The sequence below is a fragment of the Variovorax sp. CF313 genome, assembly GCF_000282635.1.
Taxonomy (GTDB): Bacteria; Pseudomonadota; Gammaproteobacteria; order Burkholderiales; family Burkholderiaceae_C; genus Variovorax.
Genome location: NZ_AKIW01000016.1, coordinates 1 through 56,115, shown reverse-complemented (window position 1 = coordinate 56,115; position 56,115 = coordinate 1). Strand labels below are relative to the sequence as shown.

At 69.5% G+C, this 56,115-nt stretch carries 49 protein-coding genes (1 of these 49 only partly in view); 24 read left to right on the top strand and 25 right to left on the bottom strand.

Annotated elements, in window-relative coordinates; all coding sequences use genetic code 11:
• From PMI12_RS05430 to PMI12_RS05410, 5 genes are all read left to right on the top strand, one after another.
• On the top strand, positions 1 to 1,806 hold the 3' portion of the coding sequence (locus PMI12_RS05430; RefSeq protein ID WP_007829956.1) for an ATP-binding response regulator. It extends 84 nt beyond the left edge of the window; the window shows 1,806 of its 1,890 coding nt (coding positions 85-1,890); the start codon falls outside the window, past its left edge; it ends in the stop codon at positions 1,804 to 1,806.
• Between the two features lie 155 nt (positions 1,807 to 1,961).
• The gene (locus PMI12_RS05425; RefSeq protein WP_007829955.1) at positions 1,962 to 3,029 is read left to right on the top strand and encodes an ABC transporter substrate binding protein; all 1,068 of its coding nucleotides are present in this window, start codon (positions 1,962 to 1,964) and stop codon (positions 3,027 to 3,029) included.
• A 47-nt stretch (positions 3,030 to 3,076) separates the two neighbouring features.
• A complete protein-coding gene (locus PMI12_RS05420; protein WP_007829954.1) occupies positions 3,077 to 4,999 on the top strand; it encodes a hybrid sensor histidine kinase/response regulator in 1,923 nt (640 codons plus the stop codon).
• A 22-nt stretch (positions 5,000 to 5,021) separates the two neighbouring features.
• Positions 5,022 to 5,819 (top strand): hypothetical protein, encoded by a 798-nt coding sequence (locus PMI12_RS05415; protein ID WP_007829952.1) that lies wholly within the window; start codon positions 5,022 to 5,024, stop codon positions 5,817 to 5,819.
• Entirely contained in the window at positions 5,816 to 6,685 is an 870-nt protein-coding gene (locus PMI12_RS05410; protein WP_007829950.1) for an FkbM family methyltransferase, read from the top strand. The genes PMI12_RS05415 and PMI12_RS05410 overlap by 4 nt, the downstream gene beginning before the upstream one ends.
• A gap of 26 nt (positions 6,686 to 6,711) precedes the next feature.
• Here PMI12_RS05410 and PMI12_RS05405 read toward each other — a convergent pair whose 3' ends face one another.
• Complete coding sequence (locus PMI12_RS05405; RefSeq protein ID WP_007829948.1) at positions 6,712 to 7,689, bottom strand: GlxA family transcriptional regulator; 978 nt, start codon at positions 7,687 to 7,689, stop codon at positions 6,712 to 6,714.
• Between the two features lie 100 nt (positions 7,690 to 7,789).
• Between PMI12_RS05405 and PMI12_RS05400 the strand changes: the two genes are divergently transcribed.
• Positions 7,790 to 8,422 (top strand): cysteine hydrolase family protein, encoded by a 633-nt coding sequence (locus PMI12_RS05400; protein ID WP_007829946.1) that lies wholly within the window; start codon positions 7,790 to 7,792, stop codon positions 8,420 to 8,422.
• Between the two features lie 10 nt (positions 8,423 to 8,432).
• Here PMI12_RS05400 and PMI12_RS05395 read toward each other — a convergent pair whose 3' ends face one another.
• From PMI12_RS05395 to PMI12_RS29180, 5 genes are all read right to left on the bottom strand, one after another.
• Complete coding sequence (locus PMI12_RS05395) at positions 8,433 to 13,802, bottom strand: two-partner secretion domain-containing protein (protein ID WP_007829943.1); 5,370 nt, start codon at positions 13,800 to 13,802, stop codon at positions 8,433 to 8,435.
• 2 nt (positions 13,803 to 13,804) lie between these two features.
• Positions 13,805 to 15,463, bottom strand: a complete 1,659-nt coding sequence (locus PMI12_RS05390) for a ShlB/FhaC/HecB family hemolysin secretion/activation protein (RefSeq protein ID WP_237726047.1) — start codon at positions 15,461 to 15,463, stop codon at positions 13,805 to 13,807.
• Between the two features lie 187 nt (positions 15,464 to 15,650).
• Complete coding sequence (locus PMI12_RS05385; RefSeq protein WP_007829941.1) at positions 15,651 to 17,675, bottom strand: CHAT domain-containing protein; 2,025 nt, start codon at positions 17,673 to 17,675, stop codon at positions 15,651 to 15,653.
• Between the two features lie 289 nt (positions 17,676 to 17,964).
• Complete coding sequence (locus PMI12_RS05380) at positions 17,965 to 20,160, bottom strand: catalase (RefSeq protein ID WP_007829939.1); 2,196 nt, start codon at positions 20,158 to 20,160, stop codon at positions 17,965 to 17,967.
• A gap of 35 nt (positions 20,161 to 20,195) precedes the next feature.
• A complete protein-coding gene (locus tag PMI12_RS29180) occupies positions 20,196 to 20,345 on the bottom strand; it encodes a hypothetical protein (protein ID WP_007829937.1) in 150 nt (49 codons plus the stop codon).
• 229 nt (positions 20,346 to 20,574) lie between these two features.
• Between PMI12_RS29180 and PMI12_RS05375 the strand changes: the two genes are divergently transcribed.
• A complete protein-coding gene (locus PMI12_RS05375) occupies positions 20,575 to 21,393 on the top strand; it encodes a transglutaminase-like domain-containing protein (protein WP_007829931.1) in 819 nt (272 codons plus the stop codon).
• A 140-nt stretch (positions 21,394 to 21,533) separates the two neighbouring features.
• On the opposite strand, the gene ligD is transcribed toward PMI12_RS05375, so the two are convergent.
• From ligD to PMI12_RS05360, 3 genes are all read right to left on the bottom strand, one after another.
• Positions 21,534 to 24,077 (bottom strand): DNA ligase D, encoded by a 2,544-nt coding sequence (gene ligD / locus PMI12_RS05370; protein ID WP_007829929.1) that lies wholly within the window; start codon positions 24,075 to 24,077, stop codon positions 21,534 to 21,536.
• A 15-nt stretch (positions 24,078 to 24,092) separates the two neighbouring features.
• A complete protein-coding gene (gene ku / locus PMI12_RS05365; protein ID WP_007829928.1) occupies positions 24,093 to 25,061 on the bottom strand; it encodes a non-homologous end joining protein Ku in 969 nt (322 codons plus the stop codon).
• 73 nt (positions 25,062 to 25,134) lie between these two features.
• Positions 25,135 to 26,136, bottom strand: a complete 1,002-nt coding sequence (locus tag PMI12_RS05360) for a succinylglutamate desuccinylase/aspartoacylase family protein (protein WP_007829927.1) — start codon at positions 26,134 to 26,136, stop codon at positions 25,135 to 25,137.
• 149 nt (positions 26,137 to 26,285) lie between these two features.
• On the opposite strand from PMI12_RS05360, the gene PMI12_RS05355 reads away from it, so the two are divergent.
• A complete protein-coding gene (locus PMI12_RS05355) occupies positions 26,286 to 26,558 on the top strand; it encodes a hypothetical protein (protein ID WP_007829926.1) in 273 nt (90 codons plus the stop codon).
• Here the strand turns inward: PMI12_RS05355 and rpe are convergent.
• A complete protein-coding gene (rpe, locus tag PMI12_RS05350) occupies positions 26,548 to 27,243 on the bottom strand; it encodes a ribulose-phosphate 3-epimerase (protein WP_007829925.1) in 696 nt (231 codons plus the stop codon). The genes PMI12_RS05355 and rpe overlap by 11 nt on opposite strands.
• 59 nt (positions 27,244 to 27,302) lie before the next feature.
• Here rpe and apaG point away from each other — a divergent pair, with 59 nt between their 5' ends.
• The 3 genes from apaG (at position 27,303) to PMI12_RS05335 (ending at position 30,329) form a co-directional block, all read left to right on the top strand.
• Complete coding sequence (apaG, locus tag PMI12_RS05345) at positions 27,303 to 27,698, top strand: Co2+/Mg2+ efflux protein ApaG (RefSeq protein WP_007829924.1); 396 nt, start codon at positions 27,303 to 27,305, stop codon at positions 27,696 to 27,698.
• A gap of 148 nt (positions 27,699 to 27,846) precedes the next feature.
• Complete coding sequence (locus tag PMI12_RS05340) at positions 27,847 to 29,118, top strand: cation:proton antiporter (protein ID WP_007829922.1); 1,272 nt, start codon at positions 27,847 to 27,849, stop codon at positions 29,116 to 29,118.
• Positions 29,115 to 30,329 carry a YbdK family carboxylate-amine ligase gene (locus PMI12_RS05335; RefSeq protein WP_007829920.1) on the top strand — a complete coding sequence of 405 codons (1,215 nt, stop codon included), beginning with the start codon at positions 29,115 to 29,117 and terminating at the stop codon, positions 30,327 to 30,329. The genes PMI12_RS05340 and PMI12_RS05335 overlap by 4 nt, the downstream gene beginning before the upstream one ends.
• A gap of 40 nt (positions 30,330 to 30,369) precedes the next feature.
• Here PMI12_RS05335 and PMI12_RS05330 read toward each other — a convergent pair whose 3' ends face one another.
• Together PMI12_RS05330 and PMI12_RS05325 are read right to left on the bottom strand one after the other, a co-directional pair.
• Positions 30,370 to 30,594: a hypothetical protein gene (locus PMI12_RS05330; protein ID WP_007829918.1), complete on the bottom strand. Its 225-nt coding sequence runs from the start codon at positions 30,592 to 30,594 to the stop codon at positions 30,370 to 30,372.
• Positions 30,591 to 31,535, bottom strand: coding sequence for a hypothetical protein (locus PMI12_RS05325; protein WP_007829917.1), 945 nt, complete (start codon positions 31,533 to 31,535; stop codon positions 30,591 to 30,593). The genes PMI12_RS05330 and PMI12_RS05325 overlap by 4 nt, the downstream gene beginning before the upstream one ends.
• A 122-nt stretch (positions 31,536 to 31,657) precedes the next feature.
• Between PMI12_RS05325 and thiL the strand changes: the two genes are divergently transcribed.
• Positions 31,658 to 32,614, top strand: coding sequence for a thiamine-phosphate kinase (gene thiL, locus PMI12_RS05320; RefSeq protein WP_007829915.1), 957 nt, complete (start codon positions 31,658 to 31,660; stop codon positions 32,612 to 32,614).
• Positions 32,615 to 32,634: 20 nt separating this feature from the next.
• Here the strand turns inward: thiL and PMI12_RS05315 are convergent, their stop codons facing one another.
• Positions 32,635 to 33,345, bottom strand: a complete 711-nt coding sequence (locus tag PMI12_RS05315) for a DUF3053 domain-containing protein (protein ID WP_007829913.1) — start codon at positions 33,343 to 33,345, stop codon at positions 32,635 to 32,637.
• Positions 33,346 to 33,381: 36 nt separating this feature from the next.
• Positions 33,382 to 34,836 (bottom strand): MFS transporter, encoded by a 1,455-nt coding sequence (locus PMI12_RS05310; protein ID WP_007829906.1) that lies wholly within the window; start codon positions 34,834 to 34,836, stop codon positions 33,382 to 33,384.
• A 172-nt stretch (positions 34,837 to 35,008) separates the two neighbouring features.
• Here PMI12_RS05310 and PMI12_RS05305 point away from each other — a divergent pair, with 172 nt between their 5' ends.
• From PMI12_RS05305 to PMI12_RS05290, 4 genes are read left to right on the top strand one after another with little or no spacing between them, the layout of a single operon-like run.
• Entirely contained in the window at positions 35,009 to 35,536 is a 528-nt protein-coding gene (locus PMI12_RS05305; protein ID WP_007829904.1) for a phosphatidylglycerophosphatase A family protein, read from the top strand.
• Positions 35,537 to 35,541: 5 nt separating this feature from the next.
• Positions 35,542 to 36,069, top strand: coding sequence for a CinA family protein (locus tag PMI12_RS05300; RefSeq protein ID WP_237726046.1), 528 nt, complete (start codon positions 35,542 to 35,544; stop codon positions 36,067 to 36,069).
• A gap of 29 nt (positions 36,070 to 36,098) precedes the next feature.
• On the top strand, positions 36,099 to 36,593 hold the full coding sequence (locus tag PMI12_RS05295; protein WP_007829901.1) for a nuclear transport factor 2 family protein: 495 nt from the start codon (positions 36,099 to 36,101) through the stop codon (positions 36,591 to 36,593).
• Positions 36,590 to 36,907, top strand: a complete 318-nt coding sequence (locus tag PMI12_RS05290; RefSeq protein WP_007829899.1) for a GNAT family N-acetyltransferase — start codon at positions 36,590 to 36,592, stop codon at positions 36,905 to 36,907. Before PMI12_RS05295 ends, PMI12_RS05290 begins: the two co-directional genes overlap by 4 nt.
• Positions 36,908 to 37,039: 132 nt before the next feature.
• Here PMI12_RS05290 and PMI12_RS05285 read toward each other — a convergent pair whose 3' ends face one another.
• Entirely contained in the window at positions 37,040 to 37,831 is a 792-nt protein-coding gene (locus PMI12_RS05285; protein WP_007829898.1) for a UPF0149 family protein, read from the bottom strand.
• A gap of 55 nt (positions 37,832 to 37,886) precedes the next feature.
• On the opposite strand from PMI12_RS05285, the gene PMI12_RS05280 reads away from it, so the two are divergent.
• Together PMI12_RS05280 and PMI12_RS05275 are read left to right on the top strand one after the other, a co-directional pair.
• Complete coding sequence (locus PMI12_RS05280) at positions 37,887 to 39,584, top strand: FMN-binding glutamate synthase family protein (RefSeq protein WP_007829896.1); 1,698 nt, start codon at positions 37,887 to 37,889, stop codon at positions 39,582 to 39,584.
• Positions 39,581 to 40,498: a hypothetical protein gene (locus PMI12_RS05275; protein WP_007829891.1), complete on the top strand. Its 918-nt coding sequence runs from the start codon at positions 39,581 to 39,583 to the stop codon at positions 40,496 to 40,498. The genes PMI12_RS05280 and PMI12_RS05275 overlap by 4 nt, the downstream gene beginning before the upstream one ends.
• Here the strand turns inward: PMI12_RS05275 and PMI12_RS05270 are convergent.
• On the bottom strand, positions 40,495 to 40,923 hold the full coding sequence (locus tag PMI12_RS05270) for a PIN domain-containing protein (protein ID WP_007829889.1): 429 nt from the start codon (positions 40,921 to 40,923) through the stop codon (positions 40,495 to 40,497). The two genes, PMI12_RS05275 and PMI12_RS05270, sit on opposite strands and share 4 nt — an antisense overlap.
• A gap of 112 nt (positions 40,924 to 41,035) precedes the next feature.
• On the opposite strand from PMI12_RS05270, the gene PMI12_RS05265 reads away from it, so the two are divergent.
• Positions 41,036 to 41,503 (top strand): surface-adhesin E family protein, encoded by a 468-nt coding sequence (locus PMI12_RS05265; RefSeq protein ID WP_007829888.1) that lies wholly within the window; start codon positions 41,036 to 41,038, stop codon positions 41,501 to 41,503.
• On the opposite strand, the gene PMI12_RS05260 is transcribed toward PMI12_RS05265, so the two are convergent.
• Positions 41,489 to 42,718: a THUMP domain-containing class I SAM-dependent RNA methyltransferase gene (locus PMI12_RS05260; RefSeq protein WP_007829887.1), complete on the bottom strand. Its 1,230-nt coding sequence runs from the start codon at positions 42,716 to 42,718 to the stop codon at positions 41,489 to 41,491. The two genes, PMI12_RS05265 and PMI12_RS05260, sit on opposite strands and share 15 nt — an antisense overlap.
• Positions 42,719 to 42,800: 82 nt before the next feature.
• On the opposite strand from PMI12_RS05260, the gene PMI12_RS05255 reads away from it, so the two are divergent.
• From PMI12_RS05255 to PMI12_RS05240, 4 genes are all read left to right on the top strand, one after another.
• A complete protein-coding gene (locus tag PMI12_RS05255; RefSeq protein ID WP_007829884.1) occupies positions 42,801 to 44,591 on the top strand; it encodes an ATP-binding protein in 1,791 nt (596 codons plus the stop codon).
• Positions 44,592 to 44,682: 91 nt separating this feature from the next.
• Entirely contained in the window at positions 44,683 to 45,267 is a 585-nt protein-coding gene (locus tag PMI12_RS05250) for a cytochrome b (protein WP_007829882.1), read from the top strand.
• Positions 45,264 to 45,857, top strand: a complete 594-nt coding sequence (locus PMI12_RS05245; RefSeq protein WP_007829880.1) for a YceI family protein — start codon at positions 45,264 to 45,266, stop codon at positions 45,855 to 45,857. The genes PMI12_RS05250 and PMI12_RS05245 overlap by 4 nt, the downstream gene beginning before the upstream one ends.
• A gap of 56 nt (positions 45,858 to 45,913) precedes the next feature.
• Positions 45,914 to 46,558, top strand: coding sequence for a YceI family protein (locus PMI12_RS05240; RefSeq protein WP_007829878.1), 645 nt, complete (start codon positions 45,914 to 45,916; stop codon positions 46,556 to 46,558).
• A gap of 37 nt (positions 46,559 to 46,595) precedes the next feature.
• Here PMI12_RS05240 and PMI12_RS05235 read toward each other — a convergent pair whose 3' ends face one another.
• From PMI12_RS05235 to argS, 7 genes are all read right to left on the bottom strand, one after another.
• Positions 46,596 to 48,281: a phospholipase D family protein gene (locus tag PMI12_RS05235; protein ID WP_007829875.1), complete on the bottom strand. Its 1,686-nt coding sequence runs from the start codon at positions 48,279 to 48,281 to the stop codon at positions 46,596 to 46,598.
• Positions 48,282 to 48,300: 19 nt separating this feature from the next.
• Positions 48,301 to 49,878, bottom strand: coding sequence for an RNA polymerase factor sigma-54 (gene rpoN, locus PMI12_RS05230; RefSeq protein ID WP_007829873.1), 1,578 nt, complete (start codon positions 49,876 to 49,878; stop codon positions 48,301 to 48,303).
• A 154-nt stretch (positions 49,879 to 50,032) separates the two neighbouring features.
• Entirely contained in the window at positions 50,033 to 50,827 is a 795-nt protein-coding gene (gene lptB, locus PMI12_RS05225) for an LPS export ABC transporter ATP-binding protein (protein WP_007829871.1), read from the bottom strand.
• The gene (gene lptA / locus PMI12_RS05220; RefSeq protein ID WP_007829869.1) at positions 50,824 to 51,540 is read right to left on the bottom strand and encodes a lipopolysaccharide transport periplasmic protein LptA; all 717 of its coding nucleotides are present in this window, start codon (positions 51,538 to 51,540) and stop codon (positions 50,824 to 50,826) included. The genes lptB and lptA overlap by 4 nt, the downstream gene beginning before the upstream one ends.
• Before the next feature lie 197 nt (positions 51,541 to 51,737).
• Complete coding sequence (locus PMI12_RS05215) at positions 51,738 to 52,385, bottom strand: thiol:disulfide interchange protein DsbA/DsbL (RefSeq protein ID WP_007829867.1); 648 nt, start codon at positions 52,383 to 52,385, stop codon at positions 51,738 to 51,740.
• 144 nt (positions 52,386 to 52,529) lie between these two features.
• Complete coding sequence (locus tag PMI12_RS05210) at positions 52,530 to 53,297, bottom strand: SPOR domain-containing protein (protein WP_007829865.1); 768 nt, start codon at positions 53,295 to 53,297, stop codon at positions 52,530 to 52,532.
• Positions 53,298 to 53,307: 10 nt separating this feature from the next.
• Positions 53,308 to 54,993 carry an arginine--tRNA ligase gene (gene argS, locus PMI12_RS05205; RefSeq protein ID WP_007829863.1) on the bottom strand — a complete coding sequence of 562 codons (1,686 nt, stop codon included), beginning with the start codon at positions 54,991 to 54,993 and terminating at the stop codon, positions 53,308 to 53,310.
• A gap of 132 nt (positions 54,994 to 55,125) precedes the next feature.
• On the opposite strand from argS, the gene PMI12_RS05200 reads away from it, so the two are divergent.
• The gene (locus PMI12_RS05200; protein WP_007829861.1) at positions 55,126 to 55,455 is read left to right on the top strand and encodes a hypothetical protein; all 330 of its coding nucleotides are present in this window, start codon (positions 55,126 to 55,128) and stop codon (positions 55,453 to 55,455) included.
• A 107-nt stretch (positions 55,456 to 55,562) separates the two neighbouring features.
• On the opposite strand, the gene PMI12_RS05195 is transcribed toward PMI12_RS05200, so the two are convergent.
• On the bottom strand, positions 55,563 to 56,015 hold the full coding sequence (locus PMI12_RS05195) for a DUF2214 family protein (protein ID WP_007829859.1): 453 nt from the start codon (positions 56,013 to 56,015) through the stop codon (positions 55,563 to 55,565).
• Positions 56,016 to 56,115: the final 100 nt, after the last annotated feature.

Below are 56,115 nucleotides of genomic sequence, written 5' to 3'. Positions count from 1 at the left end.
ACGCTGGCCACGCTCGCGGCAATCACCGTGCTGACGCGGCAGCACCTGGGCAATCTCACCGAGCTGATGCGCGCCAATGCGCAGACGGTGGCCCTGCAGGTGGCCACGGTGGCGCAGGCGCCGCTGGCACGCATGGACCGCCGCGCGCTGGCGCGCACCGCCCAGTCGGGCACCTACCAGCCCAACGTGCAGCAGGTGCAGATCTGGACGGAGGACGGCGAGATCGTGGCCAATTCCGAAACCGTCGACCGCGTCCGCGGCGACGGCCTGCAGGTGGTGGTGCCCATCGTGGGCGACGACGGCCGGCACACCGGCCAGGTGATGGTCGAGATGAGCCTGGCCGCGGTGCAGAGCGCACGGCGCTCGGTCTGGTTCAACGTGGGGCTGGTGCTGGCGATCAGCCTGGTCGGCGTGGCCCTGGCGGGCTGGTGGGCGGCGCGCCGCATCAGCGAGCCGATCCGTGCGCTCGGCGAGGCGGTCGATCGCCTCGGCGCGGGCGAGGACGCGAGCGTGGCCGTCGAGGGCACGTCCGAGGTGCGCCACCTACAGCAGGGCTTCAACCAGGCCGCGCGCGCGCTCGCCGAAAGCCACCGGCTGCTGCAAAGCCGCATCAACGAGGCCACGGCCGAGCTGGCGCGCAAGAACCAGCAGCTCGAGGTGGCGAGCCAGGCCAAGACCCGCCTGCTGGCCGCCGCCAGCCACGACCTGCGCCAGCCGCTGCACGCGCTCACGCTGTTTTCCGACGGCCTGGCCAACGGCGAGACCGACCCGGTGAAGCTGCAGCGCATCGGCCACATCCGCGAGTGCGTCGATTCGCTGGACCGGCTGTTCTCCGAGCTGCTGAACCTGTCGCAGCTCGACGCGGGCGTGCTGCAGCCGCAGTGGATCGACTTCCCGCTCGACCGGCTGTTCGAGGAAATCAGCCGCAACTTCCGTCCAGTGGCCGAGCAGCAGGGCCTGCGGCTGGTGGCGCGCAAGACCGACCTGTGGGTGCGCTGCGACTACGTGATGCTCTCGCGCATCCTGAACAACCTGGTGTCGAACTCGCTGCGCCACACCATCGAGGGCGGCGTGCTGATCGGCGCGCGTCGGCGCGGCCGTGGCGTGCGCATCGACGTGGTCGACACCGGCGTGGGCATTGCCACGCATCACCAGGCCCGGGTGTTCGAGGAGTTTTACCAGGTGGAGCCCACCGGCCGCCAGGCGGCGCGCGGCGCGCGCGGCATGGGGCTGGGCCTGGCCACGGTGCAGCGGCTGGCCGAGCTGCTCAACACCCGCGTCGAACTGAGCTCGAAGCTGCACAAGGGCACCTGCGTGCGGGTGCTGGTGCGTTCGGCGCCGCCCGCGCTGCCGGCACCGGCGGTGTCGCCCGCCGCTGCCGCCATCGAGGAGGAAGAGAGCCTGGCCAACGTGCGCATCCTCGTGATCGACGACGAGCGCACCATCCTCGAAGGCCTGACGGTGGTGCTCTCCAACTGGGGCGCCGAGGTGCTGCCCGCGCAGACCCGCGCCGAGGCGCTGGCACTCGCCGACACCTGGGCGCAGCCGCCCGACATGGTGATCAGCGACCTGCTGCTGCAGGGTGGCGACAACGGGCTCGACGTGATCGGCGCGCTCGAGCGCCATCCGCGCGGCATCGGCGCCGGTACCGCGCGCCTGCTCGTTACCGGCGAGACCAAGCCTGACCGGTTGCGCGAAGTGGCGAGTGCAGGCATCGCGGTGCTCTACAAGCCGGTGTCGCCGCGCGTGCTGCGCCAGGCCATTCAAGCGCAGCGCGCGGCCGCCGCGCAAATGGTAGGTGCATAGGTAGTCCGTCGGACATAGGCCGAGCGGCTGCAATGGTGTGAGTTTCGTCACACTGGCAGGCGCCTGCCAGCGCTGACATAAGCCCTCTGCCTTATCGCGCGAAGCGGGGGGCGTCCTTACATTGGACCATCGCTCCCTCGCTGCGAAAGCAGTCCATGTTTGTTGCCGTGAAGTCCTTCTTCTCGCCCCTCTACGGAAGGTTGCGCCGCGCGGCCGGTGCCGCGCTGGCCGCGGGCTTGGCCTGGGGCGCTGGCAGCAGCGCCACGGCGGCGAGCCTCACGGTGCTGATGGGCGACGACGTCGCGGCGTCTTCCGAATTCGTGCAGCGGCTGCGCGCGGACCAGGAGCCGGGCGGCAGGTTCGAGCTGGTGCGACTCGCGCCGGGCGGCGCCGATCCGCAAGCGTCGACGGAAGCTGCGGACGCCGAGCGCACGGCGAACTCCGGCGTGCGCACGCGCAGCCTGCGCACCGCCTCCGATGCTCCGCTCACCATGGCTGTCGGCCCCGCCGCCGCGCGCGCCGCCGTCGAGCGGCCGGGCCACGAGCCGCTGGTGCTGGCGATGCTGAGCCGGCTCGAGTACGAAACCCTGAAGGCCGCCAGCCCCGCCCTGCGGCGCGGCGACCGGCGCGTGGGCGTGCTGCTGCGCGACCCGGCCATGGCCGACCAGCTCGCGCTGATCAATGCGGTGCTGCCGCAGAAGCACCGCGTGGGCGTGGTCGCCACGCCCGAATCGGAGCCGCTGGTGCGCGAGCTGCAGCGCGCGGCACAGGGCGCGAACCCGGCCTGGGAGCTGCGCGTGGAATACGCACCCGACGCCAGGTCGCTCGCCGCCGCACTGCGCCTCGTGGTGCCGCAGAGCGACGCGCTGATGGTGCTGCCCGACCTGATCGGCGACAACCAGGCGGCCACGCTCTCGGTGCTTCGTGCCGGGGCGGGCGCGGGCCTGCCGGTGTTCGGCGCCAGCGAAGGGCTGGTGCGCTCGGGTGGCCTGGCGGCGGCGGTCTCGACGCCGTCGCAGCTCGCACAACAGGCGCGGCTGCTCGGCCAGAAGGTGGCGGGTGCGAGCGTGGGTGCCGGTGCGGGCGGCAGCAGCAACAGCGTACCGCTGGTGGAAGCGGCAACGCCCGCCACCGTGCGCGTCAACGCCACCGTGGCGCGCGGACTCGGCCTGCGACTGCCGGAGGAACGGGAACTGGCCGACCGCCTCGCGCCCCCCCGATGAGCACCGCACCGCCTTCCCACAGTCCGGTAGCACCCCGGGGGACGCCGGTGTCGTCCTCAACACCGCCGCCGCTCCAGTCTCCCCACACGCTGACCGTGCGCGGCAACCTGCAGCACGACCTGTTCCGCCTTGGCGTGGTGCCGTGCGCGGCGGTGGCGCTGGCGCTCACCGGCTGGTTCACGCACAACCGACTGCACACCCTCGAAGATGCCTTCGATGCCGAAGGCCAGGCCGTGGCGCGGCAGGTGGCGGCCATGTCCGACCTGAGCCTCTATGCCGGCGACCTGCCGGCGCTGCAGAACGTGGCCAATGCCGCGCTGCGCGGCGGCCAGGTGACGCGCGTGGAAATCAGCAACAGCGCGGGCGTCTACGTCACGGCCGGCCCCAAGACGCCGCCGCTGGCGCAGCTGCGCATGTTCACCGCACCGGTCACGCTGCGCGAAGCCTCGCGCGCCAGCGCCTTCGCGCCCGCCGGCTCCACCGCGGCGGGCGACACGCCCATCGGCCTGGTGCAGACCTTCCGCGACACCGCCGCCTACACGCGCGAGCGCAGCCGCTCGCTGTTCGCGGGCATCGGCATCGCGCTCGTCGCGCTGGTGGCGGCGTGGGCCTCGGTGCGGCACATGGCGCGCACGGTGACGCGGCCATTGCGGCGCGTGTCGCGCACGGTCGCCGCGCTGGAGTCGGGGCACTTCGAGGCGCGCTGCGACGTGGTCGAGGACAGCACGCGCGACACGCACGAACTCGCGGTGCTCGCGCACGACATCGATCGCCTCGCCGAGCGCCTGCAGAGCAACCGCCAGCTCAGCGAGGAGCGCGTGCGCGAGGCCACCGCCGTCGCGCTGCAGCGCATGGCCGAAGCCGAGCAGGCTGCGCTGTCGCGCGCGCGCTTCCTCGCGGCCGCGAGCCACGACCTGCGCCAGCCGCTGCATGCCATGGGCCTGTTCATCGACGGCCTGCTGCCCGGCGCCTCGCCCGCGCAGCGCCCGGCCGTGCTGCGGCTGCAGGAGAGCACGGAGTTCATGGGCGTGCTGCTCGACGACCTGCTCGAGATCTCGCGGCTCGATGCGCAGGTGCTGACCCCGGCGATCACCAACGTGGCGCTGTCCGCGCTGTTCGACCAGCTCGATGCGCAGCATGCCGCCATCGCCGCGCAGGCGCGCGTACGTCTGCGCTGGAGCGGCCGCGGCCTGGCCGTGCGCACCGATGCGGCGATGCTGCAGCGCATCGTCGGCAACCTCGTGGCCAACGCGCTGCGCCATGCGCCCGAGGGCGGCACGGTGCTGGTGGCCGCGCGGCGCAGCACGGCCGGCGTGCGCATCGAGGTGCGCGACAACGGCGTGGGCATCGCGCCGATCCACCAGGGCCGCATCTTCGAGGAGTTCTACCAGGTGGCCAACACCGAGCGCGACCGGCGCCGCGGCTTCGGGCTGGGGCTGGCCATCTGCGCGCGCATCGCTGCGCTGCTGGGCACGCGCATCACCGTGCGCTCCGCGCTGCAGGCGGGCAGCACCTTCGCCTTCACGCTGCCCGCGGCACGGCTGGCCGACGTGACGCCGCCCGACGCGCCACAGCAGGCCCCCGCGCCCCTGGCCGGCCTGCGCTGCCTGGTGGTGGACGACGACCCCGCCATCCTCGACGGCAGCCGCGCCCTGCTGGCGCAATGGGGCTGCGAGGTCGAATGCGTGAACACCGGCGCCGAGGCCATCGCGCGGCTGGGTACCGGCGACATCCGCTACGACGCCGTGCTGTGCGACCTGCAGCTGGCCGGCGATGGCGACGGCGTGGACGTGATCGACGCCGCCAAGCGCCTGCAGCCCGATGCGCTCGCGGTGCTGGTGTCGGGCGCCACCGGGCCCGATGTGCTGCAGCGGCTGCGCCAGGGCGGCGTGATGCTGCTGACCAAGCCGGTTGCGCCGGCCAAGCTGCGCGCGCTGCTGACCACGCGGCGGCACGTGCACGCGAACTGACTTCCTTCAAGGAAACCTGCCGATGCTCGAACTCGCCGCCCTGAAAGACATCCGTCCCTTCGTCGCGACGCCCAGCCACGCGGGCACCATGAGCAGCAACTACGTGCGCAGCCTGCTCGGCCTGGTCAATCTGGCCTGGACGCACGGCTTCGCGATGCAGACGCGCTTTCTCGACGGCGACAGCCTCATCACGCGTGCACGCAACCGGCTGGTGGCCGAGTTCATGGCCGATGCGCGCTGGACGCACCTGTTCTGGATCGACGCCGACATCGGCTTCGAGCCCGAGGCGGCCCTGCGGCTGCTGCTGGCGGGCCGCGACGTGGTGGCCGGCATCTATCCGCACAAGACCGACGGCTGGCCCGAGGCCGGGCTCGACGCGCCGTTGCCGGCCGGCAGCACGCGGCAGGACTTCGAGGCGCGACATGCCCGCTTCGCGGCGAATGCCGCGGGGCCCCGGCTGGCTATCGATGCGGACGGCTTCGCCGAGATGCTCGACGCGCCCACCGGCTTCATGCTGATCGCGCGCAGCGTGTTCGAGCGCATGGCCACCGCCTTTCCCCAACTGCGCTATGCGCCCGACCGCCACGCCGACCCGGCCGACCGCGCGCGCGCCGCGTTTCACTACCGCTTTTTCGACGTGCTCGCCGAGCCCGGCAACGGCGCCTACCTGGCCGAGGACTTCGCTTTCTGCCGCCGCTGGCAGTCGATCGGCGGCAAGGTCTGGATCGATGCGCGCTCGAACCTGTCGCACCAGGGCCTTCGCACCTACACGGGCCATTTCGGGCAGGCGTTGGCGGCGCGCGGCGGTCCACCGGCATGAACGACGAAGCACTGGCCAGGCTGCTTGCACTCGATCGCCCCACCGAGGTGGTCGACGTCGGTGCGAACCCGATCGACGGCGAGCCGCCCTACCGCGCGATGCTGGCGGCCGGCCAGTGCCGCGTGACCGGCTTCGAGCCGCAGCCCGACGCGCTGCGCGCATTGCGGCGGCGGCGGGGCACGCTGGAGCGCTACTTCCCGTGGGCCGTGGGCGACGGCCGGACACACACGCTCCACGTGTGCGCCGCTCCCGGCATGACCAGCCTGCTCGAACCCGACCCGGCCGCGCTCGCGTTGTTCGACCTGCTGCGGCCGATGGCCCAGGTGGTGGCGCGCGTTGCGGTTCAGACGCGCCGGCTTGACGACATGGAAGAAGTCGAGCACCTCGACTTCCTGAAGATCGACGCGCAAGGCAGCGAGCTGGCGGTGCTGCGCGCAGGCGCGGTCCGGCTGGCGCAGGCCGTCGCGGTGCAGACCGAGGTGTCGTTCGTGCCGATCTACCAGGGGCAGGCATCGATCGGCGAGATCGACCTCGAGCTGCGTCGCCAGGGCTTCCTGCCGCATTGCCTGGCCGAACTCAAGCACTGGCCGTTGGCGCCGTGCGTGGTCAACGGTGATCCGTGCCAGCCGCTGCGCCAGCTGCTCGAAGCCGACCTGGTCTACGTGCGCGACATCACCCGGCCCGACGCCATGAGCGACGCACAGCTCAAGCACCTGGCCATGCTGGCGCACTGGTGCTTCCGCTCCTTCGACCTGGCGCTGCGCTGCGTGCTGCTGCTGGAGCAGCGCGGCGCGCTGGCCGAAGGCACGCAGGCGCGCTACCTGCGGCTGGCCGCGCGCGCGGCCCTGCCGCCGGCGGCCGACTAAAGCGCTGAGCAGCAAGCAGCGAGGGCTCAGGCCGTCGTCTCGGCCCGCGAGAACTGCCGGCGATACGCCGTCGGCGACACCTTGAACGCGGTGGTGAAATGCTTGCGCAGCGACACCGCCGAACCAAAGCCGGCGCCGGTCGCCACGCGCTCGACCGGATGGTCCGTGGTCTCCAGCAGCCGCTGCGCCAGCGCGAGGCGCTGGTTCTGCACCCACCGGCCCACGGTCGTGCCGGTGGATTCGCGAAAGCGCCGCGTGAAATTGCGTCGGCTCATGAGCGCGCGCCGCGCGAGGTCGTCCAGCTCATGCGACGTATCGAGGTGCTTGCCCAGCCACTCCAGCAGTGGCGCAAGGCGATCGCGCTCGGCCGCGGCGGGCACGGGCTGCTCGATGTACTGCGCCTGCCCGCCCTGCCGGTGCGGCGCGACCACCATGCGCCGCGCGGCGCGATTGGCCGTCTCGGCGCCGTAGCGCACGCGCAGCAGGTGCAGGCAGCAGTCGATGCCCGCGGCCGTGCCGGCGGAGGTGAGCACGCTGCCGTCGTCCACGTACAGCACCTCGGGCTGCAGCCGCACCTGCGGGTACTGCTTCGCGAAGGCCGCAGCCAGCTTCCAGTGCGTGGTGGCGGGCCGGCCGTCGAGCAAGCCCGCTTCGGCCAGCACGAAGGCCCCCAGGCACAGGCCGACCACGGTGGCGCCGCGCCGGTGCGCAGCCTGCAGCGCGCGGATCAACGCGGGCGGCGCCGCGCTGCCGTCGTCGCGCCATGAAGGCACCACCACGATCTGCGCGCGGCGGATGGCCTCCAGCCCGTGCTGCACCCCGAGCGTGAAGCCCGCGTTGGTCTTCAGCGGGCCGGGCTCCGGTGCGCACACCCGCAGGCGGAAGCGCGGTGCGCCGCTCTCGGTGCGGTCTTCGCCGAACACCATGCACGGCACGGACAGGTGAAAGGGGCTGATGCCGTCGAAGGCGACGACGGCGATGGTTTCGGTGGCTGGCGCTGGCATGGCCCGATCTTATCGATGAATGGCTTTCGGGCCACTTTCTCCGGACTGCGCAACCGCGAAGAATCAGGCCATCCGAACCACACAAGAGAAGGAGCCTTTCATGAGCAGCAACACCGCCCCGCGCCGCGCCCTCGTCGTGGTCGACGTGCAGAACGAATACTTCGAAGGCGGCGGCCTGCCGATCGAGTACCCGCCCATCGAAGACACGCTGCCGAACGTGACGAAGGCCATGGACGCGGCACGCGCCGCTGGCACACCCGTCGTCGTGGTGCGCCACCATGCCCCCAAGGGCGCGCCGGTGTTCCAGGCCGACACCCACAACGGCCAGCTGCACCCCGAGATCGCGAAGCGGCCGCGCGACCACCTCGTCACCAAGAGCTTCCCGAGCGTGTTCACCGGCACCGACTTCGCCGACTGGCTCGCGCGCCACGAGATCGACACGCTGAGCGTGGCCGGCTACATGACGCAGAACTGCGATGCCTCCACCGTGTACGAGGCCATGCACCGCGGCCTGAACGTGGAGTTCCTGTCCGACGCCAGCGGCGCGCTGCCGTACGAGAACGCCGCGGGCAAGGTCACGGCCGAGGAGATCCATCGCGTCTTCAGCGTGGTGTTCCACAGCAACTTCGCGGCCGTGGCCACGACCGCGGCATGGATCGCCGCGATGCAGGAAGGCCAGGCGATCCCGAAGGACAACGTCGTGATGTCCAACCGCCGCGCACGCGGCGTCTGAGCGGCTTCGTTCAGAAGTCCGCGCAGCCGTTGCGCTTCTCGGTGTCCACGCAGTTCAGCAGGTTGGGCCGAGAGCGCACGCGGGACCATTCGCGCGCCAGCACGTCCGCGCCCTGCTGCGCGCGGTCGCCGTCGAGCGGCCCGGTCGCCAGGCAGATCGGCGCCTGCCCGATGTTGCGGTCGTACAGCCAGGTGGTGGGCTGGTCGCGCACCACGTCCACGCTGGGCAGCGACACGAAGCCGCTGACCTGCAGCTGCCCCGGCACCACGCGCACCGCGTAGCCCTCGGCCGAGGTGAAGCTGCCGTTGATGGGATAGAAGCCCGGCGGGCTGGAGCGCGTGGCCGGCGAACCCGGCACGCCGAAGATGCCCGCGCCGGTGTCGCCCAGGATCAGCCCGGAGATGCTGTAGACGAACGGCGGGTTGGGCAGGCCGCCGGCGCGCTGCGCATTGCCGATGGTCACGGTGGCCAGCGGCTGCTGCGCGTAGATGAAGTGGTTGCCCGTGGCCGGCACGGTCACGGTGCACAGGCCCAGGTAGGCGCAGTGATAGAAGTTCGGCAGCGGTGCCGAACCCGCCAGGCCGCCGCGGGTTTCGCCCACCCAGGTGTCGGCCCACACGCGCCAGCTGGCGCCGCCGATGCCGTTGCCGCCCGGGTTCTGGAAGCGCGCGGCCGCCACGAGGTCGGTGCCGCCGGCGCTGGTCACTGGAGCGCCGAGCGTGAGGTCGCCGGCCAGCGTGCGCACGAACACGGTGTCGGCCGCCATCGAGGTCGCCGACAGTGTCTGCGGCAGGTTGCCCGCCGCATCGAAGCCGGTGACCGACACCGCGCCGAGCGTGAGCGCATCGGCATCGACGTAGGCGAAGCGCCCCGCCGCGCCGCCGCCGACCGTGCCCACGTGGTTGCCCGAGTCGTCGAGCACCACGCTGCCGCCGCTGGAACGCGCGAGCAACGTGCCCGCGGTGATGGCCGCGCCCGCCGCCTGCCGGATGTCGCCCGCGCTCACCAGGCCGAGCTGCGGCGTGCTCACCGCACCATCGAGCTGGATGTTGCCGCCACCGCCGTTCTGCAGGGTCAGCGGCGACGACACGGCGAGCGGCGCCACCACGGTGATGCCCGCCGCGTGCGCGTTGCTGCCCGCCACGATGGTGCCCGCGCTCAGGCGCGTGAACTCGTCGGCCGACACCGCGAAGCCGGTGGCCGCGGTGCCGCCCAGCGTGATCGGGTTGCCCGTGCGGTCGCCGGCGTTGCCCGCCGTGTCCACGCCGCCAGGACGCAGGTTCAGCACATTGGCCGCTCGCACCGTGCCGCCGATCACCAGCGCGTCGGTCGAGCCGTCGTTGGCGGCGCGCAGCACCACGTTGTTGTTGCCGTCGATGCGCCCTCCGGGCTGTGCGAAGGTGCTCAGCGGCGGTACGGGCGCAATGGTGACGCCGGCACCGTCGGCCTGCGATTCGCCCGTCACCGTGATGTTGCCGTTGCCCAGCGAGGTCACGAGACTGCCGGCACCGATGCGCACGCCGCTGCCCAGCGCGGTGTTGCCGCCGGTGCGCACCAGCCCGTCGACCTGGATGTCGCCGTCCACGCTGCGCACCGTGGCCCCGTTGATGAGCACGCCATAGCCCGCCAGCGGTGTGAAGCTGGAGAAGCCCGCGCTGCCCACGCCCACGATGCCGATGCGCCCGCCGGTGGTGAACACGCCCTGGGTCGCCGTCGTGCCGCTGATCGCCACGCCGGTGTCGACCAGCCCGCGCCCCGCGATCGACACGTTGCCCGTGGCCGTGTTGATGCTGGAATTGCTGATGCTCACCACCGGCCCCGAGAAGGAAGATCCGGTCGCGGTCGAGCGCCCGTCGATGGACACCGCGCCCCCGGTTCCCGCGTCGAGCTGCGCGGTGCGCGTGTCGATGGTCGCGTTGTTCAGCGAGATGACGGAGCCGCTGTTCAGGCCGTTGGCGGTCATCGAGACGTTGCCGCCGTTGGTGTTGATGGCGCCGGTGAAGAAGATGCTGCCGCCGTTGACGCCCAGCCCCGCGTTGAACTCCACGTTGAGCGCGCCCACGCCGGCCACCGAGCGGTCGGACCGGATCACCGTCGCCGCATCGAAGCTGTTGATGTTCGCGGCCGCGTCGAGCCGGAAGGTGACGGGCGTGGCGCCGGTGTTGCGGTCGATCAGCACGCCGGTGCCCAACGTGATGGTGCCGGCGCCGGGCGGGCCGCCCGTGCCGGTGGTGATGATCACGCTGGTGTTGCCGTTCAGCACATTGTTGATGTCGCCGTCCAGCACCACCGACGTGGCCAGCGGGTCGAAGGGGTTGGTGGGCAGCGTGCCCGCGGCCGCGCCATGGTTGATGGTGACGTCGAACGGGTCGATCAGCCACGTACCCGCGGTGCCGCCCGTCGTCGAGGCATCCACCTGCACACCCGACAGGTCGAAGTGCGGCGCGGAGGTTTCCACCAGGCCGCCGTTGCCCGTGCCCGCACCGCCGCGCGCCGACAGGCTGCCGTGCGCACGCAGCGTGTCGCCCGCCACCACCTTCACGCTGCCGCCGTTGCCCGATGCCGAGGTGCCGCTGGCGTCCAGGGCGGTGTTTGTGCCGAGCGCGATGACGTTGGTGGCCGCGATGTCGATGCTGCCGCCGCCCGTGGCGCCGCTGGCGTCCAGGCGCGCGACCAGCGGCGTGCCGTCGAAGTTCTGCGAGCCATCGACGAGCACGTTGCCCCCGCTGATCGAGATGCTGCCGCCCCGGCCGCCGCTGCTGGCCACGGACAGCATCGCGCCCTGGGGCACGCTCAGGCCCGAGCCGAAGGTGTTCATGCGCAGGGCAACGTCGGTGCCCAGCCCGTCGATGGCGATCGTGCCACCCGCCGTGCGCAGCGGGTTGGGCTGCGACGCGTCGGCGCTCACCGCCACGCCATAGATCGACTCGCCGGTGGGCGTGGTAACGATGCCGCCGCCGCCGTCCAGCGCGGCGGTGAAGCCCGCGCTGCCTGCCTTGCCCACCACGTCGATGCGCCGGCCGTCGCCCGCCGTCACGCCGCCCGACAGCGCCACGCCGTTGCCGCCGCCCGCCGTGCGGCCATTGGCCGCGAAGCCGAGGTACTTGTTCAGCGCCTCGAGGTTCGCGCCCGTGCCTTCGATGCGCACGTCGCCGCCTGCGTTGATGAACGAGCTGTCGATGTCCACAGCCGTTGTGGTGCCGATCGAGCCGGCCGGCAACGTGTTGTCGGTCCAGGTCGCGCCGCGGCCCGTGACCGACACGTTGCCCGGTGTCTCCAGACCGGAGCCATCGCCGATCCGCACGCCGCCGCCGCCGAGCGCGGCCAGTCCGTCGATGGTGACGCCGCCGCTGCCGGCCTGCACCTCGCTGCCCTGCAGCGTGACGCCGTCGGTGGCCCGGTAGACGAAGTTGGTGCTGCTGTCCTGCGTGTCGACACGGGTGCGGCCCTGGCCGCGCAGCGAAACCTGCCCGCTGCCGGTGGTGGCCAGCGTGCTGCCGTTCAGCGCGATGCCGTCGCGCCAGGCGTCGTCGCTGTTCGACACCGAGCCGCCGACGGCGCGCCCATTGACGGCATCGCCCTGGCCGAAGAAGCGGATGTTGCCGCCGTTGGCGTTGATGGTGGCGTCGGTCAGGCCGATCGAGGCGCCGTAGTCGAGCTCGTAGCTCGGGTTGCCGCCGCCGGCGTTCACCTGCGTGGCGTTCTTGGCCACCACGCCGCTGGCGTCGGCGTTGAAGTCGACGTTGAGCGCGCCGATGCGCGCGTCGATGGCCGAACCGCTGGCCATGGCGATGCCGCCGCCCGAGTCGACTCGCAGCGTGGCGGTGCCGCCTTCGTTCTTCACGACCTGCGCGCCGTTGCCGAAGGTCACGCCCGCGTTGTCGCCGGTGCGTGTGCTGGCCAGTGTGACGTCGGTTCCCCGGCCCAGCGCGGCGCCCACGGCGCTGGCGCTCACATTGCTGGAAGACAGCTGCGGGTAGCCGCCGTCGTAGGCCGGCAGGGTCTGGTCCACACCCAGGTCGGCGCCGGTCGACAGCGTCCAGCGGCCGTTGGCGCCGCCCTGTGCGCCGCCGCCGGCGTCCACGCGTGAGGGGTCGATGCGCACGAAATCGCCCGAGGTCGCAATGTTGCCGCCCGCGCCGCTGCCGGCGCCGCGTGCAGTGAGTTCACCGAAGGCCTGCAGGTGCGATTCGCGCAACGGCAGGGCGTTTTCCGCATCGCCCGGAAAGGCCGTGCCGCTGGCCGTGCCCACACTGACCGTGCCGCCCGCGCCGGCGCTCCTGGCATCGGCACTCAGCACCGAGCCGGCCGACAGCGCCACGTCGTAGCCCTGCACCATGACCGAGCCACCGCCCGCTTGGCCGCTGGCATCAGCCACCGTCTTGATGCCGTCACCCGTCCCCTGCAGGGTGACCTTTCCGGCGGTGATGCGGATGTCGCCACCGCGCTCGCCGGCCGCAGTGCCCGTGGCGTCGAGCGTGCCACCGGTCACCTGGACCTCGTTGTCCTGGCCGCCGCCCAGGAAGATCTCGCCGTTGCGCGTGCCCACCGTGCGCGCGCGCACCGTGCCGCGCTGGTTGACGACCAGTTCGCCCACGGTGGCCGACCGCCCCATGACCGCCACGCGGCCGCCGTCGGCCTGCAGCGTGCCGGTGTTGCCGACGCTCGCATGGGTGGCCATGGTGTCCGTCGAAATGACGATGTTGGTCAGCCCGTCACCCGCGAGGTCAAGCGTGACCTTGCGGCCCGACGCCAGCGCGACGGTGCCGCCGTCGGCGGCGATGCGGCCGCTGTTGGCGTCGTCGCCCACGCGGGTGTTGGCCACCGTCGCGCCCATCAGCACCACGGGGCCGCCGCCGGTCGCGGTGATGCGCCCGGCATTGATCACCGTCGCGACGTTGTCGTCTGCGCGCTCGAACGTGAACCGCCTGGTGTTTTCGTTGAGGAAGTCCGCGTCGCTGGTCGTCATGGCCAGCGTGGAAGCGATGAGGCCGCCCACGTTCACCGTCGCGCCCTGGCTGAACAGCACGCCGTTGGGGTTGACCAGCACGATGCGCCCGTTGGCGTTGAGCTGGCCCGCGATGGTGGAAAGCTCGTTGCCCGTCACGCGGTTGAGCAGCACGCTCGACGCACCCGGCTGGGTGATGTTCACCACGCCGCCCGCGCCGATGGAGAAGCCGGTCCAGTTGACGATGCCGCGCGCAAGGCCCTGGTTGATGGTCATCACGTTCGCGAGCTGCGACATCGTGACGTTGCCGGCAATGGGCTGGAAGCCGGTGGGCAGCGTCTGGGCAATGGCGGGGAGCGCCCCTGCGCAAATCAGCGAGAGCGCCAGCGGCCGCAGCGGCAGCCGGAACGAGGGGGGCGTGCGATGCGTCATGGTCAGAACGCCTTTTGAAGCTGGACGTACAGCCGCGGATTGCGCCCGCCGCCGTCGGTCTGCGCCGGTGCCGTGCCATCGCGCCAGGCCAGCGTCGCGTTGATCGAGAAGTTGCCGGGCCGCGACCAGCTCACGCCGACGCCGTAGCCGCGCACGCTGCGGCTGTTGCTGCCGTCGAAGGGCGTGGGGCTGCGCGAGAGCTTGCCGTGCGCGGCGTCGTAGAACAGGAAGGGCGTGAGCTCTTCGTTGAAGGACCAGCGCCACTCGACGGTGCCGATCACGCCCTGGTCGACCAGCACCTCGCCCGACGGATAGGCCCGCACGGCGCGTGCGCCGCCGAGCGCGAGCTTCTCCGACGGATCGAGGTTCCTGCTGGCCCACTGGCCGCCGACGGACAGGTACAGCGAATGCCTGGGAACGATGGCCTGCAGGCGGGACAGCTGGAAGCTCAGCTTGGAGAAACCGCCTTCGGTGCGCCGTCCGCCCAGGGCCTGGTCGGCCTCCCGCGTCGCCGGGTCGTCGATGGACAGCCGGCCGTGGTACAGCGTGCCCGAGCTGGCCCAGTAGCCGCCGCCCAGCACCTCGTCGCGCCGCTCCCAGGTCCAGCCGAGGCCCAGGCCGCGCACGCGCTTCTTCACGCGCACGTCGGCCACGCCGATCTCGTCGGTCAGGTCCTTGATGTCGGCGCCCAGGCGCAGGAACAGGTTTTGCTGGCGTTGGCGGATGAGCGGGTAGCTGAGCGAAAGGTCGAACACGTCGGCGCGGCCCTGTGCGCCGAGCTCGGAGAACTCGCCGCCCAGCTCGTAGTTGACGCGCGACAGCCCGACCCCCGCGCGCAGCCCGCTGGTGCCGATGGGCGCCTCGTAGGCGATGCGGCCGAACTGCAGCGCATTGCTGTCGGACACCATCAGGCGCATGTCGAGGTTGTCGCCGATGCCGAAGGGGCTGAGCCAGCGCGCCGTGCCGCCGATGCGGTAGCGGCCCGACTCCTTCGTGCCGTGGTTGTCGGCTTCAGCGGTGAAGGCCCAGCGCGGCGCGGCCGCCACTTCGACCGAAAGATCGGTGGTGCCGGGCTGCGAGCCTTCCTGCAGGCCCGAGGACACCTTGACGCCGGGCTGGTCGGACAGCAGCAGCATGGCGCGCTCATAAGCCGGCGCGCTCACGGCCTCGCCGGGCTGCAGTGGCGCGAGGAAGCCGCGCACGCGCGATTCGCTGGTCGGCGCATCGGGCGCGACCACCACGTCGACCTTGCCGAGGCGGCCTTCGATCACACTGATCTCGACGATGCCGTCGCGCACGGTCTGCACCGGCACCACGGCCTGCGCCAGGAAGTAGCCGCGCTCCTTGTAGCGTGCGGTGATGGCCTTCGCGAGTTCTTCGAGATCGCCGAGCGTGACGTCGCGGCCGATGTAGGGGGCGGTGATGGATTGCAGTTCTTCGTTGCTCAGCGCTTTCACGCCGTTGAGCCGCAAGTCGTTGAGCCTGAACGTCGAGCCGGCGGGGCGCGGCGGCGCGGGCAGGCTCTGCGGTGCGACGGCACCGGTGGGGGCTTGCGCGAGCGGGCGATCGCAGGTGCCGCAGGGGTCCTGGGTCGACAGCAAAGTGTTGGTATCGGACGCGTGCGTACGCTCGGCTGCGACCAGCAAGGTTGCACTGACCAAGGCTGTGACTGCGAAGGCAATCGGGGTGGGGCGTTGACTGGCGCGCATATGTCAGTGCTCCGTTGCGCGTTGCGTTGCTGGCTGTTCGGGGTGCGTGCACAGGCCACCGGGTACTCCCCTCCGCGAATGTCCACCGTCGGCGTGATCGCCCCCCAAACAGCGCTCTTCAAAAACAAGGCACGTCATCTCATCCCCCCACCGTAAGACGCCAGTTGCCGATCAGGTTGAACGGCGCCCAGAAGAAGGGATGGGACATCTTGGGGTCCTTCAACACCGCGAGTTGTCCGGCCTGCATGGCCTTCTGGATGTCGCGCCCCTTGGCCAGCTCGCCGTAGAGCGTGCTCATGAGCACCGCGGTCGCGTCGTCCGACACCGGCCACAGCGAGGCGATCAGGCTGGAGCTGCCGGCCGAGAGGAACGAGCGCGTGAAGCCCAGCACCTCGTCGCCTTGTGCGATGCGCCCGAGGCCCGACTCGCAGGCCGACAGTGTGACCAGCGCGGTGCCGTCCATCGGCAGCCCGAGGATCTCGTGCGCTTCCAGAAAATTCTGCTTGCCGCCTTCGTTGGCCAACAGGATGCGCGAGTACAGCGGATCGACCGCGTCGGCCTCGGCATGCGCCGCCACATGCATCAGCGGCGAGCGCGTGGCCACGTCGCGAAACTGCGTCTTGGTGGCGGCCGCGCCCATGTACACGGTGTTGCGCGGGAACAGCTGCGCGAGCTGCTTCACCTCGGTCTCGGCGCCGGGCAGGTCGTACTTGTCCTCGATGCGCGGATTGCCGAAGGCGGTAAGCGACGCGTTCACGCGCGGCGTGCGCTGCGCGAGCTGCACGGCGATGCTGATCGACGGCGCCACGGCCACCGGATGCTTCTCGATGACGTAACGGCCATCCAGCCGCAGCGCCTGGAACGGCAGGTAGTGCAAAGGCCCGTGCGGCACCACGATCAGCCGCTGCCCCGGCGCGAGACCGAGCGGCCCGAGCAGCGCGGCGCCCAGCTTGTCTGCGTTGGTGATGGCGGCGCGGCGGCCGCGCACGATGGAATTGCGGAAGGTCTCGACCAGCTCGTTGAGGTCGTCGCGCTTCACGGCCACCGTCTTCTCGGCGATGTCGCCGGAACTCACGACCCACACCACGAGGCGGTCGGGCAGCGAGTGGAACTGCACCACGCGCTCGTCGGGTGCCAGCATGCGCTGCAGCGCGGCGAGATCGACGGTGTTGGCGGCCTGCTCGTTGATCTTGGCCCGGCCGCGCACCGCGTCGAGCAATGCGCGCGAGCGGCTGTGCTCGCTCACCTCGAAGGCCTGGCGCGCATCGCCCGCGTCGCTGTAGATGGCCACGCCGCGCTCGAACACCGATTGCAGGTCCGAGAACAGGCCCATCTTGAATTCCTCGCTGCGGAATTTGGCACGCACCTTGTCGACGTCGCCGAGCGCGCGGCCCACGGCTTCGGCCGCGGCCTGCTTCTGGCCCAGCGCGAGTTCGCTGCGCGCCACGCCGTCCCAGGCCCAGAGGCGGTAGTACTCGGTGTCGGCGCCGACCTGCCGCGCGGTGAGTGCGCGGTACATGTCGCGCGCCTCGGCGGGCTTGTTCTCGGCCAGCAGCAGCCGCGCGCGGGTGCGGTCGAGCTGCGCGGTGAGCGGTGCGTCCTTCGGCGGCGCCATGGCACCAAGCACTTCGCGTGCCCGCGCCGGGTCGCCCGATTCGATCAGCGCATTGACCAGCGAGGCCTGCACCAGCGGTGCATAGCGCGGCGAGCTGTTGGCCAATGCCTCGTCGTAGCTGAGCACCGCGCCGGAGAAATCGCCGCGGCGCGTGCGCACGTCGCCGATCACTTTCTGCACCGGGCCGACCACCAGCTTGGGATCGCGCGCCGGGTGCTTGAGCGCTTCGCGTGCGAACTCCTCGGCCTTCTCGAGCTGGCCCGAGTAGCTGTAGACGATGGCCAGGTCGCGGTTGGCCATGGCCATCAGGTTCGGATCGTTGGTGGCGTTGGCCAGGTGCAGCGCCTTGCTCGCGGCGCGCACGCTCTGGCGGAACTCGCCGGCCTCCGCCAGTGCGACGGCCTGGCTGCAGTATTGGTAACCCGAGAGCTTGACCGCGTCCTGCCCGTAGAGCACCGCGCCCTCGCTGGTCAATGCCAGCAAGGTGTCGGTGTCGTCCAGGCGGGCCTGCTCCATCTTGCTGGCTGCGGCTTCGGCATTCGACGACACCGCCGGCGCTGCTGGACGTTGCTGCTGCTGTGCCGATGCCGGAGGGCCGAAGCCCAGGAAAAGAATGCCTGCAAGACCGAGAGCACTCGCGACAGCTGCACGACAACGTGCCGGGCGCTGCCATCCCCATCTCGAAAACCAAGCCATTGGACCCCCGTGCGCAGCCCTGTGAGCCCGCGGTCAGCGGACCATCGACGTCGCGAGAGTGCGCGCCGTTCAGGCCTCGGGGGGAAAGTCTAGGAGCGGCCTCCTGCCGCGCCTATTCGCAATACGGTCTAGCGCAAATGGACTACGCGGGCACCGCGTCTACATTCGCACGGTCCCAGTGCCGGTGCTTGGCGATGGCCGCGATGAAATCGTTCGCCACCTGCATCGCCGCCGTCGTGTCGCCCAGGTTGGTGACCGGCGTGGCCGCCACCACCACGCCCGCCGGCACATCGGCGGGCGGCGTGTCCGCGGCGATACCGAGCGTGGACAGCAGCCGCACGCCCTCGCCCACCGTGCAGATCGCCTTGCAGTGCTTGTAGGCCTCGAGCACGAAGTGCACCGCATCGCCGATGCCCGACATCGCGGCGGCGCTCTCGCTGCCGGCCGGCACGAGCACGGCGTCGAACATCACCGAGGGCGTGTTGGCGAAGGTCATGTCGACGTCGATCTGGCGCTTCGATGCGCTGGCGACGGTGCCCAGCTTCGGGCCCACTGTCTTGCATTGCGCACCGGCCTGCTCGAGCGCATCGCGGATCGGCTTCAGCGAAGCCGAATCGACACCATCGGCCACGAGGACCGCGACCCTGCGCGTGCGGATGGAGCCGTCGCCCGTATCGACCATGCGCAGCGCCGGCGACTCGTCGATGGGCAGCGATATGCGGTGGTCGCGAAAGCCCGCGCGCCCCGCCGCCGCCCTGGCATCGGGCTCGCCGATGCCCAGCGGCTCGGCCACGCGGCGTGCCAGCTTCTCGTCCACGTGCGCAAGGTTGTCGACCATGCGCTGGCGGATGGCCGGCACGTCGAGCTTCGACAGCTCGAAGCGGAAGGCCGCGATGATGTGCTCCTTCTCGGCCGCGCTCTGGCTGTTGAAGAACAGGCGCGCCTGCGTGAAGTGGTCGTCGAACGAGGGGCTGCGGCGGCGCATCTTGGGCGACTCGGTCTCTTCCGGAAACGACTGGAAGCCGTGGCTGCCGCCGTCCACGCGGAACTCCGTGCCGCTGCCCAGCGTGTTGGGCTCGTAGGCCACCTGGCCGCGGGCGATGGTCTGCCTGTGCATGCCGTCGCGCTGGAAGTTGTGGAACGGGCACACGCCCTTGTTGATGGGCAGCTCGTGGAAGTTGGCGCCGCCCAGGCGCGAGATCTGCGTGTCGGTGTACGAGAAGAGGCGGCCCTGCAGCAGCGGGTCGTTGCTGAAGTCGATGCCGGGCACCACGTGGCCCGGATGGAAGGCCACCTGCTCGGTCTCGGCGAAGAAGTTGTCGGGGTTGCGGTTGAGCACCAGCCTGCCGATCTTCTGCACCGGCACCATTTCTTCTGGAATCAGCTTGGTGGGGTCGAGCAGGTCGAAGCCCAGCGAGTGCTCCTTGTCCTGCGCGATCATCTGCACGCCGAGCTCCCACTCGGGGAAGTCGCCGTTCTCGATGGCTTCCCACAGGTCGCGCCGATGGAAGTCCGGGTCCTTGCCGGCGATCTTCTGCGCCTCGTCCCACGCGAGGCCATGAATGCCGAGCTTGGGCTTCCAGTGGAACTTCACGAAGTGGCTCTCGCCGCGGCTGTTGACGAAGCGGAAGGTGTGCACGCCGAAGCCTTCCATCATGCGCAGGCTGCGCGGAATGGCGCGGTCGCTCATGGCCCACATCAGCATGTGGGTGCTCTCGGGCATCAGCGAGGCGAAGTCCCAGAAGGTGTCGTGCGCACTCGCGGCCTGCGGCATCTCGTGGTGCGGCTCGGGCTTCACGGCGTGGATGAGGTCGGGGAACTTGATCGCGTCCTGGATGAAGAACACCGGGATGTTGTTGCCCACGAGGTCGTAGTTGCCCTCGCGCGTGTAGAACTTGACGGCGAAGCCGCGCACGTCGCGCACCGTGTCGGCCGAGCCGCGCGAGCCGGCCACGGTCGAGAAGCGCACGAACACGGGCGTCTTCACGTCCGGGTCCTGCAGGAAGTCGGCGCAGGTGAACTGCGACATCGACTTGTAGACCTGGAAGTAGCCGTGCGCCGCCGAGCCGCGCGCGTGCACGGCGCGCTCCGGGATGCGCTCGTGGTCGAAGTGCGTGATCTTCTCGCGCAGGATGAAGTCTTCCAGCAGCGTCGGACCGCGCACGCCCGCTTTCAGCGAGTTGTGGTTGTCGGGTACCTGCAGACCCTGGTTGGTGGTCAGGGTCGTCGGATGCTCGACGGTGAAGCCTTCGAGCTGCAGCTGCTTGGCGTTGCTGCCGCCGCCCGCCTTGGCGGCGCTGGCGCGGCGGCCTGCGGCAGCCTTGTTCTGCGGCGTCATCGTGGATCTGCTGGAGTCTTTCATGGGGTGGGCGTTCAGCCCGTTTCGTTGTTGTCGAGGAACATGTCGAGCACGTTGACCAGGGCGATCAGGCAAATGCTGCCCGCCGCGGCGGCGACGGTCCACAACAGGATTTCAGCGCCCCAGGTGCCGATGAACGAGTCGAAAAGCGATGAGAACTCCATGGATCACTCCGGGGCTGCAAGCGAAATGCAAGGTTATGTTTCGCGGCGCCCGGACCCCGTAGTGGCCGCCCTTCCACCGCTGTGGGAGAAGGCACGCGGACGAGGTAGGAGCGGGCCGACAGCACCTCCTGCCCGCCTACGAAGCTTCGCGCGCCCTGGCCGTGGGATCGGGGAGCGCCGTCGCATAGCATGGGTCCAACACAGGGAAGAAAGAAAGAAGAAAAGAACCATGCTGATCAGAATCGGTTTCGACATCGAACTCGGCGTCACCGCCCCCACGGCCGTGATCTACATGCTCCAGGTGCATCCCTCGCGCGCCCGGGACCTGCAAGGGGAGGAGAACATCACGCTCAGCCCGCCACTGGCCACCGACCATTACCTGGACGGATTCGGCAACCACTGCGCGCGCGTGCACGTCCCCCCGGGAGTGAAGAGCGTGCGCCTGCGCAACCGCGCGGTGGTGTACGACACCGGCTGGCCCGACCCGGTGGACTTCGGCGCCGTCGGGCACATGGCGGCCGACCTGCCGGTGGACACGCTGCCCTTCGTGCTGCCGAGCCGCTATTGCGAGGTCGACAGCGAATTGCTGGAGTTCGCCTGGGCCAACTTCTCGAACGTGGCGCCGGGCTGGTCGCGCGTGCAGGCGATCTGCGACTTCGTGCACCGGCACCTGCGCTTCGACTACGGGAACGCGCGGGCCACGCGCACCGCCACGGAAGGCTTTCGCGAAGGCACGGGCGTATGCCGCGACTTCGCGCACCTCGCAATCACCCTGTGCCGCTGCATGAACATTCCGGCGCGCTACGTGACGGGCTATCTCGGCGACATCGGCATTCCGCCGGTGCCTTCTCCGATGGACTTCAGCGCATGGTTCGAGGTGTACCTGGGCAACCGCTGGCACACCTTCGACGCGCGCCACAACACGCCGCGCATCGGCCGCGTGGTGATCGCGCGCGGGCGCGACGCGGCGGACGTGCCGATCACGATGGTGTTCGGTGCGAACACGCTGGAGCGCTTTGAAGTGACGACCGAGGAAGTGCTTCAGTAGCGTCGGGTTTTGCTCCTTCCCCTCCCGGGGGAAGGCTGGGATGGGGGCAGGCCTTCGATGAGGCGCAGCGTTTTTTTTTCAAGCCGTCGTGCCCCCACCCCGACCCTCCCCCGGAAGGGGAGGGAGGAATGCAGGGATGCCTATTTGCTGCTGTAGCCCAGCAGCTTCATCGCCGCGGCAAGCCCCTTTCGGCTGCGCTCCATGGCGGCCCAGGGCTTGTTGCCGGTCTCGAAGCGTTCGGCCGCATTGGCGACAGTCCACTGCGCGGCACTGGTCAAGGCCGGCAATTCGTCCCACGCAAGCGGCACCGACACGCCCAGCCCGGGGCGCGAACGCGCCGACCATGCGCTGACGGTGGTTGCGCCGAAGCCGTTGCGCAGGTAGTCCACGAACACCTTGCCCACGCGGTTGCGCGGGCCGCTCTTCGCCACGAAGCGCGACGGAATGGTCTCGGCCAGGTGCGCCACCACGGCCTGTGAAAAGCCCTTGACGGTGTCCCAGTCGTACTGCCGCCGCAGCGGCACCACCACGTGCAGCCCCTTGCCGCCGCTGGTCTTGAGGAAGCACGGCAGGCCCAGTTCGTCGAGCAGCGTGCGCACCAGCATCGCGGCCTCCTGGATCTGCGGCCATGCGACGCCCTCGCCGGGGTCGAGGTCGAAGGTCATGCGATCGGGCTTGCCGATGGCACGCGAGGTGGCGTTCCAGGTGTGCAGCTCGATGACGTTCATCTGCGCGGCGCCGAGCAGGCCCTGCTTCGTGTCGATCTGCAGCAGCGGCTCGTGGCCCGGATCGAGTGCGGGATCGAGCAGGCGCACGCCGGGGATCTCGCTGTTCTGCAGGTGCTTCTGGAAGAACAGCTCGCCGCCCACGCCCTCGGGCGCGCGCACCAGCGACACCGGCCGGCCGCGCAGGTGCGGCAGCATGAGTTTCGCCACGCTGTCGTAGTAGGCCGCGAGTGCGCCCTTGGTGATGCCGCTGTGCTTGTCGATCACGCGGTCGGCGTGGGTGATCTTCGGGATCATGGGTGTCTTTGCTTCCTGGTTCTTCGGCTTTGGTGCGGCCTCGATCTCCCTGATCCGCTGCGGCCGCTCGCGCCGGATGTCGCGCGCGGGCTTGTCGGCGCGCAGCCCCTGGAACACGGCCTGGCGCACGCGGTTTTCGCGCGTCCATTCGCCGAACGAGATTTCGGCCACGAGCGTGGGCTTGACCCATTGCGCCCTGACGCCGCGCGGCGCAGGCTCGAAGGGGCAGGGGTCGGTGGCCAGCCTGTCGAGGCGGGCCTTGACATCGGCGAGGCGGCCCGCATCGAAGCCCGTGCCCACGTTGCCGCAGTAGCGCAGCCGGCCGGTAGCCTCGTCGTGCACGCCCAGCAGCAAGGCGCCGAAGCCGGTGCGCGAGCCCTTCGGCGCGGTGAAGCCGCCGATCACGAACTCCTGCCGCTGCTGGTTCTTGAGCTTGATCCAGTCGGGCGAGCGGCGCGACACGTACGGCGATCCCTTGCGCTTGCCGACGATGCCCTCGAAGCCGATGTGCGCCGACGACGCGAGCAGGTCGCGCGGCGAAGCGTCGAAGGCCTCGCTCAGGCGCAGCGACGCGGGCGGCTTTCGGCCGAGCAGCTGCGCGAGCCGGGCACGGCGTTCCTCGACCGGCATGTCGCGCAGGTCTTCGCCATCGAGGAAGGGCGCGTCGAACAGCCAGTAGACGATGGATGAGGTCTTGCCGCGATCGAAGGCGTTCTGCAACGCCTGGAAGTCGGGCGCACCGTTCTCTCCTTCGACGGTGATCTCGCCGTCGAGCCATGCGCCGGCCGTGGGCAGTTTCGCCAGCGCCTTCTCGAGCGCGGGCAGCTTCGCGGTCCAGTCGTGGCCATTGCGGGTGAAACAGCGGACCTTGCCGCGGTCGATGCGCGCCAGCAGGCGGTAGCCATCGAACTTGAGCTCGTAGAGCCAGTCGCCGGGAGATGAAGGCGGCGAAGCCGCGAGCGTGGCGAGCTGGGGCTGGAAAGTGGCCGGCAGCGGGGATTTCGCGGTCCTTTTCTCGGTTCTTCCTGCAAGCTTTCTTGCGGGCGCCTTGCTGGCGACTTTCTTCGGCGGCTGGTCCACCTCGTCCACGCCACGCCCGGTGATCACGCTCGCCGGCTGTTCTTCGACCACGTCGTACTCACCGATCGCCCGCGCCTCGCCGTCGCGTTCCTTGATGAGCAGCCAGGGCTCATGCTTGTCGTCGCCCTTGCCGTGCATGCGCACCAGCGTCCAGTGACCGTGCAGCTTCTCGCCGCGCAGTTCGAACTTGAGCTTGCCGGCGGCGAGCGACTTGCGCGCGTCGCCCTCGGGCAGCCAGTCGCCGCGGTCCCAGACGATCACGGTGCCCGCGCCGTACTGCTTCGGCGGGATCGTTCCCTCGAAATCCGCGTACGAGATCGGGTGGTCCTCGACGTGCACGGCCATGCGCTTCACGGACGGATCGAGGCACGGCCCCTTCGGCACGGCCCAGCTCTTGAGCGTGCCGTCGAGTTCGAGCCGGAAGTCGTAGTGCAGATGGCTCGCGTGGTGCTTCTGGATCACGAAGGACAGCACGCCCTTGCCCGGCCGGCCGCCGGCCTCGGGCTCCGGCGTGCGCGAGAAATCGCGCTTGCCGTGGTAACGCGCCAGGGCCTTGCGCGCGGTCGATGCGGTGGAGCCCATCGCGGCCGGCCTCACTCAGGCGGCGCGGCGGTGGCGGGCGGGGGTCTTGCGCGCGGCTTTCGCGGCCGGCTTGCGCTTCTTCGCGGCGGCCTTGGGCGGCGGTTCCGGTTCTGCGTCCTCTTCCTCCTCTTCTTCCTTGGTGGGCTTGCCGCCACCCTTGCGCAGGCTGCGCTGCAGCAGCTCGGTCAGGTCGAGGATCTTGGCGCCGCGGCCTTCGCCGGTGCGCTGCTCTTCCTCGGGCTCGGGCTGCGTGACGGTCTCGGTCTGGCCGGCCTTCACCTTCTTGTCCACCAGCCGCATGATCTCGTCCTTGAACTCGTCCTTGAATTCGTCGGGGTCCCAGTCGGCGCTCATGTCGTCGACCAGCTGCGTGGCCATCTTGAGCTCACGCTCGCTCAGGCCGGCCTTCTTCGCGTCTTCCGAAGGCAGCGGCAGGTCGGTCCACGGCCGGATGTCCGCGCCCCAGCGCAGCAGGTTCAGCACGAGGCCGGGGCCCACGGGCACCAGCACCGCCAGGTGCTGCTTGGTCTGGATCACGACACGGGCCACGCCCACACGCCCGCTGCGCTGAAGGGTTTCGCGCAGCAACGCGTACACCTTCGCGCCGCGGTTGATCGGCGCCACGTAGTAGGGCCGCTCCAGGTACACGAAGGGAATGCCGTTGGCCGGCACGAAGGTCTCGATCTCGATGGTCTGCGTGGTCTTGGGATAGGCGGCCGCGATCTCCTTGTCGCTGAGCACCACGTACTCGCCGTCCTCGTACTCGATGCCCTTGACGATCTGCTCGCGCGCGATCTCCTTGCCGGTCTTCTTGTTGATGCGCTTGTAGCCGACCGGGTCCATGGTGCGCTTGTCGAGCCAGTCGAAGTCGATGCCGTGGTCGGTGGTGGCCGAGTACAGCGCAACCGGGATGTGGACGAGGCCGAAGCTGATGGCGCCCTTCCACAGGACGCGCGGCGCGGGGGCTTTTTTCGAGATGGACATGGACGCACTCCTTCAGGCTGGGAATGTGCGCCGCCCCTGCCCGGGCGGTGTAGGAGCGCGGCCCCAGGCGCCGTCAGGCCGCGCCGGCCACGGGTCCGAGCTGGCGCTCGCTCGGGCGCGCGAAGTAGAACCACTCGGCGCCCGGCAGCGCCACCGCGTTGGGAAACACGATGAAGCCGTCGTCGGGCGCGCTCACCAGCGTGCCGTCGTGGCGCATGCCGATGGGCTCGCCGCGCAGCACTTCGTCGAAGGTGGCCCAGTCGCGCACGAAGCTGTCTTCCTCGTGCAGGCGGTCGGTCACGCTGGCCAGGCGCAGCAGTTTCGGCGGCTGCGCGGGCCCGCCCGACAGCCCTTCGGGCAGCGCCGCCATGCCCAGCAGCGCGAGCGTGCGGCGGATGGCGCGCCATGCCACTTCGGGCGCCTGCGGGTCCAGGTGCTGGCCGCACTCGAGCGTGACGCCGTAGCCGCCGCGGCTGCGGATGTATTCGTTGGTGCCGCGGCCGAAGTCGAGCGCGGCCTCGTCGGCCGGCACGCCGCCCGCGCGCTGCGCGAGGCCGGCGGCGTAGATGTCGAGCCAGCCTTCCACCACGATGGGCGTGCCGATGTGCAGCGCGAGCTGGCCTTCCTCGTATGCGCGTGCAAAGGGCTCCAGCGCGCCGTTGTTGTCGCGCGGGCCGATCATCGCGAAGGCCTCGCCCTCGCTCTGGAAGGAATGCAGGTCGAGCAGCACCTCGTGGCGCGCGATCAGCGGGGCCAGCACATTGGTGACGCGGGCTTCGTAGTCGGCTGGTGCCTCGGTCGGGCGGAACAGCCTGTTGAGGTTGCGCTCGCCCTCGCGCTGCATGCGGCGACGGGCCAATGGATTGGCGACGGGCACCATCGTCAGTTCGCCGCGCCGCAGCTGCAGCGTGCCGGCATCGAACTCGGCCAGGATGCGCTCGATGCCCAGGGTGCCGGAGATTTCGTCGCCGTGCACGCCACCCATCACGAGCAGCCGGGGACCGGGGTTCAACGAGGCGAAGGCGTGGATGCGCAAGCTGTCGGTGGCCACGCCGGCAAAAGGATCGGAGGACATCGGGGGATTATTGCGGAGGCCCTTCCATGCGCGCAAAGGCGCTACCCATTTCATAGCGCCGAGCGGACACCTACAGGGGCTGCCTCGTATTTCCTACCGCCCCGGCGGCGGCGGCGGCGCAGGCTCGTTCCTCATCGAAGGAGCCACGCATGACCCCCAGCAAGAGCAGCAAGAGCAAGACGACGCCGGCCGATCCCCTGAAGGACGCCGGCGGCGGCAAGACCAAGGTGGAGCAAGGCGGCGAATCGGCGCCGCGCCTGCCGCACGAGCGCGACCAGTCGTCCGACAGCCAGCAGACACAGGACGGCCAGCCACCCAGGGTGGGCCGCCAGGCCCAAGAAGACGTCGAGCGCGGACTGGTCGACACCGACCGCGCGCTGGAGGCGGACAGCGTCGAAGGCGGCGGAAAGGTCAGGCGCTGACGACGCCGGCCAGCTGCCTGCGCATGTCGGCGATGACGGCGCCGTAGTCCTTGGCGTTGAAGATCGCGCTGCCGGCCACGAAGGTGTCGGCGCCGGCCGAGGCCACGCGCGCGATGTTGTCGGCCTTGATGCCGCCGTCCACCTCGAGGCGGATGTCGCGCCCGCTCTGCTCGATGCGCTTGCGCGCGAGTTCGATCTTGCGCAGCGCCGAGTCGATGAAGCTCTGGCCGCCGAAGCCGGGGTTCACGCTCATGATCAGGATCAGGTCGATGTCGTCGATGGCCCAGTCGAGCGCCTCGAGCCCCAGCCCCGGGTTGAACACCAGCCCGGCCTTGCAGCCGGCCGCCTTGATGGCCTGGATGCTGCGGTGCGTGTGGGGCGAGGCGTCGGGGTGGAAGCTGATGTAGTCGGCGCCCGCTTGCGCGAAAGAGGCCGCCAGTGCGTCAACCGGCTGGATCATCAGGTGCACGTCGATGGGCACCGGTGCGCCGGCAGCGGTCTTGGCGTAGGGCTTGAGCGCCTGGCAGACCATCGGGCCGAAGGTCAGGTTCGGCACGTAGTGGTTGTCCATCACGTCGAAGTGGATCCAGTCGGCGCCGGCCGCGATCACGTCGGTGAGTTCTTTGCCGAGGTGCGCGAAATCGGCGGACAGGATGGAGGGCGCGATGCGGAACGGGGTGCTCATAACCCTTGATTCTCGCAGCCGCCGCAAGTCCGACCAACGGCCTCCGTTACCATGCGCCCATGCCGCACAGCCCCTTCAGCGTACAGGTCGAACCGCGCTTCCTGGCCGACCAGTCGTCCGCCAAGGACAACATCTACACCTTTTCCTATACGGTCACCGTCACCAACACGGGCTCGGTGGCCGCCCAGCTGATCGCCCGCCACTGGCTGATCAACGATGCCTCTGGCCATGCGCAGGAGGTCAAGGGCCTGGGCGTGATCGGGCAGCAGCCGCTGCTTGCGCCCGGCGAATCCTTCCGCTACACGAGCGGCTGCCGCCTGCAGGCGCCGAGCGGCACGATGCACGGCAGCTACTTCGTGGTGACCGAGGAAGGCGAGCGTTTCGACGTGCCCATTCCGATGTTCGTGCTCGAAGCCGACATCGGCGGCGCCCCCGTATCGCGCGTGCTGCACTAGGTAACCTCTTGCGCCGCGGCGTTCTCCGGCGATCAAATCGCCGGATGGACAGAAAACGCCTTTGTCCTGCACCCCATGGACTCGACCATGCGTTACAACCCCGCATCGGCGCCTTCCTCGGCGCCGCAGGGCTTTTTCCTTCTTCTGGATGAATTTGACTAGCTTCCTCAACGATCTGCTGGGCTTCTGGTCCGAATGGGTGCGCCCCTCGGCGGGCCTGCCAACCGTTCTATGGTCGCTGCTGCTGGCGGTGGCGGCGGCTTCCGGCCACCTCGTGCAACGCTACCTGGGGCTGCCCAAGGTGATCGGCTACTCGCTGGTCGGCGCGGTGGTGGGCTTCGCCGGCTTCGAAGGCGCGATCTGGCCGCTGCGCGGCATCAGCCTCTTCCTGCTCGAACTCGGCGTGGCCGTGGTGCTGTTCGAGGCCGGCGGGCGGCTGCCGCTGCGCTGGTTCCGCCACAACCCGATGGTGCTGGTGCAGAGCCTGCTCGAAGCCACGCTGACCTACTTCGGCGTGTACTGGGTGCTGACGCTGCTGGGCCTGCCAGAGCCGGTGGCCAACCCGATCGCGCTGATGGCCATCGTCGCCTCGCCCGCGGTGCTCAGCCGCGTGATCATCGACACCCGCGCCGCCGGCCCCGTGACCGAGCGCGCGATGACGCTGGCCACGCTCAACACCTTCTATGCGCTGGCGCTGGGCTACGCGCAGGCCGGGCTGATCGAACGCGCGCCGCAGACGATGCTGCAGAAGCTCTATCCGGTGGCGGTGGTGCTGGGCCTCTCGTTCGTGGTCGGCGGGGTCATGGCGCTGGCGCTGCGCTCGGCGCTGCGGGTGATGAGCCCATCGAGCGAGAACACGTCGATCCTGCTGCTGGCGATCATCGCGGCGGGCGCCGCGCTCACCGCGCACATCGGCGGCTCGGCGCCGCTGGCGGCCCTGATCGGCGGCGTGCTGCTGAAGACGCTCAACCCCAAGCCGTGGGCCTGGCAGCGGCAGCTGGGCACGGCCGCCTCGCTGCTCACCATGCTGATGTTCGTGCTGGTGTCGATCGTGGCGGCCCAGGCCGACTGGACGTTGCCGGTGGCCAGCGTGGTGGTGGCCGTGATCGGCGTGCGCCTGCTGGCCAAGATCTCGGGCGTGGCCATTGCCAACCCGGGCAGCGGCGCGAGCTGGAAGCAGGCCTTCTGGGTCGGCTGCGCGATGTCGCCGCTGTCGTCGATCGCGCTGCTCATCGCCTCCAACTTCGCCACCGCCTCGCCCCTGCTGGGCACGATGATCACGCAGGTGGCCCTGCCCTCGATCCTGTTGATGGAGGTGGTGGGCGCGGTGCTCGCCACGGTGGCCATCCACGCGGTGGGCGAGAGTTCGGTGCCCTGGGCGCCCCAGGCCTTCAGCATCACGGAGGACACCCAGCGATGAGCGCCGCAGCCAGCAACACCCCTGTCGACCCGGACAGCGACGACGTCCGTTCGGCGCCGCTGCCATCGGACCCCGAAAGCCGCGCGGTCAAGCTCGAACCCTTCAACAAGTCGGAGGCGCTGTCGCTCGGCGTGGAGCTGGAACTGCAGCTCGTGAACACGCACGACTACGACCTTGCCCCGTACGCCGAAGACATGCTGCGGCTGATGGCGCAGACCCCGCTGCCCGGCAGCGTGGTGCCCGAGATGACCTCGAGCATGATCGAGATCTCGACCGACATCTGCCACTCGGCGCAGGACGTGATCACGCAGCTCTCGCCGATCCGCGAGGCGCTCATCAAGAACGCCGACAAGCTCAACATCGCGGTGGTCGGCGGCGGCACGCATGCCTTCCAGCAGTGGCACGAGCGGCGCATCTACGACAAGCCGCGCTTTCGCGAACTGTCGGAGCTGTACGGCTACCTGAGCAAGCAGTTCACCATCTTCGGCCAGCACGTGCACATCGGCTGCCCCGACGCCGACGCGGCGTTGTTGATGCTGCACCGCATGTCGCGCTACATCCCGCACTTCATCGCGCTGTCGGCGTCTTCGCCGTTCGTGCAGGGGCAGGACACGCAGTTCGACTCGGCGCGGCTGAACTCGGTGTTCGCGTTCCCGCTGTCGGGCCGCGCGCCTTTCACCACGAGTTGGAAGGAGTTCGAGGCCTACTTCGAGCGCATGACCCGCACCGGCGTCGTGCGCAGCATGAAGGACTTCTACTGGGACATCCGCCCCAAGCCCGAGTTCGGCACCATCGAGATCCGCGTGTTCGACACGCCGCTCACCATCGAGCGCGCCGCCGCGCTCGCGGGCTACGTGCAGTCGCTGGCCGCATGGTTCCTGCAGGAGCAGCCCTTCGCGCCGACCGAGGACGACTACCTCGTCTACACCTACAACCGCTTCCAGGCCTGCCGCTTCGGCCTCGACGCGGTGTACGTCGACCCGGCCACCGGCCAGCACATGCCGCTGCGCGACCACATCCTGATGACGATGACGCAGCTCGAATGGCACAGCGAGGCGCTCAACGCCACGCAGGCGCTGGGCGAGCTGCGCACCAGCGTGGAGGCCAACCGCAACGATGCGCGGTGGCTGCGCGAGAAGCAGGGCAAGGAGCGGCTGCTGGCGGAGGTGGTGCGGCAGGCGGCGCTGCGGTTCAGGGGCGCGGCGGCCTGAGCGCGGGCCCGCTGCACCTGGAGCGGCGGCCGCGCGGCCTTCAGCGCGGGATGTAGCCCTTGTCGAGGATGCGGCCGTCAACCGCGTCGATCACGAAGCGCGCGCGCGCACCGAACGCCATCGCGTTGCTGTTGATCTCCCAACGCCCCGCGCCCTTGCCGAACCAGGGCTTGCGCAGCCGCGCCTGCACCGGCTCGACGAAGGCCCAGCCAGCCGCAGTGGCAGCGGCGCGCGCCAGAGCGACGGCCTCTTTCTCGTCGATCATCGCGACCCCGGTGGCAGCGGTGGCAGCGCAGCGTTCGGCGGGATCGGCCCGTCGCTCACGCTGACCCAGAAGCTGGTGCCGCCCAGGATGATGGTGCCGATCGCCATGCCTTCGACCTGCATCTGCGAGACGGTCACATAGCCGAACTGGACCGGAAAGCGATAGGCCCCGAGCGCCTGCGCCAGCCCGTGCACGCGCAGCTGGCCGTAGCCCTCGGCCATCGCCTCTTCGAGGTAGCGCAGCAGCGCCGACTTGGAATAGGCATTCCATCGCAGCTGCGCGCGCAATTGCCGCAGCGGACCTGTGCGCGGCGCGAAGTAGCGATGCACGAGTTCATGGAACAGCGTGATGCGCTGCTCTGTCAGGCTCTGGTTGCGCGCGACGGTGACGGCGCCGTACATGTCGGTGCCACCGAGCGCGCCGCCCGCCATCGAGCGCGGGCGGCTCAGCTGCAGGCGGGGGCCGCCGGGCGGCGGCGGCAGGCCGACATCGGGCAGCGGCTCGATCCTGGGCATGCCGCGGGCCACCACCGGCTTGACCGCGCCGCGCAGCAGCAGGGCCTGGATCGTGGAGATGCCGAGCAGCATCACCGCCTTGGCGAAGTGCTTCGCAGCCTCGTCGAGATCGGCGTCGGAGCCGGCGTTGACCGACTTCTGCGCGAAGTCGTAAAGCTCGCTGGCGCCCGAAAACACCGCCGTACCGAGCGCGGCGAACCCCACCACGAGCAGGATCACGTCGACCACTTCGCCGACACCGAAGAAGTGCGAGCCGGCCCACACGACCAGCGTGGCGGCCACGATGGCCAGCGCGGCCGGCTCCAGCATGGCCTCGACGGTCTGGCGCGCCTCGCCGGGCAGCAGGGGCAGGGCCCTGCGCATCGCCTCGCCGACGCGCTCGGTCGTGGACATGGTGGCGGGTGACACGGAAACGGTTTCAGCCATGGTCGAGAACTTTCTATTTCAAGAAGATTTCGGCAGTGAAAGGCGGGCGCCACGGCGAATCTACCCGAACGCCGCCGCCGTGCCTGCAGGCCGGCGCCACGGCCACCGCTTATGCTCGCTGCATGGGTGAATTCGACCTGATCACACGCTACTTCAAGCGCCCCGCCACGCGCTCCCCGCTCGGCGTGGGCGACGACTGCGCATTGCTCGCGCCGGCACCGGGCATGCAGCTCGCGGTGTCCTGCGACATGCTGGTCGAGGGCCGGCACTTTCTCTCGACCGTCGATCCGGCGCGGCTGGGCCACAAGGCGCTGGCGGTGAACCTCAGCGACCTTGCGGCCTGCGGCGCGAAGCCGCTGGCCTTCACGCTCGCGCTGGCACTGCCGGGTGTCGACGAGCCCTGGCTCGAAGGCTTCTCGCGCGGCCTGTTCTCGCTGGCCGACGCGCACGGCTGCGAGCTGGTGGGCGGCGACACCACGCGCGGGCCGCTCAACATCTGCATCACGGTGTTCGGCGAGGTGCCGGCCGGCGCGGCGCTGCTGCGTTCGGGCGCGCGTGCGAGCGACGACATCTGGGTGAGCGGCACGCTGGGCGACGCGCGGCTGGCGCTCGAAGCCTTTCGCGGCACGGTCGCGCTGCCGGCCGAAGCCTTCGAGTCGGCCCGCGCGCGCATGGAGCAGCCCACGCCGCGCGTGGCGCTCGGGCTGGCGCTGCGCGGCATCGCCTCGTCGGCGGTGGACGTGAGCGACGGGTTGATCGGCGACCTGGGCCACATCCTCGCTTCGAGCGGTGTGGGTGCCACGCTCGATGCCGATGCGGCGACGGCCTTGATCGCTGCCGAAGTCCCCAGCCTGAGCACCGAGATCCTGCGCACCTGCGCGCTCTCGGGCGGCGACGACTACGAACTGGTCTTCACCGCTGCGCCGTCGGCGCGCGCCGCAGTAGAGCAAGCCGGAGAAGACAGCGCCACCTGCGTCACGCGCATCGGCCGCATCGAGGCCGATGCCGGCCTGCGCATCGTCGATGCAGCCGGCGCGCCGGTGTCACAGCGCTTCGGCTCCTTCGACCACTTCGTCTGAAGGCCTGAGCCGCGCGCGGCTCAGGAGCCTTGCACCATCGCCTGCATTTTTCGCTGTGCCGCATTGATCGCAGCCGATTGCCCGTTCAGCTGCTGAAGCATCTTGTTGAGCTCGGCCTGCACGGCCGGGTCGGCCACGGTGACCGTGGTGCCCGAAACCTGGATCTTCGACTTGTTCTTCTCGAGGAAGTCGCCAATGGCCAGCGCGCTGTCGAACACCGTGTCGAGCGCGGGGAACACTTCCTTGAAGGTGCCGGCCGGCGTGGTCACGGTCTTGTCGAAGGCCTTGTCGTAGACCGGCTTCAGGTCGTCGGGCTGCTTGAGCTGCGCGTGCGCGGCATCGGCCTTGGCGGTCTGCTGGTCGAGCGCGCTGCGCAGGCCGTTGAGGCCGTCCTTCGCGGCCTTGAGGTCGTCGCGGCGCGAGGCCAGGTCGGCGATGGAACGCAACGCGCCCTTGGCCATGATCTGCGTCATGGGCTGGCTCACCGACTTGTTCATGCCTTCGTTGAAATCGGTGATCACCGCGTAGTGCTTCGCGTAGTCGCCGAAGGAGGCTTTCTCTTCTTCCGTGGGCATTGGCACGCGCAGGCCGGGCTTGTCGAGCACGCGGGTCTGCAGGAAGGCCGTGAAGGCCTTGCGCTGCTCGGCTTCCTTGTTGCCGCAGGCGACCAGTGCAAGGCCGAAGGCCATGAGGAGCGACAGGGCCCCGAGACGTTGAATGAAAGTTCTCATGGGCAGAGGCCCTCCCGTGTGTTGTGGTGGCAAAAATTATAGGGAGCGCTTCGCGACGGCGCGGTATGCGAGCCACACCGCGGCGGCCGGCGCAAGCGCGAAACCCGCGAACAGCCAGAGGGCGGCCGATTGCGCGCCTTCGACACCGCCCGGCACGGCCAGCCCCGCCGCATTCGCCACCAGTCCGGCCACGGCCGCGCCCACGGCCATGCCGTAGAGCTGCACGGTGGTGATCGAAGCGGAGGCCAGGCCTTCGTCACCTTTGGGCGCCAGCGACATCACACGCGTGATCAGGTGCGGCCAGCCGATGCCCACGCCGAGCCCCACGGCCGCCAGCGCGACGGCGATCAGCAGGGTCTCGAAACCGGCACCGAAGAATTCCTGCGACGGCAGCAGCCACGCGAGTGCCAACAGCCCCAGCGTGCAGATCACCGGGCCGGCGCGCAGCATGCGGTCGGCTCCCGTGCCACTGCGGCCCGAGGACAGCAGCGAACCCGCGCTCCAGCCGCCCGCCATCGCGGCCGCGAGGTAACCCGCCATGAGCGGCGAATGGCCGTGCAGCAGCTGCAGGAAGTACGGCACGAAGATCTCGGTTTCCGTGCCGATCAGCAGCAGCGCCACGCTCGCGTAGATGGCGCCCAGCGGCGCGCTCATCGCATACGCGCCGCGCGGCAGCACGCGCACGGCGGCGCGGCTGTCGATGCGGGTGGCCGCGAAGCCGATGGCCAGGCCCAGTGCCAGGCCGGCGGCCTGCCGGAGCAGGTCGACCCACAAACCACTGGCTGCGATCACCAGCACCGAAGCCGCGAGCAGGCCGATCTGCAGCATCGGCACACGCGGCGGCGTGGCGGGCCGCGCGTACTTCACACCCATCTCGGGCCGCAATTGCACGAGCACCAGCAATGCCTGCGCCGCCGCCACCGGCAGCAGGAACCAGAAGGCCCAGCGCCAATGCCCGGCCTGCGCGAACAGCCCGCCCACGGCCGGCCCGCACAGCGTGGCGACGCCCCACATGCCCGACACCAGCGCCACCGCGCGCGGCCACAGCCGCTGCTCGAACACCAGCTGGATCAGCCCGTAGCTCAGCGCCGCGAGCAACCCGCCGCCCAACCCCTGCACCGCGCGCCCCGCGAGCATCCACGGCATGGCCGGCGCGAGCGCGCAGCCTGCCGAACCGGCGCCGAACACCGCCAGCGCCGCCAGGCACGCTCCGCGCGGGCCCAGCACCGCGAGCAGCCGCACCGACAGCGTGGCGCCGAGGATCGAGCCGACCACGAAGAGCGTCGTGCTCCAGGCATACCAGTCGAGCCCGCCGATCTCGCGCACCACCGACGGCAGCACCGTGGTCACGATGTGCACGTTGACGGCGTGCAGCGCGACGCCGCCGGTCAGCGCGAGCGCGCGCCAGCCGTTGCGGCCACTGAACAGCTCGCTCCATGCGGCGATGGGAGGTGGGGAGCGCAGTGCGGAGGAGGAGGAGGAGGAGGACATGGCAAGCAACGAAGTCGGAAAGAAGCCTGGATGCTAGGCGCGCACGGTCAATTAAACAAGCTATTGCTTTGATAAATAAAAACTGCGCCGAACCGTGCCGGCCCGGATGCGCGACACTCCTGCCCCGATGCAAGCCGCTTCTTCTTCCTCCACGACCACCACCTCCGGCGCCATGCCCCAACCCTCGATGCGCCGCGCCACGCTGCGCTTTCTGCTCTCGCATCCCGCGCACTTCATCGCGCTGGGCTTCGGCTCGGGCCTGCCGCGCATCGCGCCGGGCACCGTGGGCACTCTGTGGGCCTGGGCGGCGTTCTCGGTGATGCAGCTGTGGTTCACGCCGGCCACCATCGGCTGGATCATCGCGGCCTCGCTGCCCATCGGCTGGTGGGCCTGCACCGTGACTGCGCGCGACATGAACGTGGCCGACCCCGGCGCCGTGGTGTGGGACGAGGTGATCGCCTTCTGGATCGTGCTCTGGCTGGTGACGCCGGCCGGCCTCCTCGCGCAGGCCGTCGCCTTCGCGCTGTTCCGTTATTTCGATGCCGCCAAGCCCGGCCCGGTGGCCTGGGCCGATGCGCTGTTCAAGCAGCGCGACGCGGCGCAGGTGCGCTGGTGGCACGCGGGCTTCGGCATCATCCTCGACGACCTGGTAGCGGCGTTCTGCACGCTGCTGGTCATTGCACTCTGGCGCGCATGGTGAACCCGATGGACTCTTCCTCTTCTTCTTCGACGTTGCCGACGCTCGCGGACCACGACACGCCCGCGCTGGTCGTGGCGCTGGCCGGCCTGCTGCAGAAAAAAGGCTGGATGCTGGCCACCGCCGAAAGCTGCACGGGCGGGCTGATCGGCGCGGCCTGCACCGAGCTGGCCGGTTCCAGCGCGTGGTTCGAGCGCGGCTTCATCACCTATTCGAACGAGGCCAAGACCGAGCTGCTGGGCGTGGACGCGGCGGTGATCGCGGCGCACGGCGCGGTCAGCGAGCCGGTGGCGCGCGCGATGGCCGCGGGCGCGATCGCGCATTCGCCGCCGTCGCGCGTGGCGCTGGCCGTGACCGGTGTGGCAGGGCCGACCGGCGGCACGCCCGACAAGCCGGTGGGCACGGTGTGGTTCGGCTGGTCGGTCGATGGCGACGTGCGCACCGAGCGCCGCCGCTTCGACGGCGACCGCGCCACGGTGCGCGCGGCCACGGTGCGGTACGCACTGCAGACGCTGGTCGAGTTGCTCGGCCGCTGACCCGATTTTTCACAAACCCGAGAGGACTCATGACAGCAGCCACCAACGCCCAGACCATCGAGCGCTTCTACAGCGCCTTCGCGAAGCTCGACGGCGCCGCCATGAAGGCCTGCTACGCAAGCGATGCGGTGTTCGACGACGAGGCCTTCTCGCTGCGCGGGCAGCGCGAGGTGGGCGGCATGTGGCGCATGCTGACCTCGGCCACGAAGGCCAAGGGCGCCGACGTGTGGCGCCTGAGCTGGCGCGACGTGAAGGCCGACGACACCAGCGGCAGCGCCCACTGGGATGCGCACTACCGCTTCGGCGCCACCGGCCGCCTCGTCGACAACAGCATCGACGCGCACTTCACCTTCACGCCCGAGGGGCTGATCGCGACGCACCGCGACAGCTTCCCGTTCTGGACCTGGTCGCGCCAGGCGCTCGGCACGCCGGGCCTGCTGCTGGGCTGGACGCCCATGCTGCGCAACAAGGTGCGCGCCACCGCCGCGGCCAATCTCGCCACTTTTCTTGCACGCCAGCCATGAGCAACAACACCGCCATCGCCTTTTCCAACAACGAAGCGCAGCACCGCTACGAGGCCGTGCTCGACGGCAAGCTCGCCGCCTACGCCGAATACAACCTGCTGACCGACGCGATCATGTTCACGCACACCGAGGTGCTGCCGGAGCACGAAGGCAAGGGCGTGGGCTCGGGCATCGCGAGGCACGTGCTCGACGAGGCGCGCGAGAAGGGGCTGCATGTGATCCCGGTGTGCCAGTTCATCGCGGGCTACATCCGCAAGCACCGCGAGTACGCCGACCTCGTGCGGCCGGACATCCAGCGCGCCTTCAAGATCTGAACGGGGCCCGCTCCCGGGCTCCCGGGCTGCTCTGTTTGTGTTCCGGGAGTTCTTGTTCAGCGCGCGTGCGCAGGGCACCGGGTGCTCTGAACGATCGCGCCCCGAGGAACACGCCCCGTCAAAAGCCCCAGGTCATTCACCGTGGCATTTCTTGTATTTCTTGCCGCTGCCGCAAGGACACGGATCGTTGCGCCCGGGCGTGGCTTCCTTGCGGATGGTCTCGGCTTTCGGGCCCAGGCTCTTCCAGAGCTGGCGCAGGTCGTACACGGCCCAGATGGCGGCGCCGAAATCGTCGAGCCGCTGCTGGCTCACGCTGGGCGGGGCGTCGTCGCTGTACATCGACAACGTGGGCTTGGCGGTGTCGTCCTCGGTCAGGGCGACGATGTTGTCGAGCGCGTCGTCGAGCATGCGCGCGGCGTCCTTGTCGCGCGGCGTGGCCCAGTCTTCGGGCCAGTTCTCGACCGCGTACATGAAGCCCAGCGCCCAGACCTGCGCGAAGGACGGAATGGCTTCTCCGGCGACTTCGGCGCGTTCTTCCTCGGGCAGCGAGGCAATGGCGCCGCGGGTGTCGAGCACCTCGGGCTGCCAGCTGCGTTCGTCGTCGAGGGTTTCGACCGGGGCGTCGAGGCCCTCCTCGATCTCGATCCAGCGGCGCTTCCAGTTCCAGACGAACTCCATGTGCTGCGCCGAGGAGAAGCTGTCGCCCAGCAGCACGGGCCAGTATTCGGAGGGCATGATGGGCCGGCGGGTGCAGATCAGCGCGGCCATGAAGCCTTCGCAGAACTCCCACTGGGGGATTTCCTCGTCGTGCTCGCGCATGGCGTCGAGCGCCTGGTCGAGAGCGTCGAAATCGTCGGGGCCGAGGGGTGTACGGGCTGCGGCGGGGGCCTCGGAAGGCGAAATGGAGTCGGGAATGGTCGTCATGGCAAGTTCGGGGCAGCCCTCTATGATGCAGCAGGCTCCGGTCGAGACTACTTCTATGCCCACGATTATTCCGTTTCCGGCGCGCTACAGCGCCTTCGCCCTGTGCGTGGCCGGTCTGGCGGCCTGCCTGGCGTTCGTGCTGGTGTCGCCGCACCTGTGGCTGGCCTGGACCGGTGTGGCCGTGTTCGCGGTGCTCACGGGTACCGGCGTGCACGACCTGCGGCAGGCGCGCCACGCGATCCTGCGCAACTACCCGGTCATCGGCCACCTGCGCTTTCTGCTGGAATTCATCCGCCCCGAGATGCGGCAGTACTTCATCGAGAGCGACTCCGAAGCCGCGCCGTTCTCGCGCGCCCAGCGCTCGCTGGTGTACCAGCGCGCCAAGGGCGACCCGGACAACCGGCCCTTCGGCACCCAGCTGAACGTGACCATCGCGGGCTATGAGTGGATCAACCATTCGATGCAGCCCACGAAGCTCGCGAACCACGACTTCCGCATCGTGATCGGCGGCACGCCGCAGCCGGTCGGCGCCAATCCGGAGCAGCTCTGTACACAGCCCTATAGCGCCAGTGTGTTCAACATCTCCGCCATGAGCTTCGGCGCGCTGTCGGCCAATGCGATCCTCGCGCTCAACAAGGGCGCGCAGATGGGCGGCTTTGCGCACGACACCGGCGAGGGCTCGATCTCGCAGCACCACCGCGTGCATGGCGGCGACCTGATCTGGGAAATCGGCTCGGGCTACTTCGGCTGCCGCAACGACGACGGCAGCTTCAACGAGGAACGCTTCACCGCCAACGCGCGCGACCCGCAGGTGAAGATGATCGAGATCAAGCTGAGCCAGGGCGCCAAGCCCGGGCACGGCGGCGTGCTGCCCGCCCCCAAGGTCACACCCGAGATTGCGGCGGCGCGGGGCGTGCCGGTGGGCGTGGATTGCATCTCGCCTTCTTCGCACAGCGCGTTCTCCACGCCGACCGAGATGATGCATTTCATCGCCCGGCTGCGCGAGCTGTCGGGCGGCAAGCCGACCGGCTTCAAGTTCTGCCTGGGCCACCCTTGGGAATGGTTCGGCATCGTCAAGGCGATGCAGGCCACCGGCATCACGCCCGACTTCATCGTGGTCGACGGCGCAGAGGGCGGCACCGGGGCGGCACCGGTCGAATTCAGCGACCACGTGGGCGCGCCGCTGCAGGAAGGCCTGCTGCTGGTGCACAACACGCTGATCGGCGTGAACCTGCGCCACCGCATCAAGATCGGCTGCGCCGCCAAGGTGATCACCGCCTTCGACGTGGCCCGCATGATGGCGCTGGGCGCCGACTGGTGCAACGCGGCGCGCGGCTTCATGATGGCGCTGGGCTGCATCCAGGCACAGAGCTGCCACACAGGCCATTGCCCCACGGGCGTGACCACGCAGGACCCGTTGCGCCAGCAGGCGCTGGTGGTGCCGACCAAGGCCGACCGGGTGCGCAACTTCCACCGCAGCACGCTGCATGCGCTGCAGGAGCTGGTGCAGGCTGCGGGCCTCGACCATCCACAGCAGATCACCGCGCACCACATCGTGCGCCGCATCTCCGACACCGAGGTGCGCCTGTTGAGCAACCTGGTGATGCAGGTGCAGCCGGGCGCCCTGCTCGGCCCGCTCGACGAGCAGCACAATGTTTTCCGAACCTACTGGCCGCTGGCCAGCGCAGAGAGCTTCCAACCCGTGACGCAGGCCCCGCACGGGCTGGTGGCGGGCTTCGCACTGGCCGCATGAATCCTTTGAGACGAGGCGCCAATGGGCGCCTGCAATCGCGCAAGGGCGCAGCTTCGGCGCCCGCGCCCCTCGACGCGCTCCTGCCGAACCCGCCGGCACCCGGCGACTACGCGGAGTTCCTGCGCACCACCCTGCCGCGGCAGGAGAAGAACGTGGCGAGCCACCGCTTCGGCAGCGAACGCGTGTGGCTCAAGAAGGCCGGGCCCCGGCACGGCAAATGGGGCTATCGCGTGATGGCGGCGGTCGCGCGCATGGCGGGGCTGGACATCATCAAGCCGGTGCCCAACCCGGGCGGCGAGGCGGCCATCGCGACCGAGGCTCGGCGGCTCAAGCAGCTCGCGGCCGCGGGCCTGCGCGTGCCGGTGGTGCTGGCGCAGCAGCCGGACGGCCTGCTGATCTCGGACCTGGGCGAAAGCGGCCGCGCGACGGTCGTGCTGCAGGAGCGGCTCGACCAGGCCGCCGCCGCCGGCCCAGCCGCGCTGCTGGCCGTGTGGCGCGAAGGCCTTGCCGCGATTGCCGCCGTGCACATGTGCGGCCAGCACCTGAGCCAGGCCTTCGACCGCAACCTCGTGCAGTGCCCCGACGGCGTGATCGGCTACATCGACTTCGAGGACGACCCGGCCGAGGTCATGACGCTGGCCGAATGCCAGGCGCGCGACTGGCTGAGCTACCTGCACTCCACGGCCATGATGCTGGAAGCCGCTGCGCCGCAGGCCGCGGGGCAGCACTGGCATGCGGCGCTGGCCGGCGTGAACGAAGAGGTGCGCGAGCGCATCGCGAATGCAGCCCGGCGCATGAAGTGGGCGCAGAAGCTGCCGGCGAGCCGGCGATGGGGACGGGATACGCAGCGGGTGCGGGCGGTGGCGCGGTTGCTGGGGCAGTGGCACCTGGCGCCGCCCGCGCTCCCGAACTAAGGTGCGAACGCCGCCTGCACCGCCACACCGCGCAGTGCCAGCCGCTTCTTCATCGACAGCACCGCCCGGTCCTTGCTCAGCAGCAGTGCGCCGTGCGCCACGGCCAGGTCGATGAACACCTGGTCGTCGGGGTCGCTGCACACGCAGGGCGCGCGCGGCGGAGTGCCTTCCACCATCCGCACCCGCGCATCGAAATCGGCCAGCACCGCCGGCGCTTCCAGCCCGCGCTGCGCCATGCGCCGGGCGATCAGCGGGTAGCCCAGCACGCGTTCGAGCTCGGTGCGCATGGCGGCCGAGGCCAGCCAGTGCAGTTCGCCTGCGGCAAGCCGCACGGTCAGCGGTCCCCAGGCGGGATCTTCGAAGACCAGCAGGTCGAGCGCGATGTTGGTGTCGATGACGACGGGGCCGGATTCTGTCAGGGTCATGGAATGTGCGGGGGAATATCGCCGATGTTGCACCATGCAGGGCCGGAGTCAGGCCCTTGTCGGCCCGCCCGGCGAAAATGGGCCGTTGCCTGCCCACCCCCGCCCTTCCTTCATGAAACGTCTCCCGCTGCTCTGTCTCGTCGTGCTCGCGTCCACGGGAGTGCGGGCCGAGTGGCTGACCCTGTCGGGCACGCCCGGCGATGCCGCCAGCAGCTACGTGCAGGTGGAGCCGACCAGCGTCGAGGTGGAAGGATCGAACCGGCTCGTGAGCCTGCGCATGAGCCTGCCGGAGGACCGCACGGAACGCGAGGGCATCCGGTTCCGCTCTTTCCAGGCCCGTGCCAAGGTCGATTGCGAGACCCGCAGCGCGCGCTACGTGAGCACCACCTACTTCGGCCATCCGGACTTCGTCGGCGAGCCCGTCGCGGTGAGGCATTTCGAAGAGGACGACATCCATCCCCTGACGCTGGCCGGCGCGCGCGATCTCGTCATGCGCACAGTCAACGCGGCCTGCGCCGTCCGGCCCAAGGAAGCCGCCAGGGAGCAGCCGCGGCCCGAAGGCGCGCTACTTCCGCGCTGAGCCCGCGACCATATCGAAGCGGAACAGCCGGCACTCGATCGGCCCGTTCCACATCGGCACGCGGCGCGACTCCTTCAGCCGCATCTGCCTGGGCAGCTTCAGGTCGGGCGTCAGCACCCAGGCGGTCCAGCCGGCGTAGTTCTTCTTCCAGTGGGTGGCGAGTTGCGGGAAGAACTCGCCGCCGTCGCCCCCCTCGCCCTGCGCCGATTCGCGCGCGCCGGAACGGCCCGTGCCGGCCACGCCGCCCACTTCGATGCGCTCGCCGTACGGCGGGTTGAGCACGATCACGCCGCCTTCGGCCGGGGGCATGCGCTGCAAGGCATCGCCGCCGCGGAACTCGACCGCTTGCGCCACACCGGCGCGCTCGGCATTGCGTTCGGCGAAGTCGACCATGCGGTGCGACACGTCGGAGCCGAAGATCGCCACGCTGCCTTCGCGCACGGTGGTCTCGGCTTCCTGCCGGATCGCGTTCCAGACATGCGCCTGGAACGGCAACAGTTTCTCGAACCCGAAGCGCCGCAGCGACCCGGCCGCGATGCCGCGCGCGATCTGCGCCGCCTCGATGGCGATGGTGCCGCTGCCGCAGCAGGGGTCGTACAGCGGCTGCGTGGACACTTCGCCGGTCTCGGGGTTCCACCAGCCGCTGGCGGCCAGCATGGCGGCGGCCAGGGTTTCCTTCAGCGGGGCGTCGCCCTTGTCCTGGCGCCAGCCGCGCTTGAACAGCGGCTCGCCCGAGGTGTCGATGTACAGCGTGCAGGTGTCGGTGGTCAGGTGCGCGAACACGCGGCAGTCGGGCCACTGGGTCTCGATGCTCGGGCGCACGCCGTTCGCCTTGGCGCGGAAGCGGTCGGCAATGGCGTCCTTGATGCGCAGGGTGGCGAAGTTCAGGCTCTGCAGCGGGCTGTGCTGGGCAGTGGTCTCGATCTTGAAGGTCTGCTTCGGCGTGAACCAGATCTCCCAGGCCACGCCGTTGGCGATGGCGTAGAGGTCGTTCTCGTTGCGGTAGGGCGCGTGGGCCAGCTCGACCAGCACGCGCTGCGCGAGCCGGCTGTGCAGGTTGAGCTTCAGGGCGTCGCGCCAGTCGGCGCGCACCCGCACGCCGCCGCGCAGCGTGAGCAGGTCTTGCCCGGCGCGGCCGGTCAGGGCGTGCACCTCCTGGGCGAGGAATTCCTCGACGCCGGCGGCGCAAGGCAGGAAAAGAGAGAGATCGTTCACAAAAAATTGGCCATCGGGAAGCCCGACTAGGGGACTCCATTGTCGCCGCGTCACGCACCTTCTCTATATAGTCGATTTGCCGATGCCTCCCACCCCCGCATCCCCGGCCCCCACCGGCAGCAGCGACCGCTTCGCGATCCAGTGCGAGGTGCTGCGGCTGTCCATCCGGCCCATCGGCCCGGTGCTGCTGGTGCAATACCTGCTGAACTGCGGCGTGGCGGCGCTCTTCGCCTGGCAATACTCGGTGCCGCGCGCGCTGGTGTGGATCGCACTGGTCACCGGGGTGACGGTGATGCGCGGCTTCTTCCCGCAGCGCCTGCCCGAGCCCTTCACGCCCGAAACCCTGCGCGAGGAACAGCGCACGCACACGCTGCGCACGGCCATCTGGGAACTGGCGCACGGGCTGGCCGGCGTGCTGCTGTTCGACCCTGCGCGCGCCGACCTGCAGCTGCTGCTGGGCCTGATCCTGATGGGCATGACGCTGTCGTCGGCCTTCTCGGTGTCGTTCTATACGCCGGCCACCCAGTTGGCGATCACGCTGCTGCTGGCGCCGATCATCGTCACAGGCCTCTGGCTGGGTGCGCCGGTGATGATGGCCGTGGCGGTCATCGGCATCGGGCTGATCGCGATGATGTGGAAGCTGGTGGCCGAGCGCTCGCGCCAGCTCGAGGAGAACATCGGCCTGCGGCTCAACGAGCGCACGCTGCGCGAACAGGCGCTGGCCGGCCTGCGCGCCTCCGAGCAGGCGCAGGCCGAGCGGCTGCGCTTCTTCTCTGCCGCCAACCACGACCTGCGCCAGCCGGTGATGGCCATCGGCCTGCAGGCCGAAGTGCTGCGCCAGCAGCTGAACAGCGGCGCGGACATGGAGGCGGTTCAGTACACCGTGGGCTCGCTGGCGCGCGCGCAGCAAGCGCTCGAAGGGCTGACCAACCAGCTGCTCGAAATCGGCCGCATCGAGGCCGCGGTCGATCCGCTGCGTCCGGCGGCAGTGGCTCTGGCGCCCCTGCTGCTGGGGCTGGCGCGGCAGGCAGGCGACGGCCGGGTGCTGGTGCGCTGCCCGCACGACGCCATCGCCTGGAGCGACACCTTGTCGGTGCGCCGCGTGCTCGCCAACCTGGTCGACAACGCCGTCAAGTTCACGCCGCGCGGGCGCGTGCTGCTGGCGGTGCGGGCGCGCCGGCGCGGGACCGGCCGTGCCTGGCGCGTCGAGGTGCGCGACAGCGGCATCGGCATCGCGGCCGACGCGCAGCAGCGCGTGTTCGACGACTTCGAGCAGATCGGCAACGTCGAGCGCAACCTGCAGCGCGGCCACGGGCTGGGCTTGGCGATCGTGCGGCGGCTGGCGGCGCAGCTCGGCATTGCGGTGTCGCTTCGCTCGGCGCCGGGGCGGGGGTCGGTGTTCAGCTTCGAGCTGCCTGCCGCGCCCGACGGCGCGATGGTGGCGGCGCGCCCTGCTTCCGCGCCGCAGGACGACGGCGCCGATGCAACGCACACGCTGCGCCCCGGGCTCGCAGTGCTGGTGGTGGAAGACAACACGGTGGTGGCCGACAGTCTCAGTGCCCTGCTGCGGCAATGGGACGTGGAGCCGCGCGTCTATGCCAGCGCCGCCGAGGCGCTGGCGCTGGCCGACCTGCGCGCGCTCGACGCGGCGCTGTGCGACATCCGCCTGCCGGGTGCGCTCGACGGCATCGCGCTGGCCGACAAGCTGCAGCGGCAGAAGCCGTCGCTGGCGATCGCGCTGATTTCGGCCGACATCAACGAAGCCACCCAGCGGCTCGCCGCCGAGCGTGGCTGGCATGCGCTGCGCAAGCCGGTGCAGCCGGACGAACTGCGCGGGGTGCTGCTGAGGGCGCAACAGCCGTCGCAGGGCTGAGGCCGGCAGGGCGGCGGGCTGGCACGGGCCGTGCGGTGATGTCATCGCTTCCGATATATGCTCCGCGCACAGGCCGCCTGTCCTGCTCACGATGTCCGCCGACACATCCTCATCCCCCCTCGCCGCCGACCCGCGCTACGACCCGTTCACGATGGCGCTGCACTGGCTGCTTGCGGCCCTGATCGTGGGCTCGTTCGGCGTAGGGCTCTACATGACGGGGCTGCCGTTCTCGCCGCTGCGCCTGAAGATCTACAGCTGGCACAAGTGGGCGGGCGTCACCATCCTCGCGCTGTCGGCGCTGCGGCTGCTGTGGCGGCTCGGGCATCGCCCACCGGCGCTCCCGCCGGGCATGTCGGCGCTCCAGCTGGCGAGCTACCGCATCAGCCACACGCTGATGTACCTGCTGTTCTTCGCGGTGCCGCTGTCCGGGTGGGCCTACAGCTCGGCCATGGGCATGCCGGTGGCGTGGTTCGGCGTGCTGCCGCTGCCCGACTTCGTCCCGGTCGACCACGCCTTCGCCGAGGCGGTGCTGCAGCCGCTGCACCGCAACTGCGCCTTCGTGCTGGCGGGCGTCACGCTGCTGCACGTGGCGGCGGTGCTCAAGCACCACTGGATCGACCGCGACGGTCTTCTCAAACGCATGTGGCCCCGGCCACGCAAGGAACCAGCTCGATGATCAAGCGCCTGTTTTTCCGTCTCGCGCCGTCGCTCGCGGCGCTGGCTTTCGCCACCCTGGCGCTGCCGGCCGGCGCCGAGCCCGCAGCGGCAAAGCTCGTGGCCGACAAGAGCCAGATCGTCTTCGTCAGCAAGCAAATGGGCGTGCCCGTGGAAGGCACGTTCAAGAAATTCGACGCGCAGGTGGCCTTCGACCCGAAGAAGCCCGAGGGCGGCACCGTCGCGCTGCAGATCGACACGGCCAGCGCCGGCTTCGGCGTCCCGATGAGCGATGCGGAACTGCCCAAGCAGCCGTGGTTCGACGCCGCGCACTTCCCGCAGGCAAGCTTCCAGTCGAGCGCCATCAAGGCGCTGGGCGACGGCAAGTTCGAGATGGCGGGCAAGCTCACCATCAAGGGCATCGCCAAATACGTGACGGTGCCCGTCAGCATCGCCGCGGCCGGCGGCAAGGAGGCGGTTGCCACGGGGAGCTTCACGATCCAGCGGCTCGACTACAAGGTGGGCGAAGGCGAATGGACCGACACCTCGACGGTCGGCAACGACGTGCAGGTGCGCTTCAGGTTCACGCTCACGGGCTTCGGGCCGTTGTGAAGCGCCAGGCTGTCCGCCCCTCACTCACTTTCCTCTTTCCTCCCGCATCCAACACCATGAAAAAGCTCCTTCTCGCCGCGGCCCTGTCGGCCGCCGCATTCACCGGCAGCGCCACGGCGCAGCAACAGCAACTGCCAACGGAATTCGCCCCGGCCGTGGCCGCCAAGCCCGCGGGCGGGCCGGCGAAGAACGCCAACTACGTGATCGATCCGACTCACACCTTCGTGATGTACGAGATGGGGCACTACGGCACCACCACCAACCGCGGGCGCTTCAGCACCAAGGACGGCTCCGTGCAGATTGACGGCACCGGCGCCAGCGGCAAGGTCGACATCACGATGGACATCAGCTCCATCAACACCGGCGTCGACCTGCTCAACCGCCATGTGCAGAGCAAGGATTTCTTCAACGTGGCCGAGTTTCCGATCGGCCGCTTCGTGGCCGACCGCATCGATTTCAGCGGCGGCAAGGTGACCGACGTGCCCGGCACGCTCACGCTGATGGGCCAGACCAGGCCTGTGACGCTGAAGGCCGTGCGCTTCAACTGCTACCTGAGCCCGCTGATCAACCGCCAGGTGTGCGGCGGCGACTTCGAGACCACGGTGGAGCGCAGCGACTGGGGCATCACCTGGGGGCTGAACTTCGGCTTCGAGAACAAGGTGAAGCTGCTGGTGCAGGTCGAAGCGGTCAACGTGCAATGACACCGCTGCCCGGCCTCGCCGGCGCCACGAGCACCAGCTAGAGCAGGCTCTCCGGCGTCAGCGGCGCCAGCAATTCGAGCATGACCCGGCCCCAGAAACTGGAGTCGGGCTCCTCGGTCAGCACGGTGAGCTTGCCGGCATCCTCGCTGACCCATTCGATGCGCGACTCGTTGCTGCCTTCGGCAAAGCGCAGCCGGTAGGCGCCCTGCTGCTTGAGCACGTCGATGAGTTTCAGCGCCTGCTGCGCCATCTCGGCGCTGTGGATGATCAGCCCGATCTCGGTGTTGGCCGACTCCGAGCGCGGGTCGAAATTCATCGAGCCGACGAACAGCGTGCGCCGGTCGATCACGGCCGACTTGGCATGCAGCCTGCCCACCGAGGTGCCGAACAGGCCCAGCCGCACGCTGCGCCGGGTGCGCGTGGAGCTCAGCTCGTAGAGGTCGGCGCCGAGCTTGAGCATGTCGGGCCGGTAGCGGCGGTAGGCGGTGTGCACCAGCGGCTCGTCGGTGGCGGCCAGCGAATTGGTGACGACGCTGATCTTCACGTTGCGGTTGCGGATCTCGCGCATCACCTCCAGCCCCGTGGCGCCCGGGATCAGGTAGGGCGAGACGATGGTCACTTCGGAGCGTGCACGGCGCATCTGCTCGACCACGTTGTAGCGCACGCTGTCGACGTCGAGCAGCGGCACGCCGCCGTAGGAGGCGGTCTTGCCGATCACGCGCTCGGGCGAATCGGCATAGGCCTCGGCGGTGGTCCAGATCAGGCCGAGCTTGCCGGCGTTCAGGTCTTCCACCATCGGGCTGTAGCCGAGCAGGTCGTTGGGCGCGGGCTTCGGCGGCGGTGGAGTGGTGTCGGGGCCGGTGACCGCGTCGAAGCGGCGCTGCAGCTCTTCGGCCGACAACTCGCTGCGCACCACCGACTGGATCGGCCGCACGTAGATGCTGTTCCAGTACTGGTCGAACAGGCTGCCCAGCCGCGGGATCAGCGCACCGGTGACGAAGGTGTCGAGGTCGAGAAAATTCTCGCCCGCGGTGCGCGTGAAGTACTGGTTGCCGATGTTGCGCCCGCCCGCCACCGCCATCGCGCCGTCGGCGATGAACAGCTTGTTGTGCATGCGCCGGTTGACGCGGCTGAAGTCGAACAGCGAGGCGGTGAAGCGCTTCAGGATGCTCGCGCGCCCGGCCGGGAACGGGTTGAACAGGCGCAGTTCGACGTTGGGCGTGGCGGCAAAGCCGAGCAGCAGTTCGTCCTCGCCCGAGGTGTAGAGATCGTCCATCAGCACTCGCACGCGCACGCCGCGCTGGGCGGCGTCGCGCAGGGTGCGCAGCAGGTAGCGGCCGGTCTCGTCGTTCTCGATCTGGTAGTACTGCACGTCGAGCGTGCGCTGGGCACGGCGGGCCAGCTGGATGCGGGTGTCGAAGGCGAAGTCGCCACCGGGCATCAGGCGAAAACCGCTCAGGTCGGGGTCGGGCTGCAAGGCCAGCGCGAGCTTGCCGAGGGCGGTGTCGGCCGAGACGGCCATGGCCTTGGTGGGTGCGCGCGGGGCCTCGTCGGGCAGGGTGGCGCAGCCGGTGGCGAGCAGTGCGAAAGCCGCGAACAACAGCGCCAGGCCCCAGCGCCAATACGGTCCAGGTCCGTTCGGGGAACACCGCGGAACCGGCTCCGCCGGGCCGCAGGTGTTGCCCCCTGCAAGGGGGTTGGCGAAGCGACACGAAGTGCGCATAGCCTGGGGGTGTGCCAAGTTACAGGGCTTTGCGCAGGTTCGCGGGCGCGATGCGCAGCGCCTCGCGGTACTTGGCCACGGTGCGCCGTGCGCACTCGATGCCCTGCTCTTTCAGCATCTCGGAGATCTGGCTGTCCGACAGCGGCTTCTTGATGCTCTCGGAACTCACGAACTGCTTGATCAGCGCGCGCACCGCGGTGCTCGACGCATTGCCGCCCGTCTCGGTGCCCAGCGCCGAGCCGAAGAAGTACTTGAGCTCGACGGTGCCGAACGGCGTGGCCATGTACTTGGCGGTGGTCACGCGCGAGATGGTCGATTCGTGCAGGCCCAGCTCGTCGGCGATCTCGCGCAGCACCAGCGGGCGCATCGCGAGTTCGCCATGCACGAAGTAGCTCTTCTGCCGCTCGACGATGGCGTTGCTCACGCGCAGGATGGTGTCGAAACGCTGCTGGATGTTCTTGATGAACCAGCGCGCCTCCTGCAGCCGCTGCGACAGCGCCTGGCTGCCCTCGCCCTTGTGCGACTTGAGCGCGCCGGCATAGATGTCGTGCACGCGCAGGCGCGGCATCACCTCGGGGTTCAACATGACGCGGAACTTCACGTTGGTGCCGCGGCCGGTCTTGGTGACGATCACATCGGGAATGACGATGTTGCGCTCCACGTCGACGAAGCGCCGGCCCGGCTTGGGCTCCAGCCGCGCGATGATCTGCAGCGCCGAGCGCACCAGCTCCTCGCTGCTGCGGGTGAGCGTGGCCAGGCGCTTGAAATCGCGGCGCGCAAGCAGCTCCATGGGCTGCTTGCAGACGGTGATGGCGGTCTTGCGGACCAGCGCCTCTTCGTCCGTCTCGTCCTCGCTGGCCATGGCGCGCAGCTGGATGCCCAGGCATTCGCCGAGGTCGCGCGCGCCTACGCCCGCGGGCTCCAGGCTCTGCAGCAGTCCGAGCGCCACCTGGAAGTGATGCACGAGGTCGTCGAACTGGTCGTTGTCGTCGCCAGCCAGGCCCGAGGCCAGCGCGGGCAGCGAGTCTTCGAGGTAGCCGTCGTCGTTGAGAGATTCGATGAGAAAGCGCAGCGCGGCGCTGTCGTTCTCGTTCAGGCGCAGGCTCAGCGCCTGTCGGTGCAGGAACGACTGCAGCGACTCCTGGCTGCGCGCGAGTTCAGTGGCGTCGGCACGTTCGTCGTCGCCGAGGTTGTTCTGGCGCGCGGGCGCGTCGCTGCCCCACTCGCTGTCGTCGGGCGCCGCCATGTCGACGGTGCCGTCGCCTTCCCAGTCGGGCTCACGCTCGGTGATCTCGGCAGCTGGCCCGTCGGTATCCGCCGTGGTGGTGCTGGTGGTCTCGGCGGGCGCACTGGCGGCCGAAGGCGCGAAGTCGCTCTCGCCCTCATCGCGCGGAACCGGCGCATCAGCCGTGTCGAGCCCGAATTCCTCGCGCGCCGCTTCTTCCGCGGTGCGTTCGAGGAACGGGTTTTCGTCCAGCATCTGCTCGACTTCCTGGCTCAGTTCGAGCGTGGAAAGCTGAAGCAGCCGGATGGACTGCTGCAGCTGTGGCGTCAGTGCCAGATGCTGCGAGACGCGAAGGGACAGCCCTTGCTTCATGAGGAAATGGCCCCCCCCCAGGCTGCGCGCTTCGCGCTACGCCACCCCCCAACCGGGGGCGGGCCGGCCGCTTCGGGCGGCCGTGCGCGGCGGCCCCCGCGAGGAAGCTCCGCGCGGACGGTGGCCACGATGATCCTTGACCCTCGCCGCACGATCACATCCGGAAGTGTTCGCCCAGGTACACCCTGCGTACTTCGGCGTTGTCGACGATCTCCGAGGGTGTGCCTTGTGCCAGCACATGCCCGTCGCTGATGATGAACGCGTGATCGCAGATGCCCAGCGTCTCACGCACGTTGTGGTCGGTGATGAGCACGCCGATGCCGCGCTCCTTCAGGAAGCTGATGATCCGCTGGATTTCGATCACCGCGATCGGGTCGATGCCGGCGAAGGGCTCGTCCAGCAGGATGAAGCGCGGCTGGGTGGCCAGCGCGCGCGCGATCTCGACGCGGCGGCGCTCGCCGCCCGACAGCGCCAGCGCGGGCGAGTCGCGCAGGTGGTCCACCCGCAGGTCGGCCAGCAGTTCGGACAGTCGCTCTTCGATGTGCTGCTTCGACAGTGGCGCCATCTTGCCGTTGGCATCGGGCTCGCTCTGGAGCTCGAGCACGGCGCGCACGTTTTCCTCGACCGTGAGCTTGCGGAAGATCGAGGCCTCCTGCGGCAGGTAGCTCAGGCCCATGCGGGCGCGGCGGTGGATCGGCATGTGGGCGATGGGCTCGCCGTCGATGGTGATGTCGCCCGCATCGGCGCGCACCAGCCCCACGATCATGTAGAACGAGGTGGTCTTGCCCGCGCCGTTCGGCCCGAGCAGCCCGACGACTTCGCCCTTCTGCACGTCGAGCGAGACGTCCTTCACGACCGTGCGGCTGCCATAGCTCTTCTTCAGGCCGCGCGCGACCAGGCGGCTGCCCGGCGTGCTGTTGGCGTCCTGCGATACAACGGATTCGATCACTTGCGGGTTTCTCCCTCGTCACCGAGCGTGGTGCTCGGGCGCAGGCCCTTGCCGGGCGCCGGGGTGGGCGCCGGCGGCGGCGCCTTGGCGCCGGCCGGGGCGCCGGCAGCGGGCGCACCCGGCGCGGTCGCGGCCTTGGGGGTCAGGATGGTCTTCACGCGGCCACCCGGGGTGGCCGCGTTGACGGCGGTGTTCGGCGGCACGGTGGAACCGTTGACCGTGTAGGTGTCGTTGCTCTGGTCGTAGACGATCAGCGCGCCCTGGCTTTCGTCGTTCGGCGTGGCGCCGATCAGGCGGCGCATCGTGGCGTTGCGGATGAACTTGACGTTGTCGGCGCGGCTGTCGTACTCGATGACGTCGGACTCGCCCTCGATCCACTCGTCGGGCGCATTGCGCTTCTGCTTGTAGTAGGCCCGCTTGCCGGGCGCGGCGGTGACCACGCCGTACTGGTAGCCCTCGGCGTCCTGGCGCACGTCCAGCCGCGCGCCGCGGATGATGATCGTGCCCTTCGTTACCAGAACGTTACCGGTGAACACGCTGGTCTGCTTCAGGTCGTCGTAGCGCATCGAGTCGGACTCGATGTTCATCGGCTTGGCGCGGTCGGCGGTCTCGGCCGCGGCGCCCGAGGCGAGGCCGGCCAGCAACAGCGCGCCGGCGGCCAGGCGGCCGATGCGACGAAGGAAGGAAGTGGTGGGGTGAGAGTGCAATGTCATAGAGGCACGAAACTTGCTCGGCATTGTATGCGGCTGATTGCGTCAGCCCCGCCCGCACAGATGAAAAAGCCCGCCGAAGCGGGCTTGACTTTCCTTCTGGTTCTACCAGAAACACCGCGGAACCGGCTCCGCCGGGCCGCAGGTGTTGCCCCCTGCAAGGGGCAGGCGAAGCGACACGACGTGCGCGCAGCCTGGGGTCAGCCCTTCCTTGCTTCGCCGACCAGATAGTTCACGACCTGAAGCACTTTGGTCATGTTGCCGGCGGTTTCCCCATCCACATACCAGCGGCCGGCCACGGCCATCGCCGGCACGCCGGCGACCTTGTAGGCGTCGGTCATCTGCGAGGCGCGCTTGGCCTTGCTGGCCACGCCGAACGAGGTGAAGACCTCCTTGAACTTGGCGCCGTCCAGGCCATTGGCCGCGGCCCAGGCAATGATGTTGGCGTCGCCGTTCACATTCTGGCGCTGTGCGTGGATCGCGTTGAAGACCTTCGGCTGGAATTCGTCGACCTTGCCCATGGCCTCGAGCGCGTAGTACAGGCGCTGCTTGGCCTCGACGTCGTTGCCCACGAAGGGCACGGGAATGCGGCGGAACGCCACTTCCTTCGGCACGGTCTTGAGCCAGGCTTCCAGCGCCGGTTCGAAGTCGTTGCAGTGCGGGCAGTTGTACGAGAAGAACTCGACCACTTCGATCTTGCCGGCTGGCGCGTCGACCGGTACGCGCTTGTCGAGCGCCAGGTACTCGGTGCCCGCCTTGGGCGCGCGCGCCTGGGCGTGCGCGGTGTTGCCAGCCAGCGAAAGCAGGCCCAGCGAAGTGGCGGCCAGCGAAAAGTCACGACGTTTCATTGAAAAGGTTCTCCAGTTGGTACGCAGACTGAGCCGGCGCGCGGCGGGGAGTTCCCCCGCACCCGGCGCGCCCAGGGCAACGATGAATGGTGGCGGCAAATGCCGCGGCGCGAAGCTTAGGGGCTATTCGTGTCGGCCGCCGGGTCAGCGCTGCACGCGAACCAGCGCCGAATCCATGCCGCCGCCGTCGAGCCGCTCCTTGAGGCGATCGGCGTCGTCCTTCTTGTTGAAGGGGCCGGCGCGCACGCGGTAGACGGTGCGGCCCGCCTGCTCGCGCTCGGTGACCTTGGCCTCGACGCCCATCAGCGACAGCTTGGCGCGCTGCGCCTCGGCGTCGTCGGTGGTGCGGAAGGCGCCGGCCTGCACGAAGTACATGAACGGATCGGCGCCTGAACTGCTGCTGGCGTTGCTGTTGTTGCTGCTGCTCGGCGCGGCCGAGGCAGTGGTCGTGCCGGAGCCCGAAACGTTGCCCGAGCGCGCGCGGGCGAGGTCGCCGAGCGGATCGTTCGATGCCGGCAGGGAGTTGGCTTCGGCCGGCACCGGCGCAGGGCGCGGCGGCTTGGGCGCCACCACCACGGGCACGGGGGGGGCGGTCGTGGGCGGGGCGGTAGCCGGGGCCACGGCGGTGGTTGCCGGCTCGCCGGTGACGGGATTGACCGGAGCGGCCGGGGCCGCCGGCGCGGGCTTGGCGGCACCGGCCTTGCCGGCCAGCGGCGCGTTCGGGTCCCAGTCGCGGTTCTTGCGGGCTTCGGCCTCGTCCTGCTCGGCGCCGCCGCGCTGCGTCTTGGTCACGAACGGGATCGGCACCTTGGTCACGTAGACCGCGATGCCCAGCGCGACGCCCAGGCCGAGCACCAGCCCGATGATCAGGCCGATGACGATGTTGCCGCGTTGTCTGGTTGTCTTCTTCATGGTGAGGAGTTCACATCTTGCTCGGCGCACTGACGCCGAGAATCGCGAGGCCATTGTGCAGCACCTGCGCGGTCGCGGCGACCAGCGCCAGGCGGGCCAGCTTGACCTTTTCGTCGTCGACCAGGATGCGCTCGGCGTCGTAGTAGCTGTGGTAGCTGGCGGCCAGCTCGCGCAGGTAGAACGTGACGTCGTGCGGGGCAAAGTCCTTCGACGCGGCCGTGAGCATGGCCGGGTACTTGGCCAGCAGCAGCATCAGCGCCTGGGCCGCCGGGCTTTCGAGCGGCGACAGGTCGACGTCCTTGAGCGTGGCGGCGTCGCCGCCCCAGCCGGCCAGCACCGAGCAGATGCGCGCATGCGCGTACTGCACGTAATAAACCGGGTTGTCGTTGTTTTTCGTCACCGCGAGGTCGACGTCGAAGGTGTATTCGGTGTCGGGCTTGCGGCTGAGCAGGAAGAAGCGGATGGCATCGGTGCTGGTCCACTCGATCAGGTCGCGCAGCGTGACGTAGCTGCCGGCGCGCTTGCTGATCTTGACCTCTTCGCCGCCCTTCATTACGCGCACCATGGTGTGCAGCACGTAGTCGGGGTAGCCCTCGGGAATGCCTTCGCCCGCCGCCTGCAGGCCGGCGCGCACGCGCGCGATGGTGCCGTGGTGGTCGGTGCCCTGGATGTTGATGACCTTGTGGAAGCCGCGCTCCCACTTGGCGATGTGGTACGCGACGTCGGGCACGAAATACGTGTACGTGCCGTCCTGCTTCTTCATCACGCGGTCCTTGTCGTCGCCGTAGTCGGTCGACTTCAGCCACAGCGCGCCGTCCTGCTCGTAGGTCTTGCCGGCGGCTACGAGCTTCTGCACGGCAGCCTCGACGCGGCCGCTGGTGTACAGGCTGGACTCCAGGTAGTACTGGTCGAAGTGCACGCGGAAAGCCTGCAGGTCCAGGTCCTGCTCGCGGCGCAGGTAGGCCACGGCGAACTCGCGGATGGCGTCGATGTCCTCGATGTCGCCGCTGGCGGTGACTTCGCGGTCTTCCGACTTGACGGTCTTCTTCGCCTTGAAGTCGGCCGCGATATCGGCGATGTAGTCGCCGTTGTAGGCCGGGGCCTTATCGCCACTGGGCCACTCGGCATCGCCGGGCTTGAAGCCGCGGGCGCGCAGCTGCGTGCTGTTGGCCAGCGTCTGGATCTGCACGCCGGCGTCGTTGTAGTAGTACTCGCGCCAGACGCTCTCGCCCTGCGAGGCGCGCAGGTTGCAGATGGCGTCGCCGAGCGCGGCCTGGCGGCCGTGGCCGACGTGCAGCGGGCCGGTCGGGTTGGCCGAGACGAACTCGACCAGCACCTTCTCGCCGGAGGCCGGCTGCTGCCCGAAAGCATTCGCGGCGGACAGCACCTCGCGCACGATCTGCTGCTTGGCCGCCGTCTTCAGGCGGATGTTGAGGAAGCCGGGGCCGGCGATCTCGATCGCCTCGACCCACTGGCCGAAAGCGGGGGTGGCGAGCAGCGCAGCGCTCAGTTGCTCGGCCAGCTCGCGAGGCTTGCGCCCTAGCGGTTTGGCGAACTGCATCGCGGCCGTGCTGGCGAAATCGCCATGCGCAGCCACCTTGGGCGACTCGAACGCGGCTTTGGAGCCGGCGCCGGGCGAGAGGGATTCGAGCGTGTTCGCGAGCGCCGCGAGCAGCTCCTGTTTGACCAATAGCATCCGCGAATTTTACCGGGGGCAAACCCGGGCCCATTTAACGATCGTCATCCGATTGTTGTCTTCGGCCGTTAGGAGGGCCGGCCCCAAAGGCGGGGCTCCTGTCACAACTCAACCCTGCAAGGACATATCACCATGAAGAAGCTCCTTTCCCTGCTCGCACTCGGCGCTTGTCTTTCCTTCGGTGCCGCACAGGCACAAGACAAGGCGGCCGCGCCTGCGGCGGCCCCGGCCGCTGCGGCCGCACCCGCCGCCAGCTGCGAAGCCAAGGCGGTCGACAAGAACGGCAAGGCCCTGGCAGGCGCCGCCAAGAGCAGCTCCATCAAGAAGTGCGAAAAGGAAGCCAAGGCTGCAGCGACCCCCGCATGCGCAACCAAGGCGGTCGACAAGAACGGCAAAGCTCTGGCCGGCGCCGCCAAGAACAGCTTCATGAAGAAGTGCACGGCGGATGCAGCCAAGGCCTGAAAACGGCATTGCTTGTGAAACGAGGCCCGCCGCGTGCGGGCCTTTTTCATGTCCGTGACCGGCCCTGAAGTCCGGCGAACCCCGTGCGATTTTTCCCGCCCGGAGGCCTACTTGCCGAAGCCGCGCGCCAGGAACACCGCCACCAGCGGAATCAGCGCGATCAGGTGCGCCTGGATCATCACCAGCCGGCGCGTCTTCTTCACGTCGGCCTCGGCCGGCAGCTTGCCGGTGGCGCGCAGCGTCTTGCGCCAGCGGAAGTAGGTCAGCGTCGGGAAGATCGAGATCACGCCGACGATGATGAAAAGCCCCAGCTTCACATGCAGCAGCGGGTTGGTCCAGTACCAGGCCGTGCCCTTCACGCCCCACCAGGTGCGCGCGATGCCCGTGGCGAGCACCGCGATGGCGGCCATGCCGTAGACCATGTCGACCCTGGCCAGCCGCTCCACCACGGCCGCGTTGAGCCACTGCACACGGCACAGCGCCGCTTCGCTGGAAATGAAAACGACCATCGTCAGGATGGCGAGCAAATGCAGATAGGCGAGGATGGCTTCGAGCGTCATCGTTGGCTTTCAAGGCTGTGACTCGCCCCCAGGCTTCGCGCATTTCGTGTCGCTTCTCCTTCCCCCTGCCGGGGGCAACACCTGAGGCCCGGCAAAGCCG

Excerpts from the sequence above, each read along its gene's own strand:
- PMI12_RS05425 (WP_007829955.1), top strand. The coding sequence starts at position 1,962 with ATGTTTGTTGCCGTGAAGTCCTTCTTCTCGCCCCTCTACGGAAGGTTG.
- PMI12_RS05415 (WP_007829952.1), top strand. The coding sequence starts at position 5,022 with ATGCTCGAACTCGCCGCCCTGAAAGACATCCGTCCCTTCGTCGCGACG.
- PMI12_RS05410 (WP_007829950.1), top strand. The coding sequence starts at position 5,816 with ATGAACGACGAAGCACTGGCCAGGCTGCTTGCACTCGATCGCCCCACC.
- PMI12_RS05405 (WP_007829948.1), bottom strand. The coding sequence starts at position 7,689 with ATGCCAGCGCCAGCCACCGAAACCATCGCCGTCGTCGCCTTCGACGGC.
- PMI12_RS05400 (WP_007829946.1), top strand. The coding sequence starts at position 7,790 with ATGAGCAGCAACACCGCCCCGCGCCGCGCCCTCGTCGTGGTCGACGTG.
- PMI12_RS05395 (WP_007829943.1), bottom strand. The coding sequence starts at position 13,802 with ATGACGCATCGCACGCCCCCCTCGTTCCGGCTGCCGCTGCGGCCGCTG.
- PMI12_RS05380 (WP_007829939.1), bottom strand. The coding sequence starts at position 20,160 with ATGACGCCGCAGAACAAGGCTGCCGCAGGCCGCCGCGCCAGCGCCGCC.
- PMI12_RS29180 (WP_007829937.1), bottom strand. The coding sequence starts at position 20,345 with ATGGAGTTCTCATCGCTTTTCGACTCGTTCATCGGCACCTGGGGCGCT.
- PMI12_RS05375 (WP_007829931.1), top strand. The coding sequence starts at position 20,575 with ATGCTGATCAGAATCGGTTTCGACATCGAACTCGGCGTCACCGCCCCC.
- ligD (WP_007829929.1), bottom strand. The coding sequence starts at position 24,077 with ATGGGCTCCACCGCATCGACCGCGCGCAAGGCCCTGGCGCGTTACCAC.
- ku (WP_007829928.1), bottom strand. The coding sequence starts at position 25,061 with ATGTCCATCTCGAAAAAAGCCCCCGCGCCGCGCGTCCTGTGGAAGGGC.
- PMI12_RS05360 (WP_007829927.1), bottom strand. The coding sequence starts at position 26,136 with ATGTCCTCCGATCCTTTTGCCGGCGTGGCCACCGACAGCTTGCGCATC.
- PMI12_RS05355 (WP_007829926.1), top strand. The coding sequence starts at position 26,286 with ATGACCCCCAGCAAGAGCAGCAAGAGCAAGACGACGCCGGCCGATCCC.
- rpe (WP_007829925.1), bottom strand. The coding sequence starts at position 27,243 with ATGAGCACCCCGTTCCGCATCGCGCCCTCCATCCTGTCCGCCGATTTC.
- apaG (WP_007829924.1), top strand. The coding sequence starts at position 27,303 with ATGCCGCACAGCCCCTTCAGCGTACAGGTCGAACCGCGCTTCCTGGCC.
- PMI12_RS05340 (WP_007829922.1), top strand. The coding sequence starts at position 27,847 with ATGAATTTGACTAGCTTCCTCAACGATCTGCTGGGCTTCTGGTCCGAA.
- PMI12_RS05335 (WP_007829920.1), top strand. The coding sequence starts at position 29,115 with ATGAGCGCCGCAGCCAGCAACACCCCTGTCGACCCGGACAGCGACGAC.
- PMI12_RS05330 (WP_007829918.1), bottom strand. The coding sequence starts at position 30,594 with ATGATCGACGAGAAAGAGGCCGTCGCTCTGGCGCGCGCCGCTGCCACT.
- PMI12_RS05325 (WP_007829917.1), bottom strand. The coding sequence starts at position 31,535 with ATGGCTGAAACCGTTTCCGTGTCACCCGCCACCATGTCCACGACCGAG.
- thiL (WP_007829915.1), top strand. The coding sequence starts at position 31,658 with ATGGGTGAATTCGACCTGATCACACGCTACTTCAAGCGCCCCGCCACG.
- PMI12_RS05315 (WP_007829913.1), bottom strand. The coding sequence starts at position 33,345 with ATGAGAACTTTCATTCAACGTCTCGGGGCCCTGTCGCTCCTCATGGCC.
- PMI12_RS05310 (WP_007829906.1), bottom strand. The coding sequence starts at position 34,836 with ATGTCCTCCTCCTCCTCCTCCTCCGCACTGCGCTCCCCACCTCCCATC.
- PMI12_RS05305 (WP_007829904.1), top strand. The coding sequence starts at position 35,009 with ATGCCCCAACCCTCGATGCGCCGCGCCACGCTGCGCTTTCTGCTCTCG.
- PMI12_RS05300 (WP_237726046.1), top strand. The coding sequence starts at position 35,542 with ATGGACTCTTCCTCTTCTTCTTCGACGTTGCCGACGCTCGCGGACCAC.
- PMI12_RS05295 (WP_007829901.1), top strand. The coding sequence starts at position 36,099 with ATGACAGCAGCCACCAACGCCCAGACCATCGAGCGCTTCTACAGCGCC.
- PMI12_RS05290 (WP_007829899.1), top strand. The coding sequence starts at position 36,590 with ATGAGCAACAACACCGCCATCGCCTTTTCCAACAACGAAGCGCAGCAC.
- PMI12_RS05285 (WP_007829898.1), bottom strand. The coding sequence starts at position 37,831 with ATGACGACCATTCCCGACTCCATTTCGCCTTCCGAGGCCCCCGCCGCA.
- PMI12_RS05280 (WP_007829896.1), top strand. The coding sequence starts at position 37,887 with ATGCCCACGATTATTCCGTTTCCGGCGCGCTACAGCGCCTTCGCCCTG.
- PMI12_RS05275 (WP_007829891.1), top strand. The coding sequence starts at position 39,581 with ATGAATCCTTTGAGACGAGGCGCCAATGGGCGCCTGCAATCGCGCAAG.
- PMI12_RS05270 (WP_007829889.1), bottom strand. The coding sequence starts at position 40,923 with ATGACCCTGACAGAATCCGGCCCCGTCGTCATCGACACCAACATCGCG.
- PMI12_RS05265 (WP_007829888.1), top strand. The coding sequence starts at position 41,036 with ATGAAACGTCTCCCGCTGCTCTGTCTCGTCGTGCTCGCGTCCACGGGA.
- PMI12_RS05255 (WP_007829884.1), top strand. The coding sequence starts at position 42,801 with ATGCCTCCCACCCCCGCATCCCCGGCCCCCACCGGCAGCAGCGACCGC.
- PMI12_RS05250 (WP_007829882.1), top strand. The coding sequence starts at position 44,683 with ATGTCCGCCGACACATCCTCATCCCCCCTCGCCGCCGACCCGCGCTAC.
- PMI12_RS05245 (WP_007829880.1), top strand. The coding sequence starts at position 45,264 with ATGATCAAGCGCCTGTTTTTCCGTCTCGCGCCGTCGCTCGCGGCGCTG.
- PMI12_RS05240 (WP_007829878.1), top strand. The coding sequence starts at position 45,914 with ATGAAAAAGCTCCTTCTCGCCGCGGCCCTGTCGGCCGCCGCATTCACC.
- PMI12_RS05235 (WP_007829875.1), bottom strand. The coding sequence starts at position 48,281 with ATGCGCACTTCGTGTCGCTTCGCCAACCCCCTTGCAGGGGGCAACACC.
- rpoN (WP_007829873.1), bottom strand. The coding sequence starts at position 49,878 with ATGAAGCAAGGGCTGTCCCTTCGCGTCTCGCAGCATCTGGCACTGACG.
- lptA (WP_007829869.1), bottom strand. The coding sequence starts at position 51,540 with ATGACATTGCACTCTCACCCCACCACTTCCTTCCTTCGTCGCATCGGC.
- PMI12_RS05215 (WP_007829867.1), bottom strand. The coding sequence starts at position 52,385 with ATGAAACGTCGTGACTTTTCGCTGGCCGCCACTTCGCTGGGCCTGCTT.
- PMI12_RS05210 (WP_007829865.1), bottom strand. The coding sequence starts at position 53,297 with ATGAAGAAGACAACCAGACAACGCGGCAACATCGTCATCGGCCTGATC.
- argS (WP_007829863.1), bottom strand. The coding sequence starts at position 54,993 with ATGCTATTGGTCAAACAGGAGCTGCTCGCGGCGCTCGCGAACACGCTC.
- PMI12_RS05200 (WP_007829861.1), top strand. The coding sequence starts at position 55,126 with ATGAAGAAGCTCCTTTCCCTGCTCGCACTCGGCGCTTGTCTTTCCTTC.
- PMI12_RS05195 (WP_007829859.1), bottom strand. The coding sequence starts at position 56,015 with ATGACGCTCGAAGCCATCCTCGCCTATCTGCATTTGCTCGCCATCCTG.